The sequence below is a fragment of the Corynebacterium nasorum genome (genome assembly GCF_032821635.1).
GTDB classification, from domain to species: Bacteria; Actinomycetota; Actinomycetes; order Mycobacteriales; family Mycobacteriaceae; genus Corynebacterium; species Corynebacterium kefirresidentii.
Genome location: NZ_JAVBIE010000009.1, coordinates 1 through 57359 on the forward strand (window position 1 = coordinate 1; position 57359 = coordinate 57359).

Genomic DNA, 57359 nt, shown 5'->3' on the forward strand with positions numbered 1-57359 from the left:
CGTCAATTGCTAGACTGTTTCTTCGTGATTGTAACCAATGATTTCGAAGTCAGGGTAGGAGCGCGCACGCTTCTCGAAGCCCCCGGGCAGCACCTGCGTGTGCAACCCGGTGACCGCATCGGGCTCATCGGCCGCAACGGCGCGGGCAAGACGACGACCATGCGCATTTTGGCAGGGGAGACCGAGCCCTATGGCGGCTCAGTTACTCGTTCGGGCCCCATTGGTTATTTGCCCCAGGATTCCCGCGAAGGAAATATTGAACAGACCGCGCGAGAGCGCGTTCTCTCCGCACGCGGTTTGGATGATCTCAAGCGCCGAATGGCCAAGCAACAAGAGCTTATGGAATCGGCCACTGACGATAAGTTCCGGGATAAGGCCATCCGGAAATACTCCCGCTTGGAGGAGCAATTCGAGTCGCTTGGCGGCTATGAAGCCGACTCCGAGTGCGCGCAGATATGCGATAATTTGGGTCTGCCGCAGCGCGTCCTAGACCAGCAACTCAAAACTCTCTCGGGTGGTCAGCGCCGCCGCGTGGAGCTAGCGCAAATTCTCTTTGCCGCTACCGAGGGGTCCGGAAAATCCCAGACCACCCTGCTCCTCGATGAGCCGACGAACCACTTGGACGCGGATTCTATTACGTGGCTCCGCCAATTCCTGTCCAAACATGAGGGCGGGCTCATTATGATTTCTCACGACGTCGAGCTGCTTGAGGCCGTGTGTAATAAGGTGTGGTTCCTCGATGCGGTTCGCGGCGAGGCCGATGTATACAACATGGGGTATAAGAAATACCTCGATGCTCGTGCTACCGATGAAGCGCGCCGTCGCCGAGAGCGGGCCAATGCGGAAAAGAAGGCATCCGCCCTGCAAAAGCAGGCTGCTAAGTTGGGTGCTAAGGCAACGAAGGCCGCTGCGGCCAAGCAAATGCTCCACCGCGCTGAGCGCATGATGAGCCAGCTCGATGAGGTGCGGGTGGCCGATAAGGTGGCCAATATTAAGTTCCCCGAGCCGGCACCGTGCGGTAAGACACCCATGAATGCCAAGGGGCTGACCAAGATGTACGGCTCCCTAGAGGTCTTCGCCGGGGTGGATTTGGCCATCGATAAAGGGTCAAGAGTAGTGGTGCTGGGCTATAACGGCGCGGGTAAGACCACGCTGTTGAAATTGCTGGCCGGAGTGGAGCGCACCGACGGTGAAGGTGGCATCGTCAGCGGCCACGGCTTGCGGATCGGCTATTTTGCGCAGGAACACGACACCATCGATCCGGATAAGTCTGTATGGCAAAACACCATTGACGCCTGCCCAGACGCGGATCAGCAGGAACTGCGTAGTCTGCTTGGTGCCTTCATGTTCTCCGGCGAGAAGTTGGAACAACCCGCGGGCACTCTATCCGGCGGTGAGAAGACGCGCCTGGCACTCGCCGCCCTAGTCTCCAGCCGCGCGAATGTGCTGTTGCTGGATGAGCCGACCAATAACCTGGATCCAATCTCGCGCGAGCAGGTACTCGATGCGCTAAAAACCTATACGGGGGCCGTGGTGCTGGTTACGCACGATCCGGGCGCGGTCAAGGCTTTGGACCCGGAACGCGTAATCATCATGCCCGATGGTGACGAAGATTTGTGGTCCGATGACTACATGGAAATCGTGGAGCTAGCTTAGGAAAACATGAAGACGCTACTGGAGAGGATGCCTGCCTGGCGGGAAAAGTTTTGGCTAATCCCTGCAGTGGCGGTGGCCGTTGCCGCCGTCAACGCAGAGTTGCTCATCGCGGTCGGTAGCCGTTTTCGCGTGGCAGCCACCCCCTTTTATGATGGCAGCGCCGATAGTGCCCAAGGGATTCTAAGCGCGGTAGCTACCTCGTCGCTGTCCCTTGCTGGCACCCTTTTCTTCATCACGCTGACCGCACTTTCTGGTGTTGTCACAGTAATGGGGCCGCGCCTGCTGCATGAGTTTCTAAAAGATCGCTCTATACAATCGACCCTGGCGATCTATCTTGCAACCTTCATTTTTGCCCTTCTTTCTTTACGTGCGGTGCAAACGGGCGGTAATGGGAAAGAAGAATATGTTCCTTCCTTGAACGTAGCAGTAACGGTGCTGTTGGCCATCGCCTGCGTAATCTTCCTCATTTATTTCATAGTCCATATTGCCCAATCGATCAGTATGTCTCACGTAGTTCACGTGGTGGCCGAAGACGTAGAGGACCACATGCGCCGGCTCATCCGGCGGGGCGAAGAGGAAAAAGCGGCCAAGGCTCCTGGGCCAGAATTTTACGTGGATGCGGAAAAGCGGCGCAGCAGTGGAACTGGCTACCTCAAGTTCGTCGACTATGACGCCATTGCGCAGGCAGCGGCACGGGAGAATTGCGCGGTGCACCTCGGCGTGGCGCCGGGTGACTTGGTACTGGAAGGCGAGGTTATCGCACACGGTGTGCCGCGCCTTCCGGAAAATGTTGAGCGCCATATCGTGCTCACCCAGTACAGGGAGCATGCCTCAGCTCACGACCCTCGTTTTACCGCCCGGCACCTGGCGGAGATTGCTGCCCGCGCTTTGAGTACTGGTGTCAATGATCCGTACACGGTCATCGATATCATTGACCGCTTTACCCAGATCCTCACCGTCATCGGGGATAAGCGGCTTCCGCAGGGCATTGTGCACGTTAACGGCGAGTTTCGCCTCGATTACCAAACGTTCAGCTATGAGGAAATTGTGGAGGCGATGTTCACGCAGATTCGGCGGGACGCCGCCGATAACGCGGAGATTTACCTCAGCTTGCTGGATAACCTGGCCAAGGTAGTGGCCCTTTTGTACACTGCTGAGCGCCGGAGCGTGCTTGCCGACGCCGCCCGGGCCATCTACTCTGATGCCCGCCGCCAAGTTGGCGGCGAGGTGGAATTAAAACAGCTGGAATGTTCCTACCAGCATTTCCAGGACAACCTCGCCGAAAGGGCGGAGTCAGAGAAACCCGGCGAAGAGCACGCCGCGGACTAGGCCGCGGCGCGGTGGCCGCTCTCCTTAGTTGCGGAATCCATGCACTGGAGCGGGGATGAAGCCGCCGCGGTTAATGAACTGCGCATTACCCACGTGATTGATCGGGATCACCGGTGCGTAGCCCAGCAGGCCGCCGAAGCTCACCTCGTCGCCCACCTGGGCGCCAGGAACCGGGATCACGCGTACCGCCGTGGTCTTATGATTCATCACGCCGATGGCGGCCTCGTCAGCAATCATGCCCGAAATCGTCGCGGCCGAGGTATCGCCCGGCAGCGCAATCATGTCAAAGCCCACCGAGCAAATGGCGGTCATGGCCTCCAGCTTGTCCATGGAGATAGAGCCGGACTTAACCGCATCGATCATGCCTTTATCCTCGGAGACGGGGATAAAGGAACCAGACAAACCGCCGACGCGGGAGCAGGCCATCATGCCGCCCTTCTTTACGGCGTCGTTAAGCAGAGCCAAAGCAGCAGTTGTACCGTGCGTGCCCACCTGGTCTAGGCCCATGTGCTCAAGGATGTGGGCCACCGAATCTCCCAATTCGGCAGTAGGGGCAAGCGAAAGGTCGATGATGCCGAAGGGTACGCCAAGGCGCTCGGAAGCCATGGTGCCCACCAGTTGCCCGGCGCGTGTGATCTTGAAAGCGGCCTTCTTGACTTCTTCCGCTACCTGGTCGAGGCTCGCCCCTTCGAGCGATCCCAAGGCGCGGTCGACAACACCTGGGCCAGAAACGCCGACGGAGACTACGCAATCGGGTTCTTCGATGCCGTGGAACGCGCCGGCCATAAATGGGTTGTCACCCACAGAGTTAGCAAAGACCACCAGCTTGGCGCAGGCAATGGCGGAATTGTCCTTGGTCAGCTCGGCAGCTTCCTTGATAACCTCGCCCATCTTCCTTGCCGCATCCATGTTGATACCGGCGCGGGAACTGGCGATATTGACGGAGGAACACACGACGTCAGTCGTAGCCAGCGCTTCTGGAATGGAACTTATGAGCTTTTGTTCCGCGGTGGTAGCGCCCTTTTCGACCAGAGCGGAATAGCCGCCCACGAAGTTGACTCCTACCTCTTTGGCTGCCTTGTCCAGTGCCTTTGCGGCGTCGACGGGGTTTCCTTCTACACCGGCTACCACCAAGGATATTGGGGTCACGGAGATACGCTTATTTACGATGGGGATACCCAGCTCGCCTTCGATGCCTTCGCATACCTCCACTAGGCGCCCGGCCTGCTGCGTGACGCGGTCATAGATGGCCTGGCAGGTAGCGTCCATGGTGGATCGGGTGCATCCAAGGAGGGAGATGCCCATGGTTACGGTGCGGATATCGAGACGATAGTTCTCAATCATCTCGATGGTGTCCAAGATATTAGTGGTATTAAAACGCGTGCTCATTTAAATCTCATTCATGGCGGTGAAGAGGTCTTCGGACTGAATGCGGATGGACTGGTGCTTTTCTTCCGCCACGGGGCGCATATGCTCCTTGATGGTCTGGATGGAGACCTTATCCGCATCAAATTCGACGCGGAGGATCATGGTGAAGTAACCGCCCATGAGTGTTTGGGACACGTCAATGACGTTGATATCGAGTTGGGCAAGGGTAGTGGTCACCGCGGCGATAATGCCGGTGCTATCGGCTCCGGTGACGGTCATAATGGCATACATGCAAGCAATTCTATCTGCTCGCTGCAGCCACCGCCGCCATTTTGCCACCGGTACTGGCCGGGGTCGCTGCGGGCAAGAGGCGTCGTTGTTACGGTGGGGAGGTATGTCTGATAAAAAGAAGATTCTGTACATCGGTGGACATGGCAAGGTCGGCCTGTTGGCCGCCCCAAAGCTGGTGGAGGCCGGCCACGAGGTCCACTCCCTTATCCGCAACCCTGAGCACAAGTCTGAGATTGAAAAGCTTGGCGCGATCCCAGTATTGGCCGATATTACTGAGCAGACCGTTGCGCAGTGGGCGGAGCTTTTCGCCGCTTATGATGCCGTAGTGTGGGGCGCTGGCAACGGCGGCCGCGGTGGGGCAGACCTTACGTGGGCCGTTGACCGCGATGGTGCCCTTGCCACCCTCGACGCTATGGAGACGCTGCAGCAGGAGGGAAAGAATCTGCCTGCCTACCTCATGATTTCCTATGTGGGTTCTCAAGAAGCCACCACGGATCCCGCCGACGAGAAGTGGTATGCCTACGTTGAGTCCAAGAAGGAAGTGGACAATCGCCTTGCTCAGGCAGAGTTTCCGCACCTTATCCTCAAGCCAGCAATGCTGACCGAGGAACCAGCACAGGGGCTGGAGCAGATCGAGGATAAGGCGCTACAGGAGTCCATGACTTCTTCGCGCGAGCTGGTCGCCGATGTCCTCGTCGAGGCCCTCGGCCGCGAAACCCTGCCGGAATCCCCGCTCGCCTTTGTAGATGGCGATAATCCAGTGAGCTCCATCAAGTAAGGCGTTAGACTGGCTGGCACTATGATTGCCACGCCTCCAGCTATTTTAATTGATTGTGACCCCGGCATAGATGATTGCCTCGCCCTGATGTATTTGGCGGGCCTTCATCATGCCGGGGATATTGAGCTGGTGGGAGTTACCACCACAGCCGGCAACGTCGAGGCCTATCAGACTGCGGCCAATGCCCGCTGGATTCTGGATTTGTGCTCGCTTGCCGATGTCCCCGTAGCCCCCGGCTTGCCGCACCCCTTAAAGGTGGGTCTCACGACAACCCCTGAGACCCATGGTCCGACGGGATTGGGCTATGCCACAGCACCTACTACCACGCTGCACCACAGCGATTGGCAGCGTCTATGGAAAGAAGCACTAGCCGCTCATCACGATCTGCAGTTGATTGTTACCGGGCCGGTCACCAATCTTGCAGCATTTGAAGAAGCCCATAGTGAAGCCGTCGCGCAGTTTGGCGCCATTACCATCATGGGTGGCGCGGTTAACTACCGGGGAAATACCACCCCGACCGCGGAATGGAACTTTTGGGTTGATCCGCACGCCGCCGCCCAGCACTTTCATTCATCTGCCCCGCGCGTTCCCACCACACTATGTTCGCTTGAGCTAACAGAGCAGTTTCTCATCACCCCACAGCGCCTAGAAGCGGTCATAGAATTGTTGCACGGACACCCTATGGCGCACATCCTGCCGGATGTGTTGCGCTACTATTTTGAATTCCACCAGGCGCAGGGGGAAGGCTATCAGGCCCAAATCCACGACCTTTTGACGTGCATGATCGCCTTGGGGCAGATCGACTTTGAGGTTGTAGAGACTACTGTTGATGTCGAAGCAGAATCGCCGCTATTGCGGGGGACGAGCGTTGCGGACTTGCGAAATCACTGGGGCCGGGCCCGCAACGCACGACTGGTTACGAGCGCAGATATGGAAGCCGCGCATCAAGAATGTCTGCGGGGGTTTACACTATTGGCTTCACGCTAGTGGCTTTTAAAGAGCAGAACCTCTACTATTATCCGCGGCGCACGTGCTGTGCGGGATCGCTTTCCGAGGTGACATAGGAAAGCAGCACTATCCGCGGTCGGCGTTTTCTATGCCTTTTTTCTGTATATGGATTTGGACTTTTATTGTGTCACAGCTTTCTCTCACCCCCGCCCGCAAGGCCATGGTCATCGCGGGTGCATTAGTCGTAGCCGCGACTTGGATCTACCTGGTGCTTTTGCGCCCCACGGACTGGCATTCTGTTGCTGGTTCGACTGAAGCGCTCGTTACCCTGAGCGGCTATCTTATCGGCGCCGCGCTCCTGCTTGCCGGCACCGTGCCGGCTTTACCAGCGCGAACCATCGCCATCATCCCGGTGGCGCTCGTCCTTAATATTGTCGTTGGTGAAATCATTGGTTCAATCGGCATACCTCTCTATATCGATTCCGTGGGAACTATCCTGGTAGCCGCGCTTGCCGGTCCCATTGCTGGCTTGGCTACCGGCACGCTGTCTTCTGTCGTCTGGGGCTTGCTCAACCCCGCTGCTTTGCCTTTCGCTGCAGTGTCCGCCGCCACGGGATTCCTATCCGGATTCGTCATCAAGAAGGGCGCATTTACCAAGGTATGGTGGGTCATTCTCAGTGGCGCCGTCATTGGCATTGTCTCCGGCATGCTCGCCGCCCCTGTCGCTGCCTTTGTTTATGGCGGTACTGCGGGTCTTGGTACGGGCGCGGTTGTCTCGCTCTTTCGCGAGCTGGGCAATTCCCTTATCGCCTCGGTTACCCTGCAGTCCTTCATCTCAGATCCCCTGGATAAAACGCTGGTTTTCCTCATCGTCTGGGCAGCGGTAAAAGCTTTGCCGCAACGCACCCGTGAATCGCTGCAACCACGCTGATGAGCCGCCTCCATCCTGCCACCGTCGTCACCATTGCGGCCTGCGGCTGGCTTCTTACCTTGGCGCTAAACACCCCAGTGGCGTCGGCAAGCGTCATGCTCGTTGCCCTTGCCTGCGGTACTGTATCTACCCGCAACGCCTCCGTGATTTTGACTACGATTGCACTGAGCGTGCCCGCGGCCCTTTCCATGCTGGTCATTCATGCTCCCTACGGTGACACCCCAGTTGCGCCTCTGCTTACTGCCGACGGCCTAATACTCGCCGGTAGCCTCAGCCTCCGCTTCTGTGCGCTCATGGCCTGCTTCATCGCGGCAATGGCGGCGCTGCGCATCGCGGATATCGCCAAATGGCTGCAAGTCTCCCGCGTCGGACACAAGGTGGCGTATGTGGTTGGTTCCTCCCTACAGACCTTGCCCCAAGGTGCGCATGCCTGGCGATGCGTCCGTGAAGCCAACCAATTAGCCGGAATCACCATAACCTGGCGCAATACCATCTCTCGCGTCATTATTCCTGTCATCGCTCGCCTCCTCATCCAAGGAACTCAACGCGGCCAAGCCCTGGCCGCCATCGGGTTCGACCAGGAAGGGAAACGCAGCTTATTGCGGCCCGTTGCCGATTCCAGGTTGTCCCGAGTCTTACGCTTCCTTATCCCGCTAGTGTGCCTTGCGGTGGTGATTGCTAGATGGATCTAGCCCACCTTCGCCCCACCCCTGGGACCATCGTTCAGGTTCTCGTCGATCCTGATAAAGCAGTGGAAGATGTTGCGGCGCAGCTAGCGGAATCTCTGTCCACCGCAGCAATCATCGGCACGGATGCTTCCGCACAAATTAGTTTCCTGCGCGAGTCCTGCATTGAAGAAGTAGTACTAGGCCTGGAAAACGCGGGTGTGCCTGCGGAGGAGATGCAAGTCCGCGGGGACCATATGCTTAGCGCAGTGGGCCTTTCGGCCTACTGTGAACATGACCCCGCGCAGCTGTCTGGCGGCCAAACTCGCAGATTAGCCGCAGCCTGTGTGGCCATCCGCGAGCCTGCGATCATGATCATTTGTGAACCCGCAGCTGGCCTCGATTCAGAGTCGCGCGCACAAGTGATTAACCTTCTGCAGGCAATGCCGCATACCTGCGTTATTGCCGTCTCGAGTACTACCTGGCCAGAGCTAGGCGGAGAAATCATAGGAACAGAACCACTCGTAGCACCCCTCAACCTGCCGCGGGTATATGCGCGCGGGCGGCAGGGGAGCATAGGCCCGCTAATTGCCCAGCGAGGACCAAAGAAGAAAAGGTGGTGGCAATTTTCCCAGCCCACCGGAACAACTTTTAGCGTCGGCCCCGTAGAAATCCCCACCGTGGAAGCCGGGGTGACATGGTTGCGCGGCAATAATGGTAGCGGTAAAACGTCGCTCTTGCGCGCCGCCGCCGGGCTTGATGGCGGGGGAGTTGTACGAAATCTTCCCGCCCTTGCTATGCAGTCGCCGTTTGACCAGGCGGCATTTTCCACAGTGGAGGAATTTGTACCCAATGAAGCTTTGCGCAACCTGCTGGGATTAAATCCTGCTGATCATCCCTTAGATTTGTCATCATCACGCCTGCGGCTTGCGCAAGTGGCCCACGTTATTGGGCAGCACCGCCAGAAGGTGCTGCTCGACGAGCCAGATACCTTGCTTTCCGCCGCGGACCGATGGCTTATGCACCAACTAATCCACTACGGATTACAGTCCGGCAGTGCCTTAGTGGTTACTTGCCATGATCCGCAGTTTGTGGCGGAAATATCGACCTACGCCCAAGTCACGGAAAAGAAATTACCGTCACCGCACCGCTGAGCACATGCGAAAAGCTCCCGGCTATTGCGCGTTTCAAGTAATAAGCAGCCGGGAGCAGGACTGTTCAGACGGGATTAAGACAGATCCGCCTGACCGCCACGGATAGATTGCTCTACTAAGTCAAGGACTTTTTCCAGCTCTGCGGTTTCGCCCAAGGCGAGCCGGTTGATAAACCCATCCATAAACACCTCTAGATAGATAGCCAAGGTGTCGATATTAACATCATCGCGCAGGCGGCCCTTGTCCGCATTGGACGCCAAGCGTGCGCGCACGGCCTCGCCACGAACCGACTGGTTTTCCTTCCACCTAGCGGCGAAGGAAGGATCAGTGCGGAGGAGGGAAGTGATTTCCAAGCGAGTGGCTAGCCAATCGTGACGCTCAGGATGCTGGAGCATCTCACGCATAACCTCAACCAAGCCATTGTGGGCTACGACCTCGGCCTGACGGGCGGCATCTTCTTGCGCCAATGCAAGAAAGAGAGACTCTTTGTCACCGAAGTGGTGAAAGATTGCGCCGCGGGACTTGCCCGTTGCCTGTTCTAGTAGACGAACTGTAGCTCCCTCGTACCCGTGCTCTGCAAAACACCGGCGAGCGCCTACGAGAATGTCGTGCCGACGGCGGCTGAGTTCAGATTCGCTGACGATTGGCATAGTAGGCAACTCTCCTTAATGGGGAACGTCTAAAGAATAATAAATCAGTAATTTTGAATAAGAATAAAATCTATGCGACGAAACGCGGGGCCGCAGCGCCCTCTACTGGGGAGGGCGGTGCAACCCCGCGTTATCGACCGAACCTAGGCCCTTAGCCCCTTCAGGGGCTTAAGGATTGTGCGAAAAGCGCCTAGCTCTTGACCATCTGGCGCAGGACGTACTGCAGGATGCCGCCGTGGCGGAAGTAGTCAGCCTCACCCGGGGTGTCAATGCGGACGTCAGCGTCAAACTCGACGGTGTCGCCGGACTCCTTGGTGGCGGTGACGTGGACGGTCTTCGGGATGGAGCCTTCATTGAAGGCGGTGATGCCCTCAATATCGAAGGTTTCAGTGCCATCCAGCCCCAAGGACTCGTGGGACTCGCCCTGTGGGAACTGCAGTGGGATAACGCCCATGCCGATCAGGTTGGAACGGTGGATGCGCTCGAAGGACTCAGTGATTACAGCCTTTACGCCAAGCAGGTTGGTGCCCTTTGCAGCCCAGTCACGGGAGGAACCAGTGCCGTACTCCTTACCAGCGATGACTACCAGTGGAATGCCGGCTTCCTTGTAGTTCTGGCAAGCATCGAAGATGAAGGCCTGTGGGCCGCCTTCCTGGGTAAAGTCACGGGTGTAGCCACCAGTGACATCGACCAGCTGGTTAGCCAGGCGAATATTCGCAAAGGTACCGCGCATCATGACCTCGTGGTTACCACGGCGAGAGCCCAGGGAGTTGTAGTCCTTGCGTGCAACGCCGTTTTCATCAAGGTACTGCGCAGCCGGGGTGCCCGGCTTAATAGCGGAAGCAGGGGAGATGTGGTCGGTGGTGACGGAGTCACCCAGCTTCGCAAGAACGCGAGCGCCCTTGATGTCCTCAACCGGGTTTGGCTCGGTAGGCATGCCATCGAAGTAAGGAGCCTTGCGGATGTAGGTGGAATCCTCATCCCACTTGAAGGTCTCACCTTCCGGCACGTCCAAGTTGCGCCAAGCCTCGTCGCCCTTAAAGACGTCGGCGTAGTCAGCCTCGTACATCTCGCGGGAGATAGCGGACTGAATGGTGTCCTCAATCTCCTGCGGGGATGGCCAGATGTCCTTCAGGTAGACATCGTTGCCTTCCATATCCTGACCCAGTGGCTGTGCATCAAAGTCAAAGTCCATGGTGCCGGCAATGGCGTAGGCGATGACCATGATTGGGGAGGCCAAGTAGTTCATCTTGACGTCTGGGGAGATACGACCCTCGAAGTTGCGGTTACCGGAAAGAACCGCGGTGGCAGCTAGGTCATTCTCATTGATGGCTGCAGATACCTCATCCGGCAATGGGCCGGAGTTACCGATACAGGTGGTGCAACCGAAGCCGGAGAGGTAGAAGCCCATTGCCTCGAGGTCCTTCCAGAGGTCTGCACGCTGGAAGTAACCATCAACAACCTGGGAACCAGGGGCACAGATGGTCTTAACCCACGGCTTGGACTGGAGGCCCTTTTCTGCTGCCTTGCGGGCAATAAGACCTGCGCCCACCATCACGGATGGGTTGGAGGTGTTCGTGCAGGAGGTGATGGAGGCGATAGCGACCATGCCGTGGTCCAAGGTGAACTCGCCACCATTCTGGGACTCAACGGTAATCGGGTTGGAGTGACGGCCCTTTGCACCAATAGCGGAGGACTCGCCGTGGCCCTCGCGGGCCTTATTCAAACCGCCGGTGACGTCCTCCAATTCCGGAGCGCCGCCTTCTGCGGACATGCGCTTTGCCTCAACAGAGGTTTCATCGACGCAAACCTCGTCGGTGGTGTAGTTAGCCAAATCCTTGCGGAACTGCTCCTTGGCCTCGGTCAGCAGGATACGGTCCTGCGGGCGCTTTGGACCAGCAATGGAAGGAACAACGGTGGACAGGTCCAGCTCGAGGTACTCGGAGTACTTTGCCTCCGGGGCATCCTCTTCCAGCCACATTCCCTGCGCCTTGGCGTATGCTTCAACGCGGTTGATCTGCTCCTGTGGGCGGCCGGTGAGCTCGAGGTACTTGGTGGTCTCCTCATCAATTGGGAAGATCGCCGCGGTGGAACCGAACTCAGGGGACATGTTGCCGATGGTGGCGCGGTTAGCCAGCGGAACGGACTTGACGCCGTTGCCGTAGAACTCTACGAACTTCTGGACAACGCCGTGCTCGCGCAGCATCTCAGTGATGGTAAGTACAACGTCGGTTGCGGTAACACCGGTTGGAATCTCGCCGGTCAGCTTGAAGCCAACGACCTTCGGGATGAGCATGGATACCGGCTGACCGAGCATCGCAGCCTCTGCCTCGATGCCGCCGACGCCCCAGCCAAGAATACCTAGGCCGTTTTCCATGGTGGTGTGGGAGTCGGTACCGATACAGGTATCAGGGTAAGCAAGGCCCTCGTTGTCGAATACAACGCGGGACAGGTACTCGATATTTACCTGGTGGACGATGCCGGTTCCTGGAGGTACAACGCGGAAGTTGGAGAAGTTCTCAGCACCCCAGCGAAGGAACTGGTAGCGCTCTTCGTTGCGCTGGTACTCAATTTCGACGTTCTTTTCCAGTGCATCGGTGGAGCCAAAGGCCTCAACGATGACGGAGTGGTCAATAACCATCTCGGCTGGGTTGAGCGGGTTGACCTGATCCGGGGTACCACCCAAGGCAGAGACCGCCTCACGCATGGTGGCAAGGTCAACAACGCAAGGAACGCCGGTGAAGTCCTGCATGAGCACGCGTGCTGGGGTGAACTGGATTTCGGTGTCTGGCTCCGCTTCCGGGTCCCAGTTTGCCAGGGCGTTGATGTGGTCCTTGGTTACGTTCTTGCCGTCCTCATTGCGCAGCAGGTTCTCTGCTAGCACCTTGAGGGAGTAAGGCAACTTCTCCAAGCCGGAGACGGTGTTGATGTCAAAGTAGTCATAAGACTTGCCGTTGACGTCAAGGGTCTTCTTGGCCTCGAAGGAGTTCAAGCTTTCAGTCACAGGGAGCTCCATTCCTTGTTGATAAACAGTGTGTTCTGTTTGGTACTCGTCGTCTGTCGTTACCGCGGGGCGGTGCTCTGCGTCTTCGGTCACTAATGTGACAGGACGCGACCATGGGGCCCGCAGTGCTGAAGGCGACAAAGAACGCGATGGTTCACCTAGATATTGTAGAGGCTAAAACCTTCGGTCGCTGCCATTGTAACAGTACAAGCGTTCTGTTTCACCTTTTCGGGAAAACCGGCGAGTTGAGGAGTTGGGTCGCTTCTAGCTGCCCGTATCTTGGGGGAGAAGTAGTTTAGGGGCCCTATATATAAGGAAGGGATTCGCATGGTTCCCGCAGGGGTAGATATATCTGACTTGGCGAATCAGCTCAAAGAGGATGGGGTGGCCTATACGGCCGCGGCGCTTAGCCACAATGCCACACTCAATGCGGATGTGAGCAAGGGGTTGCGGGACGGCGACGGCGTGGCCGTAGTTGATGTAATCGATGTTCGGACCCCCGACGTCCGCGACATTGCCCAAGAGCTTCAAGATGCCACGGGGTTGAACACGGTCATTGTCCAGACCCCACAACATGTCTCTTCGGTTAGTGATACTTATAGTCGAGCCGATATTGAGTCAGTACAGGCGCAACTGCCGCCCGGGCTTGACCAGGTGGACCTTCTGACTAAGTACTACGGAGGACTAGACCAAATCAGCTTCCCGGTGGCAACAGTCGTGGGAGCGGTTGCTGTGATTGCTGTGCTTGTCTTGGTTAGCTCTTTTATGGTGGCAAGCCGACGCAAGTCTGAAGGGCTGTAAGCGGACCCCAGGGGTATGAAAGGCAGGGCGCCTCGACATTGAGCGCTGGATCCGAGATTCCAAGTAACGCCTCTTGAACAAGGTGGAGACTGTAGGAAAATAGGTTTGTTCGAAAAAGTTTTAGATAAGTAGCTGAAACTTTTGCGAACCGTTTTAGGAGGAAAGTAATTTACGTAAAGACCACCAGGGGGTGGGGTAGAGGTGCCGGGCGGCGATGAACAAGTTGCTGTCTCGTTTATCCGTAGGAGTGCTGAAGGCGTCTAAAATTGGGTGCCGAAGCAGGGCCCGTATCCGATGACAAAACGATTAGGGGTGTCGGTGAAAGGTACGGGAAGGGCAGGGGAGGGGCAAAGTAAACCCTTAGGGGTTGACTCGGGGTAGGGGAGTGGTCGGTTTGCTTCCATGCTGTCCACAGGGGCCGGTTTGAAGCGTGTGTCCATCCAGGTGCCGTGTGATTAAAATCACAATAACGGGATGGTAACAAAATCATTGCAGGTTAGGTGCTCATGTTGAGTCATGTGAATTAACTTGACTCACGTGAATTGCGGGAAAATTGTGCGAAGCGGGCGTGTCGTGACGTAAGGTTCGGATGTCGACTCAGGGGACATTTCTTGCTTCCTGGGTTCATGGGCTTAGCCTTGACTGTCACGAGAGAACTCGCACGGGTATGTGGGGAAGCACGCCTCGAGCGAATGATGGAACATCGAGTGGCCGTTCTTGGAAGTCAATGAACCGGGCTCCATCGAAAGAGGTTGGGGATGCAAGTTAAAAACTTGAGCGATTGCAATGTTCGAAAAAATTAAACATCAACCCACCTTCCGTTTATGAGGTGAGACGGGTTCATTAGAACTCCACCGTGTGGAACTTTTGGTGCGAATCTTTCGATAGGGCAGAGCGCGAAGCTCAGAGCCACGAAAGGGGTGCACGGATAGGTCCATAGGGTTTTGGGTCTAGGAACTCCTGTTCACTCCGCCAGGGCCAGCTTCGTGTGGCCTGTTCATGGTTTGTGGCTGCTTGCCCTCGACGGCTCAGGATTGTTAAGGGGCTAGACCTTTTAACAAAGTCAGCCGGCGCCGCGGCGAGTCATGCCAGAACCCGTAGAGCAGTTCTCACGGCGCTCAGTGCAATAGAACGTGATCGGGGCATGCGGAATCTTGGGTTGTAAAACGCATCCTGGAACGTATGTCGCAAATATCGCGAACGAGAATGTGGACTTCGCAGTCATGGGAATTTCTGCTGTGAACATGTGAACAAAGGATATGTGTAGACCTTTTGCGCCAGCCTGTTGATTTTGGGCGAGTAGGCTTTTAATCAATTCAGCCGGATCCAAAGGTGTCTGATTTTCGCTGTTGTGGGGAAACAGTAGCGATTTAAGGCAGTCGGCTGGAAAGCGATAATGGTCAGGTTTTCCAGTTACAGCACGAAAAGTCCCTGGACTGTTGGGTGGTCCATAGAAACAACACGCCCGGAGTGAAGTCTCAGCCAATTGAGGCAGTCCATAACCATTTACCCCTCTAGTGTCTACGGGCGCTTGAGAATAGCTTCGCGTACCTATCTTTATCGTCTCGAGGCGATTTTCTAGTTACCCCGGTTAGACATGCGATAACGCCTGCGTTTGTGCGAAATAGGCAGGCGGGGAGCCCGGGCATTCCTATGCCCGGAAGCGGTGATGGGCACTTCTTAAAGGAACTGTGTGGGTCCAATCTAGGAGTATTTCAGTGGCCACCATTCGCCTTCCGCGCATTCGACATGTTCGCGCTTTCCTTGCTGCGGTAGTAGGTACCGCAGCCGTATCAACTCTTTCTACCGTAGCGCCAGCAGGCGCCGATGATTCACCGGCGGACAATGCTGGTGTAATCCAAGCACACGACTCAGAGCGTGCGGCAATTGACCGCGCGGTTAACAACGCAGACTCTTTGCAGGGGGCTGTTGAGGCTTCGCGTGCAGAGCTAAGTCGAGCGGAAGCTGATGTCGCTGAAGCCGAGGATCGTATCGCTCGGATCCAGAGCCAAATGGAACAAGTTAGCGACGATCCAGGGGCGAATGAAGAGTACCTTGCTAGCCTGCAGGGCGAGTTGGATCAGGCAGACAAAGACAAGCGAGACGCCGAGAATCGTGTGGTGCAAGAGCGTCGAGAGTTAGCACAAGATGAGGCTCGACTGAACGCTACCCAACGGTTTGCGGAGGCAACTTTTGCTCGCCAGCAGGGAGCGGAATCCCAGGAGGCAAACGAAAGCGGTCTTCAGCTCTCTCAGCAGGACACGCTTGATACCGGCCTAAATCCAGTTAATGAGCTTGACAATCAAAAGGCTTCCGACGCCGCGACGGTCAACCCTGAAAACTTGACCGAAGAAATCAAGTCAGAAAACTTTACCGATGAGGTTGTTGGGGAGGGGGTCCCGCAGGTTTCTGCTGGCCCGAACGCGTCCAATAATTCGGAAGAGCGAGGCCCTATCAACCAGGGTGGTACCGCTCCGGAAGCTGAATTTGGAAACGCCCTCAATCAGGGTGCTACCCCGAGGTTTCAGAACGTCGACTTCGCAACTGGGTCCTCTGTAGATGATGCGCTCGGACTTGCGAATGATATCGCTGCTGCAGTTGATGAGGACGATGTGCGCACCCTCATGCAGGGCTCATCTGACTTGCTTGGATTGGGAAGCCCGAACACTGCACCCGCTGCTAGCGCTGATGCGCCTGAGGTGGACGAGGTGACGGAGTCTGACGATGCTATTGCGGGCGCAGATGCTGGGCGTGATGCTCAGATTGAGGCCGTCATTTCCCGTGCTGAATCTCAGGTTGGTGTGCCTTATGTTTGGGGCGGCGGCGATAACAATGGTCCTACCGGTGGGCTCCGAGATGGCGGAGTGGCTGACTCTTTCGGTGATTTCAACCAGTCGGGCTTCGATTGCTCTGGCCTCGTAAAGTACGCCTACGCGGCAGCTGGCCTGGACCTGCCTCACTACACTGGCGCACAGTACCAGCAGGGCAAGAAGGTTCCTCGCGACAACGCGAAGCGCGGTGACCTTATCTTCTACGGTCCTGGTGGCAACCAGCACGTAGCTATCTACCTAGGTGACGGCCAAATGATTGAGGCGCCACAGTCTGGTCAGACTGTTTCAGTAGTTCCAGTTCGCTGGGGTGGCGCTACTCCCGACGTCGTGCGCCTTCTCTAATCTCCAACTTTTGGTTGGTATTGTTTAGGGCATGACTGACGCACAACAGAATGCCCAAAACTTCGACGCCCTCCTCGTCCTTTCTTTCGGTGGCCCGGAAGGAAACGAGGAGGTCGTTCCGTTTTTGGAGAACGTTACCCGTGGTCGAGGCATTCCTCGCGAACGGCTTGAAGTAGTGGGTGAGCACTATTATCACTTCGGAGGCGTAAGTCCGCTCAATGCGCTCAACCGTGAAATTATCGAACATGTCCAAGGTGAGCTGAAAAAACGCGGACATAATCTACCGGTTTATTTCGGCAACCGGAATTGGCATCCCTTTGCCAACGAGACCGCAGAACAGATGTCTCGGGACGGTATCCGTAAAGTAGCTGTGTTTGCCACCTCCGCATGGGGTGGGTACTCCGCGTGCCGGCAATATGACGAAGATATTCAGCGCATGCGCGAACATCTCGCGCAGCAAGGCCTGCCGGAGATTGAATTTACGAAGATTCGTCAATTCTTTGATCATCCGAAATTTGTGGCCGAAATGGCCACTGCCGTAACCGAGGTCTGGGAACAAGTTTCAGCTGATAAGAAGCGGACTACCCGGCTTTTGTTCACCGCGCATTCTGTCCCGGTTGCGCACGATAACGTTGGCGGCGCGGAAGGCGATAAAAACCTCTACTCCCGCCAGGTGGCCGAGGCGGCGCGGTTGGTGGCGTTGCAGGCCGGTATTTCCGATTATGACCTTGTATGGCAGTCACGCTCAGGCAATCCACGCACTCCGTGGCTAGAGCCCGACATTGTTGATCACACCACTGAGATTCACCACAACGAAGGCGTCGACACGGTTGTGGTTTGCCCAATTGGTTTCATCTCCGACCATATGGAGGTTATTTGGGATCTCGATTCCGAGCTGCAGAAGGCGGCCGAGGATATGGGGGTCAGGGTCGTGCGTACCCGTACTGCAGGCCCGACCCCTCGGTTTGCAGAAATGGTGGTTGACCTTATAGAAGAGCTGGAGCATGGCCGCGAGAAGGAAACCAGCGGGCAGGTGACCGTGCAAGGGTGCACGCTCAATGGTGCGCCGTGTGCCGGGGGATGTTGCGATATTTGGTCTCTTTAACGCGCGAACTCCCCGAGTGCATAGGCAACGCCCGTCATGCGGGCCTGCCGGATGTGGCGCCACAAGCGGAGTAACTGCGGGTCAAGGCTGTGATCGTTGATGCGGTCGGTAACCGTTTCGATGATCGCGGCCACTCGGTCGGCGCGGGTGAAGAGTTTGGCTGCTCGGGCCGGCGTTGATTGGGGAAGGCCGGGGGTGTCATAAAAGTCGCTTAAAGTTCCCACGGTGAGGCGGGGGGTGGGCAGCGCTTCAGTGCTATACCCAGTTGCGGCGATAAGGTCAGCGGATTCATTGGTTGCTTGAGCAAGCAGTGCGTCGGCTTCCCCAGGGCTCAGCCAGGCGGGGGCGGGGAGCTGTTGCTTTTCGACGATCACCTGCCACGCGGTGTGGCTGTGGTGGATATGAGGTATGAGGACTAAGTTGCGCGTGGGATTATTGGTGCGAACTATGATTGCTCCGGCGGAACTTTGGATAGCTGCGTGATAGGACTCCGATCCTGCGGGTAGGGCAGGGGGCTCTCCCGGCCCGGAAAGCGCGAGGCGTACAACGGGTTCCGCGCGCTCACCGCGCTTCGCGGTAAGTTCAGCGGTCTCTGCGCGCAGCATCGCTAGCACATCGACGAACGGTGCTTCATCCACACTCTCCGGACGCCCGCCCAGTTCTTTAAGAGCATCTAGCAAATCATCGGTGGTTTCGTGTCCCCACAGCCACGAGCCCAGCCAGACAGCGGTGTTTTGTAAAGGTGACCATACTTCGGCGCGCATATCCATGACGAGCCAGTCTAATAGATAGACTAACGGGCCATGAGTTTTGATCCTTATGGCGGAGACATATTTGCTGGCCACTCGCGGTCGAAGCCGCGTCAATATCCTGAGGTGCCAGCTGAGCCCGGAATGGTAGTGGAAGTACGTGGTGACGAATTTGTGGGTGCTGTCATGGGGGTGGATAAGACCGTTTTCGGTGAGGTAGTTCGCCTTGAGGATCGCCACGGTGTGGAACGCGTTTTTAATTTGGTCAAAGGCGGGTTCCTAGTGGAGGGTAAGCCGGTTACGCTTACCCGGTACGTCGAAAAGCAGGCACCCCGCAAGTCCAACTCCGGTTCCCGCCGCGTAGAAAACGTGGAGGCTAAGGTCGCCGCGCCCTCGCGCATTTGGGTGGAAGGTGTCCACGACGCCGCTATTGTGGAAAAGGTGTGGGGCCACGACCTACGCGTGGAAGGCGTAGTGGTGGAATACCTTGAAGGCCTGGACAATTTGGAAGACCGCTTGGCGGAATTTCAGCCCGGACCCGGCCGCAGGGTAGGTGTGTTGGCTGACCACCTCGTTCAAGGTTCCAAGGAAACCCGGTTAACGGAAACCGTGGGAGAGCATGTCCTAGTCACTGGTCATCCATTCATCGATATTTGGGCAGCGGTGAAGCCGCAGCGCGTGGGATTGCGTGCATGGCCAGAAGTACCTTATGGCGAGGACTGGAAGACCGGAATGTGCAGGCGCGTGGGGTGGAGCGACCCTAAGGACGGTTGGCGTCATGTGTATAACGCCGTGCATTCTTTCCGTGACTTAGATTCCAGTCTGATTGGCGCGGTGGAGCGGCTCGTGGACTTCGTTACGACGCCCGAACTGAGCAAGTCTGATTTGCTCTAAGGCTGGGTAAGATTCGCGCGTTCAATCAGGTTGACGGCCAACTGCCATCCAGCCAACTCCGCGCTCCAGCCGGCCGCCTGGAGGCGCTGCGACATGGCTTGTTTAGAAATCCCTAGCTCTTCGGCGGCCTCATTTTGGTTCAGCCCAGCACGCACGAGTGAGGTAGCCTCGCGCCCCTCGATGGTGCGCTTGTGCAAAACATATCCCAGCAGGGCAAAGGTGGCCGCGATATCGCTTGCCTCGGAAGCGCGGCCACGCTTGTTGATCTTGGCGTAGACCTGGCCCATACGGGCGGACTTCCGCAACGCGGCGGTAGCTATTTGGCGTGCCCCCTCCTCATCTTCTTGGTTGCCGGGGCTTATACCGATGCCGATGGCCCAGTCGCCGTCGGCAAGCAAGGCCATGACGACGTCGCAGACGGCCGTTGCTGAATCAACTACGGCGCAAATATCTTCCACGCCAAGCACATGGAACTCTCCAACGCCAGAAAGAGTTGATAGGGCCGACGCAGAACGCTGGACCAACTCTGCACGACGCACGGAGCGGCCCCGGTAGCGGGCGTGGACAGCAAGCATGGAAAACCTCCCTTTAAGAACCTAATGCGGAATAGTCTACCGCTCGAACTTGACTTAAGGGCGAGTGGGAAGTCGCGAGTCCATATAAAGCCCTCCCGCTCCAATCGCAGCGAAAACCACCATAGCGAGGACGATGCCGGGTGAGGTATGTCCGGTGAGGGTATCGCCGAAGAACACGCCCAAAGCCGTAGTAGGAATAGAACCGACAAGGGTGGCCAAGGTGAAGTGGCTGAGCTTTACCGGAGTAAGGGCAGCAACGTAGTTTAGGAGGCTAAACGGGACGCCGGCTACCATCCGGAGGGAAGCGATGGCCAGCCACCCGCGCCGCTCGAGATGCGCGTTGATTGTGAACACTGCGGGATGGGTCAGGTGCGGGCGGATCCAGGCTCCGAGGAGCTTGCGAACGATAAGAAAGGACAACGCCGCTGATACCGTCAAGGCGCACAGGGAAAGCGCGAGTCCCTTCCACGGGCCAAATAATAGTCCTGCGGCTACCGTCCAGAAGGTTCGAGGAAAGGGAAACTGGGTAAATATGACATAACCTAGGGTGAAGATGAAGGGGAACCATGCGCCAAATCGGGTGGAGGCATCACGCAGGCGAGCCACATCCGGCAGGTCGTAGAAATAAAGCACGGCGAGGAGGGCGATTACTGCAGCGAGAACGGCTATCCACCGCTGCACGGTCCACCGCTGGATTGAGCGCCAAGCGGACCGAGTGAGCGAAAGCAGGAAGTGGCCGAAATTGCGCACCCAACTCAGAAATGTGGTCATGGGGAAATCGTAGTCCTTGAGGGAGTGCAGGATAGAAAAATCCGGCGGCTACCTCGTGGTAACCGCCGGAAGCCTGTGCCCGAGGGGGGACTTGAACCCCCACGTCCGTTAATAGGACACTAGCACCTCAAGCTAGCGCGTCTGCCATTCCGCCACCCGGGCAGGGTGTTTGTCAGCCTCTCGGCTGGGCACTCCGATACTGTATCTTGCGTGGGGTGTGCTTTACAAATCGCCAGCGTAGGGCGCCGAAAAGTCCATGCGTGAAGGGTGGTGAAATACATGGGTGTAATCCGGCCTAGGCGTCGTACTGGGGTACGACTGTAGTGTGACCATGGCGTGCGGTTACACCACATCGACATCGACTTGTGAGGTGGGGTACAAATGGGTCTATGACTTCTTATGCAGATGACTCCCGTTTCCCTGGACCAGATCCCTACGCACCGCTGCGTGATGTTCCTTCCTTTGTTCTTTCTTCCACCGACGTGGTCGAAGGCGATGAGCTGCAAGAAAAGCTTCGCGCTCCGGAAAGCGTTTCCCCTCAGCTTGCGTGGTCCGGTTTGCCTGAAGGCACTAAGTCCCTGGCTGTGACCTGTTTCGACCCGGATGCACCCACCGCTTCTGGTTTCTGGCACTGGGCGGCCTTCAATATCCCCGTTGAGGTAAGCGAGTTGCCTACCAATGCTGGTGCTGCAGAAGACCTGGGCATTGACGGTGTTATTAGCTTGCGCAACGATTCGGGCGAGCGCACCTACTATGGTGCCAACCCGCCTGCCGGTCACGCACCTCACCGCTATCTGTACGCAGTCCATGCAGTAGACGTGGAGAAGCTCGATATCGACCCAGATGCAACCCCGACTGTGCTCGGTTTCAACCTGCATTTCCACGCGCTCGGCCGTGCCATTTTGTGGGGCTGGTACGAGGCAAAGTAATGGCAAGTGGCTCTAGTGCATCGCAGGCTAGCCCTCCGGCGACCCTGCGGGTCGGCGGCGCCTTCATGGTGGTCGCATTCGTGCTGGCTCTCTTCGCGCTAATCTCTGTCTTTTCGGATGGCTGGGGAGCCGACTTCGCATGGACGTATTCGAAGGTGGCTATTGTTGCTGCCGCGTTCCTCGTCGGGGCCTTTAGCACCATGAGTAAAGGCCAGGCGGGAAGCCGCGCCCAGGTTGTGGCATTAGTGGTTGCGATCGTAGTCATTGCGGCGAGCAGCTTCTTACCCGGCGGGATTTTATTCACCCAAGCGCAGTTTTGGGTGGTGTTCTACGCCGGCTTCGCAGTCCTGTGCGCACTTATTCTCAGGCGCAGCGCTATGGCGCAAGCCTAGCCAGTACCGTGTTTAATCAATGAAAGTCCGCCCCCAGCTGCTTAGGGTAGAGCAGGTGGGGGCGGACTTTCTTGTTCAACCAAGAGTCTCTATAGGGATTAATCCACGGGTTTCCATGGCAGGCCAGAGCCAACCGCTTGGGAAATATTGCGCAAGCCGTGGGCGCGGATTTGGGCGGCAATGCCACGGTGGATATCGCGGATCCAATCCGGACCGCCATAGATGAGGCCGGTGTAGCCCTGCAACAAGGAAGCGCCGGAAGTGATGCGTTCCCACGCCTGCTCCGGCGTGGAGATGCCCCCGACGGAGATGAGGGTGAGCTGGCCTCCGACACGCTCATTGAGACGGCGCAGCACCCCCAGAGAGCGCTCGGCTACCGGGGGACCAGATACGCCACCGGCCCCCATTTCCGCTACCTCGGCAGGAGGGGTCTTGAGCCCCTCGCGGGAAATGGTGGTATTGGTCGCTACGATACCGTCGAGACCGAGTTCAAGGGCTAGGTCTGCCACGGCATCTACGTCGGAATCCGAAAGATCGGGAGCGATTTTCACCAACACTGGAACGGCGGTGCACTCTTGCACGGCAGAAAGAATGGGGCGCAGCGACTCCACTGCTTGCAGATCACGCAGGCCCGGGGTATTCGGCGAGGAAACGTTGACTACAAGGAAGTCAGCCAAGTCGCCCAATACGGAAGCAGAGCGGCGGTAGTCTTCCACAGCGTGCTCGGCAGGGGTGACTTTAGTCTTGCCAATATTGATGCCAATAACATCGCTGTAGCGGCGCTTGCGGAGGTTTTCTGCAGCGGCCGCTGCGCCTTCATTGTTAAAGCCCATGCGGTTCAAGATGGCCTTATCGGCCTTTAGGCGAAAAAGTCGCGGCGCAGGATTTCCCGGCTGTGCTTGGGCGGTGACGGTGCCCAACTCCGCGAAGCCGAAACCAATCGGGGACCAGGTATCAGCAGCGGCGGCATTTTTATCAAACCCTGCAGCTAGTCCCAGTGGGCGGGGAAACTCTACGCCAAAGACCTCTTGGCGGAGCACCGGATCGTTGACCGGCAGCACCTTTGCCAAGGCCCGGTTGGCCGGACCAGCCGCCTGGAGTCCACTCAGTGCGGTGTTGATAATTCCGTGGATTCGCTCCGGGCTGAGCTGAAACATGCCTCGCAATGCCACTTGGTAGGCCTGCGCGCGCAGTCGATCGATTGTGCTGGTCATGGTGTTAAGACTCCTTCTTCAGGTGCGGGGTGTCCACGAACTGGAGGCCGTGGCCGGTGGTGGAGGCGGCGACAAAGGTGCCATCGGCAAGCACGGCAATGTTTTGTGCATCTGGCACGGTAGAGATATCTCCGCGCAGTTCCGGAACGCCTTTATTTATCTCATAGGCATGAGCCTTGTTCGTATCTGTGGCGCTGACCCACGCCAGATTGTGCTCCTTGTCCCAAGCTACGCCCCATGGGGTGCCATTGACGTTGCCGTATTGGTGCAGGCGAACGACATCATCGGAAGTGTAGATAGCCAAGCGTCCGCCCTCAGTATCGGAGGCAAGAACAACGCCATTGTCGCCCACCGCGATGCTTCCTACACCCTGGCCTACGCGCAGTCGACCGCCCGCGCGATCATTAGTCCAATCCACGTTTTGAATGGTGGAATCCTCGCGGTGAATGCGTACCACTCCATCGTCACCCGTGGAATTGGGCACGGCTAGTAGCTGGTCCGAGCCGGCTTCGACCTCGATGTCACCTTCGCGTTTGCTGTCTTTATAAATGCCAACGGTGCTGGAATCGGCTGAGGTAGCAAAGATCTCGCCGCTGGAAAGCTGGGTGGCAGCAGTAACAGGAGTCTCCTCCTCCATACGGACCTCCTCGGGAGAATCCGGGGAGGAGGGATCGATGAGCAGGACCTTTTCCGGGCAGGCCAGTACAAAGCCCGACGACGATGAACTTAGATCACCGCACTCCGCAGAAATGTCTAAAGCAGTGGCCTTATGGCCCGCAAACTCTTTATGGCTGCCGATAAGGAGCTGGTCCTTAGTGCGCACCGCAAGCGAGTTATCGACGGCAGCAAGGTCTGTGATGTCTTCCTTAAGGCCTACGACGGTGCCCTCCGGGTCCGCCTTGACAGGGGAGGCCGCTGGGGTGGCATTGCCCTTGACCGCGGTTTCTGGGTCGGCGCCTACGCCCACATCAGGCTGGCAGGCAGCCAATGCGGTGGCGCTTAACGCCAGCAAACTGGATAAGACAAGTGCGGTGCCGGATTGAGATTTCACGGCTACTAATCCTAACAGTGCGCGTTGTAAAAACCCGAAGCTTAGCGCGGCTGTAGTGTGAAGCAGGTGATTTCTAATACCGCTACTGACGCTGTTTCTTGGGCGCAGGTCATTGTTTTATCGATCGTGCAGGGGCTGACCGAGTTTCTTCCGGTCAGTTCTTCCGGTCACCTGCGCATTGTTTCCGAGCTTTTCTGGGGCAAAGACGCCGGCGCTTCCTTTACTGCCGTTATTCAGTTGGGCACCGAGCTGGCTGTGCTGGTCTATTTCGCTCCTATGATTTGGCAGATTCTGTCCGGTTGGTTCCGCGGTTGGACCGATAAATCTTCTCGTGGCCAAGACTGGCGCATGGGATGGATGGTCATCGTTGGCTCCATTCCCATCGGTATCATCGGCTACGCCTTCGAAGACGCAATCCGCGGAGCGCTACGCAACCTGTGGATCACCGCCGCCATGCTGATTCTTTTCTCCTTTGTGTTCATCGCCGCAGAAAAGCTAGGAAAAAAGGAGCGCGGTTTTGAACAGCTGACTATGAAAGACGCCATCGTCATGGGCCTGTGCCAGTGCTTGGCACTCATCCCAGGCGTTTCTCGCTCTGGCGGCACCATCTCTGGTGGCCTGTTCTTGGGGCTGGACCGCGAGGTGGCCACGCGCTTTAGCTTTTTGCTCGCCATTCCAGCAGTCCTGGCTTCGGGGCTTTTCTCGCTTCCCGACGCCTTTTCTCCCGACGCCGGCCAATCCGCTACCGGCCTCCAGCTTCTGGTAGGCACTGGCATCGCCTTCGCCCTAGGCTACGCCTCCATTGCATGGTTGCTGAAGTTCGTGGGCAACCATTCCTTCTCGTGGTTTGCCGCTTACCGTATCCCAGTCGGTGTTCTCGTTATGATCCTATTGGCGCTGGGAGTCCTGCAGCCGTTGTAAAGCACACCGCGTTAGTATGGTGGCTATGCATTCTTGGCCTATACCTTCTTTCCGCCCTGTGCCGGGTGAAGCGGCGCAGCTGCGCTTGTACGATTCCGCGAATCAAACCATCGCTCCCGTAGAGGTCGCAGGGGATACCGCCACCATGTACGTGTGTGGCATTACGCCCTATGACTCCACCCACCTGGGCCATGCCGCTACATACTTGACGTTTGACCTTATCTACCGCGCTTTTTTGGACGCCGGGAAGAAGGTTCACTACGTACAAAACATCACCGATGTAGATGATCCACTGTTTGAGCGCGCCGAACGCGATGGCGTGGACTGGCGCGAGCTTGGTACGTCTCAGATTGACCTTTTCCGTTCCGATATGGAGTTGCTCTCCGTCTTTCCGCCGCAAGACTATGTCGGCGCCATGGAGGCCGTCGATGAAATCGTGGAGATGGTCCAGAAGCTTCTTGACGCCGGTGCGGCCTACGTCGTAGATGATCCCGATTACCCTGACATCTACGCCTCCATCGACGCTACTGAGCAATTTGGATACGAGTCCAATTATTCTGCGGCAGAGATGCAGACCTTCTTTGCAGAACGCGGCGGCGATCCAGACCGCCCAGGAAAGAAGAACCCGCTTGATGCACTCATCTGGCGCGCTCACCGCGAGGGTGAGCCCGCTTGGGAGTCGCCGTTTGGTCCTGGCCGTCCGGGCTGGCATATTGAATGTTCCGCTATTGCCACCAATCGTTTAGGTCCCACCTTTGATATTCAAGGTGGCGGTAGTGACTTGAAGTTCCCACACCACGAATTTTCCGCCGCCCACGCCGAGGCGGCCCTTGGCGTGGACCGCATGGCAAAGTTTTATGTACACACAGGCATGATCGGCCTCGACGGGGTCAAGATGTCTAAGTCCTTGGGCAACCTTGTCTTCGTCCACAAGCTAGTAGGAGCAGGCGAGGAGCCCTCCGCTATCCGCTTGGGCGTCTTCGCTGGGCATTACCGCGATGAGCGGGATTGGTCGGATGAAGTGCTCGAAGAAGCAAAGCACCGGCTGTCCGTGTGGCGGGAAGCAGTGGCTACGCCAGGAAGCATGGCGGGGGCGCAAGGGGTCGTCGCCAAGCTGCGCGCGGCGATTGCCAATGACCTCGATACCCCTGCGGCGCTGGCTGCTGTGGATGAGTGGTCGCAGGCTGACCGTGGCACAGACGAAGAAGGAGCGGCAGATTTGGTTCGCACTGCCCTAAATTCACTCCTCGGCGTGCAGGTTTAGCCAAGATAGGGCAGTATCTACAGCATGAGCATTCGCGCCGATTTCCAGCCCACCGTAGATGAGTTCATAAGTGATCTGAAGTCCTTCGCCACCGGCGATTACCTCAAAGAGGAGGAAAAGGAGTTCTGGGAGGCTCCGTTTGATGCCAGCGTGCTTCCGGAGCTACGCGGTCACCTTGAGAATATGCTCGATGGGCTGGATGCCCTTCCGGATGATCCAGATGGCCCGCAGCTGGTAACCGTGTTGTCCAAGACCGTTCGTGCGTTGGCCAATTTTAATCGTGCCCAGCACGACGCTGTCCTCGAGCCGGAAGAGAAGGAAGAGCTATCTGAGCTTATCTACAATGCCTGCGCGGCAACTGGAGCAGATGACGAAGCTCTATCGCACATTCCAGAACTAGACTTTTAGTTCTTGTCCTCCCGCTTTTTGAGCGCCGGCCCGCGGCATATTCGCAGCCTGGCGCTTACTTCTGTGCCCTTAGCGCATGGTCGGTTTCACCCCAGAGCCTTTTTAAAGAGAAAGTTAGTTTTATTCTCGTGCAGCACCCCGATGTCGTTTCTGGTCTGACAAAGCCCGCCGCCATTTTCTGGGACATGGATGGCACGCTCACCAATTCGGAGCCGCTTTGGGCGGAGGCAACGTTCTATCTCTCGGAGCTCCTAGGGAAGCGTTTAACTCCCACCCAGCGCCTTGCCACTGTAGGGGCGACTTTTGAGACGACCTTGGGGATTTGCGCAGATAATGCGGGGGTGACACTGCGGCCCGGTGACAGCGATCGATACCGCGCTCGGATGTTTGACTATGTCAAAGGTCTTTTCGCTCGCAAGCTGGAGATTTTTCCCGGCATTCCTGCGTTGCTGCATGAGCTGAAGGCGGATGGCGTGCCAATGATGGTGACGACTAATACCGAGCGCAACGTCGCCGATGCCGCCATTAGCGCGTTGGGGCGGCAGTACTTTGTCGATACCATTTGCGGGGATGAAGTACCTTCCGGGAAACCTGCACCGGATATGTACCGCGAAGCGGCCCGCCGCATCGGAGCAAAACCTGCGGATTGCTTGGTATTTGAAGATTCCGCGACGGGAATGCGCGCCGCAGTTGATGCTGGCTGTGTAGTCATCGGCTTGCCCGAAGATGACGAGGTGGAGGTTCCGCCGGAGGTCACCGAGGTCTCCCAGCTCCGCAACTCGCGGCACCTCGCCGGTGCTCGGGCCTCCGAGGTCTATGAGTGGTTTAGCCAGATTTCGAAATAGCAGTAGAACTTTAAGGTTTTACTACATTCTCTAACTACCTGTGGAACAATAGGTAGGCGTGAAGAACTTTGATTCCCTTTTTGCTGACTTATCCGAGAAGGCTGCCCAGCGCCCCGCTGGTTCTGGCACCGTTACCGCTTTGGATAAAGGCGAGCATCACATAGGCAAAAAGATCATCGAAGAAGCCGGGGAAGTGTGGATCGCCGCAGAGTATCAGTCTGATGCTGAGCTAGCAGAAGAAGTGTCTCAGCTGCTCTATTGGACTCAGGTCATGATGCTCAAGCGGGGGCTTACCCCAGAAGACATCTACAACTACCTTTAAACAGCGCCCCACGGGACGGAAGGATCCGCATGATAAAAATTGCTGTACCGAACAAAGGCTCACTGTCAGAATCCGCCGTGGACATTCTTGCAGAGGCCGGCTACAAGGGGCGTGGACATTCCAAAACACTCAACGTGGTTGATGCGGATAACGGGGTTGAGTTTTTCTTCTTAAGGCCCAAAGATATCGCCATCTATGTTGCCCGCGGTGTTTTGGATCTGGGTATTACCGGTCGCGATTTAGCTCTCGACTCAAAGGCGAGCTTTGATGAGGTTCTGCCATTAGGGTTTGGAGGATCTACTTTTCGCTATGCAGCCCCGCAGGGGGAGGAGTGGGATATCTCTCAACTGGATGGTCGCCGGATCGCGACCTCTTCCCCCAATCTTGTCCGTGCGAACCTTGCCGAGCATGGAATTGAGGCCGATGTTATTCGGCTAGACGGCGCGGTAGAGATCTCCATCCGGTTAGGCGTTGCCGATGTCATTGCTGATGTCGTGTCAACTGGTACTACCTTGCGCCAACAAGGGTTGGCGCCGTTCGGCGAGCCGATCATTGAGTCCGAGGCCGTAGTAATCAAGCGCACAGGGGTAGAAGTTAGCGAAGAAGAGCAGGTGGTGCTCGACCGCATGCAGGGAATTTTGCACGCTCGCACCTATTTGATGATCGATTACAACATCGCGCAATCCAATCTCGATGCGGCTGCTGGTACTACTCCCGGGTTAACCGGTCCTACGGTCTCACCTTTGGCGCGTGAGGGCTGGGTGGCGGTGCGCGCGATGGTTCCCAAGAAAAACGCCAACCAAGTCATGGACCGGCTTTCCCAACTCGGCGCAGAGGCGATCTTGGCTTCTGATTTACGCATCGCCCGCTTTTAGGGGGAGCGAATTTTCTGGGTCGGCCCAAATAGATTCAGTCGTGGCTAACATTAGCGCTTGAGGTTACTCATCCGAATATAAGTCTCGACAGGCAAAGGAGCCGAGCCATCATGGCAAAGTCCTCTAAGAAAGAAGAAAAGGACACCAAGTCTGCAGCAAAGGACGTGAAGAAGAAGGAAGCTGATACTTCCACTCACGCTGCACAGCAGAAGGTGGCCGAACAGAAGGCACCTAAGAATTCCAGCAAGAAGACTCGCACCGAGACCGACCTTCTTGGCTCTTTGGAAGTTCCAGCGGACGCTTACTACGGTGTGCACACCGTTCGCGCTATGGAAAACTTCCAGATTTCTTACGTGACCATCAACACCATCCCGCACTTCATTCGCGGCATGGTCCAGGTCAAAAAGGCGGCTGCCATGGCAAACCGTCGCCTTCACGTGTTGCCTAAGAAGAAGGCCGAAGCCATCATCTGGGCTTGTGACCAGATCCTGGAAGAGGGCCGCTGCATGGACCAGTTCCCACTGGACGTTTTCCAGGGTGGTGCTGGTACCTCGCTGAACATGAATACCAACGAGGTCGTTGCCAACCTCGCTCTGGAATACCTTGGTGAGGAGAAGGGCTCTTATGACATCATCAACCCCAATGATGATGTGAACATGTCCCAGTCCACCAACGATGCTTACCCGACCGGTTTCCGCCTGGGTCTGCATGCAGCGGTTGACCACCTCATTGAGCGCATGGATGGCCTGCGCGCCGCGTTCCAGGACAAGGGCAATGAATTCCAGGACATCCTGAAGATGGGCCGTACCCAGCTCCAGGACGCTGTTCCGATGACCTTGGGCGATGAGTTCAAGGGCTTTGCCAATAACCTGAACGAGGAACAAGCATTGCTGCGCGATGCTCAGCGCCGCCTGCTGGAGATCAACCTGGGTGCAACCGCAATCGGCACCGGCGTAAACACTCCTGCCGGCTACCGCCACCAGGTCACAGCAGCCTTGTCTGAGGTTACGGGCTTGGAAATGAAGACCGCACGCGATCTCATTGAAGCAACCTCTGACTGTGGTGCTTACGTGCTGCTGCACGCAACCATTAAGCGCGCAGCGATGAAGCTCGCCAAGATTTGTAATGACCTGCGCCTGCTGTCCTCCGGCCCTCGCGCTGGCCTGGCTGAGATTAATCTGCCAGCCCGCCAGGCTGGCTCCTCCATCATGCCGGGTAAGGTAAACCCGGTTATCCCGGAGGTTGTCAACCAGACTTGCTTCAAGATCTTCGGCAATGACCACGTAGTCACCATGGCCGCTGAGGCAGGCCAGCTGCAGCTAAACGTCATGGAGCCGGTCATCGGCGAAGCACTGTTCCAGTCCATTCGTATCATGGGCAACGCCGTCGATGCGCTGCACGAAAAGTGCGTCACGGGCATCACCGCCAACGCGGATGTGTGCCGCGCCTACGTAGAAAATTCCATTGGTATCGTCACCTACCTGAATCCGTTCATCGGCCACCACAATGGTGATTTGATCGCTAAGGAGTCCTTGGAGACCGGCAAGGGCGTCAAGGAACTCGTCTTGGAGAAGGGCCTGCTGGATGAAGCAACCTTGAACAAGGTTCTGTCCGTAGAAAACCTCATGCACCCAGAGTTCCGAGGCCAGCTCTTCATTGACGAAGACTAAGCCCACAGCGCTTTAGGAGCAGCAGGGTATAGTGCCCGCGGAGTAGGCCCCCGCAGTTGCCGCCACTTTTACTTCACATGGAAGTAAAGCAGGCGGAGGCTGCGGGGGTTTGTGCATGGTGAAGGGGCACTATTCACATTCATCTTTTATTCTCCTATACAGGGACGATGCGTCTTAGAATACCGGTCATTTTATAGCGGAATCCTTATTTTATGTGGGAATCAACACAAACAGGCACTTTGAATGAATAAATCACCACAGCGGGTGCAAAATAGAAGATGTTGAGGACGGCATGCACTCTTTATGGAGATGCGTGCCCATAGTTTGCATAGAGAGCGTATGGAGTACGTCCATGGTTATTGTTCATATAGTCATCGTTCTCGCGGCCATCGTTTTGGGTGCGAGAATTGGATCAATTGGTATCGGTATGGCCGGCGGCCTCGGCGTGTTGGCGCTTGGTCTCACCGGTGTTCCCATTACTAGGGAAGATATCCCCTTCGATGTTATCGGCATCATCATGACCGTCATTGCTGCTATCGCAGCAATGCAGCGAGCTGGCGGTATGGACTATTTGGTGCACATTGCAGAGAAGTTCCTGCGCAAAAACCCAAAGCGGATCACGTTCTACGCGCCAATTGTGACGTGGCTAATGACGGTTCTCGCTGGCACCGGGCACACTGCGTTTTCTACTTTGCCGGTTATCGTCGAGGTAGCTAAAGAGGGTAAGGTTCGTCCTTCACGCCCGCTATCCATCGCGGTAGTTGCCTCTCAGATGGCAATCTGTGCTTCGCCCATTTCGGCAGCCGTGGTGTTGCTCGCTAGCCTGCTAGAGCCGACTGGGGTGGGCTATTTGCAGGTACTGGCGGTCGTTATTCCGGCGACATTCCTGTCTATCTTCCCAGCTGCCTGGGTAGCTAATAAGTTTGGCAAAGAGCTTGAAGATGATCCGGTTTACTTGGAGCGCAAGGCACAAGGCCTGGTCAAGGAACCACTCGGCGCAGGGAACTACTCTCCGCAGAAGGGTGCCAAGGCTTCTGTTCTCGTGTTCTTGGTAGCCATCATCATCGTGATGGCGTGGGCCACCCTGACCTCGGAGCAGGTGGGGCTTATCGCCGACCCGACCCTTCCACGTAATGAAGCCATTATGACGGTCATGCTCACCGCTGCCACCATCATCGTTATGATGACCAAGGTCCCGGCTGGAGATGTTTTGAATACGCCGGTCTTCAAGTCCGGTATGTCCGCATGTATTTGTGTGCTGGGCGTGGCTTGGCTGGGCACCAGCCTTATCAACCACTACATGGACGATATTCAGTCTATGGCTGGCAGCGTTATTGAATCTTCGCCGTGGCTGCTCGCAGTGGTGCTATTCTTCGCTGCAGCGTTGCTGTACTCGCAAGCCGCTACGACCAAGGCCCTTATGCCGGCAGCCCTTGCCCTGGGAGTAAGCCCCATTACCGCAGTCGCTGCGTTCCCGGCGGTGTCCGCTCTGTTTATCCTGCCGACTTACCCAACCTTGTTGGCAGCAGTGGAGATGGACGATACCGGCTCGACTCGTATCGGCAAGGCCGTATTCAACCACCCATTCCTGATCCCAGGTACGGTCAGCATCGTGCTCTCGGTTCTCTTGGGCTATGCATTCGGTTTCGTCCTCCTATAACTAGAGGAAGTTAAAACCATCTCCAAGGCGCCCTTCAGGGCGCCTTTTTGGTTGCAGCATCAGCGGGCAACTTAATTCATTTCACTTTCTTGTCTAAATGAGCCTTATTTAACTCAATCGCTCGGTAGGCTTAGGCCATGACTACTCAGCTATCCGATGTTGAAATTGCCCAAGCCCACCAACTGCAGCCGATCACGGAGATTGCCGCCAAGGCGGGCATTCCTTCCGACGCCGTGATTCCCTACGGCACCACCAAAGCCAAGGTAGATATCACCAAGGTTGACTATTCCAAGGAAAACCGGGGCCAGCTGGTGCTTGTCACCGGCGTATCACCTACCCCTGCCGGCGAGGGAAAATCCACCGTTCTCATCGGCTTGACCGATGCCCTAGACCAATTGGGCAAGAAAGCGATAGTTGCCCTGCGAGAGCCCTCCCAAGGGCCAGTGATGGGCATTAAGGGCGGTGCGGCTGGCGGCGGCTATGCACAGATTGTGCCCATGGAGGACATCAATCTGCACTTCACCGGGGATTTTCACGCGATTACCTCCGCAACCAACACCTTGGCCGCCATCATTGATAACCACATACATCAAGGAAACGCGTTGGGTATCGACCCACGACGAGTAACGTGGCAGCGGTGCATGGACGTCAACGACCGTGCCTTGCGCAACGTGGTCACTGGACTGGGCGGCCCAGCCCACGGCGTACCCGCTGAAACCGGTTTCACCATTACTGCCGCTTCTGAAATCATGGCCATTTTGTGCTTGGCCACAAACCTTGAAGACCTGAAGAAACGTCTTGGCGATATCACCATCGGGTTCACCTACGATCAACGCCCTGTTACCGCGCGTGACCTGAACGCAGAAGGTGCGCTCACGGCACTGATGCGTGATGCCCTTAATCCGAACCTCGTACAGACCCTCGGCGGGGTACCAGCCTTGGTACACGGTGGACCATTCGCCAATATTGCCCACGGTTGCAACTCCCTATTAGCAACTCAAACCGCTCTACAATTCGGCGATATTGTCCTGAGCGAAGCTGGCTTCGGCTCCGATTTGGGCGGGGAAAAGTTCGTCGATATCAAGGCACGCTTTGGCGATCTGGATGTTGCCGGTGCGGTTGTTGTTGCCACCATTCGTTCGCAAAAATACAACGGCGGAGTAGCCAAAGATAAGCTAACGGAAGAGAACCTAGATGCGCTCAAGGCGGGCATTGTCAACCTTGAGCGCCACGTAGGAAATCTGCGCAAATTCGGTATCAAGCCAGTGGTAGCGCTCAACCTCTTTTGGTCGGATACGGAGGCGGAACGCGAGTTTATGCGGCAGTGGGCCAAGGACTTTGGAGTGGCCTTGGAAGAAGCCAACGTCTGGTCCGAGGGCGGTGCAGGTGCGACTAAGCTGGCAGAGACCTTGCTGGAGAACCTGCAGGGCGGTGCCAAGCAGCTCTACGATCCGCAGCAAGGAATTGAAGCCTCCATCGAGACCATTGCTCGCGAGATTTATCGCGCCGACCGCGTGGAGTATGGAGCAAAGGCGCTTAAAGATCTGAAGTACATCCAGGACAATGGCTGGGACAAGCTACCCGTGGTCATTTCCAAGACTCAGTATTCCTTCAGCGATGATGCATCTGAATTGGGTGCGCCGGAAGGCCATACGCTGCATGTCCGTGAATTGCTGCCGCGCACCGGCTCAGGCTTTATCGTTGTGCTTACCGGCAATGTTATGACGATGCCGGGGTTGCCAAAGAAGCCAGCGGCCAACAACATAGACGTCGATAAGGACGGCACTATCTCCGGACTTTTCTAAGGCCGCGTGGACCTAGTCCTTGTTATCCGCCGCGGAACCAGGCCACCCTGGATACTGCGGCGGCGTGCCGCCGAATTCGGGGCAGAGATCCTGGTGGGCACACCAGCCACATAGCTTGGAGGGCTTGGGGCGGAAATCCCCGGCGCGCCCATCGGCTTCAATTTTGGCCCACAACTCGCCGAGATCGCGCTCGAAGTACTCCAGCTCCTCTCGGTTTGGGCTAAGAAACATCGAGTCCAAGACCTTGAGGTACATAAGCCGCAACTGGTGGGGGATAGTGCCTAGAATGCGCCAGTAGACTAGCGCGTAGAAACGCATTTGGAATTGGGCATCTTGTGAATAGCGGGGCAGTGGTTTCTTGCCGGTTTTATAGTCAACGACGCGGACCTCGCCCGTCGGCGCGCGATCCACTCGGTCGATGAAGCCACGAACGGGAACGCCATTGGGAAGAACTGTGTTGACGTACATCTCGGTTTCTTGGCAATCAAAGCCCTGTGGGTTTTCCATCTGGAAATAGCCTTTGAGCAGTTCTCTGGCGGAAACGAAGAAGTCATAGGTGTCTTCTTCTGGCACGAGCTCGAGCAGTTCCGCGTCCTTTGCGGTCATGTCTGCCCACGAGGGCTTAATCATCTTTACTGCGGCAGGATAGGTGCGCTCTGCGCGCGGTAGCTTATGCATTTCTTCCAGTACGGCATGCACTAGGGTTCCTTTGACCTGTGCAATGGTTTTGGGTTCGGGCAGCTTGTCAATGGCCCGGAAGCGATAGAGCAGTGGGCACTGCTTGTAATCGGAAGCGCGCGAGGGTGACAGGGCAAGCGGGCGGGGTGTCGATGAAGTAGCCATGGTGTATCTAGCCTATCTCCGTGCGTTTCGTGGCAAGCTAGGAGGTATGAGTTATACCGAAGAATTCCTTAATTTCATCGCCGCTTCTCCTTCCTCTTATCACGCTGCGGAGGAGGTATCCCGCCAATTGCGCGAGGTGGGATTTGATCTACAGGATGAGAGTGAGGAATGGTCGGCCGCACCAGGTGGCCACGTGATGGTGCGCGGTGGCGCGGTAGCGGCTTGGTATGTACCACAGGAGGCGGATAAGAATTCTGGTTTTCGCATCGTGGGGTCACATACGGACTCGCCGGGCCTGGTGCTCAAACCCACGCCGGACTTTTCGGCGGCGGACTGGCAGCAAGTAGCAGTAGAGGTCTACGGCGGGGCGCTACTGCATACCTGGTTTGACCGAGAGTTGACCGTCGCTGGCCAGATTGTGACTAAGGACGGCACGCGGCATGTGGTAAATACTGGCCCTGTCCTGCGCCTGCCGTCTTTGGCCATCCACCTGTACCGCAAGGATGAGTTCAAACCAGACCGACAGCACAATATGCAGCCTGTCTTAAGCGTCGGTGACCCAGAGGCATCGATCTTGCAGGTAGTGGGGGAGAAGGCGGGCGTCGGCAAGCAGGATATTGCATCCTTCAACCTGATTACGGCCGATGCCGCCCGAGGTGAGGTCTTTGGGGCAGGAGAGCAGTTCATTGCAGCCGGGCGCATGGATAATCTTTCTTCTGTACATGCCTCCTTGGCGGCGATGAAGAATGCTGCCAAGGACTATCAGGGCAAGGATATTTTGGTCATGATGGCCTTTGACCACGAAGAGGTAGGTTCCAGCTCCCGCTACGGTGCGGGCGGGCCTATTCTGGCGGACGTCATTACTCGAACGGCCCGGGCACTGGGAGCTAACGAGGAGGAACGCTTCCAGATGTTTTCCCGCTCGAGTTGTGTGTCGGCCGATGCGGCACATTCGGTGCATCCCAATTACGTGGGCAAGCACGATCCCACGCACCACCCGATAATCGGCAAGGGCCCAGTGACCAAGATCAACGGCAACCAGCGCTATGCCTCCGATGCCACCACAGTGGCGTTGTGGGAAGCAGCGTGCGACAAGGCTGGCGTGCCGGTGCAGCGCTTTGTGGGCAATAATGACGTGCCGTGCGGATCGACCATCGGTCCCATCACCGCAACCCGTTTGGGCATCGACACCGTGGATGTGGGCGTGCCCATGCTGTCGATGCACTCGGCGCGTGAAATGGTGGGCGAGCGGGACCAAGTATGGCTTGCACAAGCGCTTGAGGCATACTTGGTGGGATAGTAATCGCAACCTCGAGGAGTCTTGAGACATGGCTTATTCCGGCCCCTTTGCCTATGGCGACCGCGTGCAGCTTACTGACGCCAAGCGGCGCCACTACACGGTCATCCTTGAAGAGGGAGGCCAGTTCCACTCCCACAAGGGCATAATTAACCACGATGACATCGTGGGTATGGATGAGGGTTCGGTTATTGAGTCCACCCTTGGCTCCTCCTTCCTGCTGTTCCGCCACCTGATGGTGGACCATGTGCTGTCCATGCCGCGCGGTGCCGCGGTGATTTACCCCAAGGATGCGGCACAGATCTTGGTAGAGGGCGATATTTTCATGGGCGCGCGCGTGCTCGAGGCCGGCGCCGGTTCCGGTGCGCTATCCATGTCTTTGCTGCGTGCCGTCGGCCCAGAAGGCCATGTGTATTCCTATGAGGTGCGCGATGATCACCTTGAGTATGCGGTGGATAACGTGAAGGAATATTTTGGCGAGCAGCCGGAGTGGTGGTCGCCGCGCCTTGGTGATCTGGCAGACGTTACCGCTGCAGACCTGGGTGGGCCGGTAGACCGCGTTATCCTCGACATGCTCGAACCATGGGAACACTTGGAGACCGTGCGCGATCTCCTCATCCCAGGTGGCGTGTTTATGACCTACGTGGCAACGGTGCCACAGCTAATGAAGGTCATGGAAGGCATTCGTGAACTCAAGTGCTTCACTGAGCCCAAGGCATGGGAATCGCTGGTGCGTGAATGGAAGGTCGAAGGCCTAGCTACCCGCCCAGAGCACCGCATGAATGCGCACACCGCCTTCCTCATCTGGACTCGCCGCCTGGCCGATGGTGTCACCCCACCACGCCCGCAGCGCCGTGCCCGGAAGTAGGGCCGCTTTAACGCCCAGAATTTAAAGCGGAAGTGCCCTCTTTCGCTGCCCGCGCCGCGTTAGAGTAGTGGGCATGGATGAAGCCACGGACTATAAGCGGCAGGTAAGCCAGCTTGCCGCCCGCAATCAGAAGTTGGCGGGCTTATTAAAAGAATCGCGCGTGAAGCTGGAGCAGCTTTTTGCCGAGCTCAACGCGCTGGCTGAGCCGGCATCGACCTACGGTGTTTTTCTAGGTTATTCGCCGAACCACAGCGAGGTGGGAACCACCGCGGAGGTCTATACCAATGGCCGCATTATGCAGCTTAAGGTCTCGCCTAACGTGGAACCAGGCAGTCTCTCGGCCGGCCAGCAGGTTCGCTTGGGCGATGGCTTCGTGGTCGTGGAAGGGTGCCCGCCTGAGCGTACAGGCGAGCTAGCAACGGTGGTGGAGCGCCTCAGTCAAGACCGCCTGATAGTGGCAAATTCCTCTGGTGAGGAAAAGGTAGTGCTGCTAGCCCAAGCACTGCGCGAGGATACCCGGGTGTCGGCAGGCGAGGTAGTACTCGTGGATCCCAAAGCTGCCATCGCACTAGAAAAGGTGGAAAAGACTGAAGTCACCCAGCTTTCTTTGGAAGAGGTCCCGGATGTGCGCTATGAGGATATCGGCGGGCTGGACGAGCAGATTTCCCAGATCCGCGATTCCGTAGAGCTACCGTTTATCCATCCCGACCTCTATCACCAATACGAGCTACAGCCGCCTAAGGGCGTGCTCCTGTATGGCCCTCCAGGGTGCGGTAAGACGCTTATTGCCAAGGCAGTAGCCCACTCTTTAGCCCAGCAATTAGGCAGCGACGGCACGAGCTACTTCCTCAATATCAAGGGCCCAGAGCTGCTCAATAAGTATGTGGGGGAGACGGAACGCCGCATCCGCCTCATTTTTGAGCGGGCCCGCGAATTGGCCCAGCTCAGCGCTGACCGGCCAGTGGTCATCTTCTTCGATGAGATGGAATCGATCTTCCGCACTCGTGGCTCGGGTGTGTCCTCCGATATGGAAACCACGGTTGTTCCCCAGCTGCTCACGGAGCTCGATGGAGTTGAGAGCCTGTCCAATGTGATCGTCATTGGCGCTACCAACCGCGAAGAACTCATCGATCCCGCCATCATGCGCCCCGGCCGGCTTGACATCAAGATCCGGGTTAACCGCCCGAATAAACAGGGGGCCCGAGAAATTTTCGCCCGGCACTTCACCGAATCCGTCCCGCACCAGGGCGCGTTGGACGAACTCATTATCGCCGCGGTGGATGAGCTTTATGCCGATCGCCCCTTCGTACAGCTGCACTTTTCCAGCGGGGAACGGGAAATATTGCATTACCGCGACTTTGTCTCCGGCGCAATGATTGCCAATATCCTCTCGCGGGCCAAAAAGCTGGCTATCAAGGACGCTCTCCGGTTGCGTGCAGGCAGCGAGCAGGCGGCAGGTGGGGACCACGAGGGCATCGCCAAGCAACACTTGCTCGATGCCATCGCAGCCGAGCGCGCCGAGTCCGAATATGTACCTACCTCCACCAACCCGGAGGAATGGACCAAGATCATTTCCCAAGACCATTCCGGTGCCCGCGTGGAACGGGTGGAGTTATTGACCACAAGGAGGAGCGCATGAGCCGCATTGTAGGTACCGAAACCGAGTACGGAATTGCGACCCCAGAGCTACCGGAGTACTCACCTATTATTTCTTCCACTCACGCGGTAGTAGCTTATGCCGCGATGCACACAGGGGCGCGCTCACGCTGGGATTTTGCCGAGGAACACCCGCTGCGCGATTCCCGCGGTTTTGATCTCAAGCGCTACCAGACGGTGCCCGTAGTCGACCCGAATGCCATCGGAGTAGCCAATGTGGTCACGGCTAATGGCGCGCGCTTTTATGTTGACCACGCGCACCCGGAGTATTCCGCACCGGAATGCACTAATGCCTGGGAAGCTACGCTTTATGACGCCGCAGGGGACGCCACGCTCCTGCAAGCGGCTGCGGCCGTGGCGGGGCTGAGCGCGCAAGGAAAGTCCGTTCTTGCCAACCACGAGCCCTGCCCAGCCCTGCGTTTTTATAAAAATAACGTGGATGGAAAAGGCGCCTCTTATGGCTCTCATGAGAACTATCAGTACTCCCGTGAAACGGACTTCGACACCATGGCGCAGGCCCTCATCCCTTTCTTCGTTGCTCGCCAGGTAGTCATCGGCGCCGGGCGCATGGGACGCGGCGAGTTTGGTGAAGAGCCAGGTTTCCAGATCTCCCAACGCGCTGATTATATTGAGCAAGAAATCTCGCTGGAGACCACCCTCAACCGCGGCATTATCAATACCCGCGATGAGCCGCATGCGGTCCATGCTGACTTCGGCCGCCTCCACGTCATCATTGGGGACGCGAATATGTCGCAGACGTCTACATTGCTCAAACTGGGGATGACCTCTCTGGTGCTCGATGCCATCGAAGAGGGCGTGGACTTCAGCGACCTCCGCCTGCAGGATGCTGTGGCGGAAGTCCCACGCGTGAGCCGCGATCTTAGGCTTCAGCATCGGCTCACGCTTGCCGACGCCCGCCAGCTCACCGCCCTAGAGCTCCTTGCCGAATATCGCGCACGCGTCACCCCACGCACACCCACCGATCACAAGGTCCTCGCGGCCTGGGACGAGGTAGTTTCGCTACTGGAGAAAGACCCGATGCAGGCCGCACACCTGCTGGACTGGGTGGCAAAGTATCGCCTGATTAAGGGCTATCTCGACCGCGGCGTCAATCCAGACGACCCCAAGCTGCGGCTCATAGACCTGCAATACGCGGAGATTGACCCAGCCAAATCGCTTCACCACGCTCTAGTGCGCAAAGGCCAGATGCGGCAGCTTTTTAGCGCCGCCGAAATTGAGCGTGCTTCCAGCTGTCCGCCGGAGGACACCCGCGCTTATTTCCGCGGCCGAGTAACGCAGAAATTCGGCGAGAACATCATTGCCGCAAGCTGGCAAAGCCTCACCGTACGAGTAGGGGAGGGCACCGACGCACCGTGGGCCACAGTCCCCATGGATATCGCCACTGGTCTCACTCAGGCTGAATGTGGAGAGATGATTGACGCCGCCGACACGGTCGAGGATCTTCTCCAAAGACTCACTGACAGCGAGATCCACCCCGAGTACCGTAATTAACAACCACGAATTAAAGCAGGATCCACAGAAAGGATTTCCCACCTATGTCCACTCACCAGTCTCAGGTCACCGGCGGTAATGGCGGCGATAACTCCGCTGGCGACGAGGAATTTACCTCCACGCAGCTCAGCATCAATACAACCGGCACCGATGAACTCCTCGATGAGATCGACGGGCTACTAGAAAATAACGCCGAGGAATTCGTGCGCTCCTATGTCCAAAAGGGCGGGCAGTAAGGGTGAGTGACCAGCGCCCTGTCTTTGCCCGACGCATCATGGGCATTGAAACAGAATATGGCCTAACTACCAGCGCGGGCTCGAAGGAACGGACTCTGAGCCCCGATGAGGTAGCGCGCGTGCTTTTCCGGCCCATTGTCCAAGAGCATTCCTCCTCCAATATTTTTTCTACCAATGCCAGCCGCCTCTACCTCGATGTCGGTTCCCACCCCGAGGTAGCCACCGCCGAGTGCGATAGTTTAAGCCAGCTTTTAGCCTATGAATGCGCCGGCGATGCCATTGTCAACCGGCTTGGCGAGCAAGCAGAGCAAACTTTCGCCGCTGAGGGCCACCCGCGTGCGGTGTACCTTTTTAAAAACAACGTGGACTCGGCTGGCAATTCCTTCGGCTGCCACGAAAACTATCTCATCAGCCGCCATATGGTCCTCAAGGACTTGGGCCTTGAGCTCCTGCCGTTCCTCATCACCCGTCAGCTCATCTGCGGCGCCGGCATGGTCCAACCCGCTAAGGGCGATAAGCCCGCCCAATTCCTGCTCTCGCAGCGTGCGGACCAGGTGTGGGAAGGCGTTTCTTCTGCTACCACCCGTTCGCGTCCCATCATCAATACCCGCGACGAGCCGCATGGCGATTCCAAACGCTTCCGCCGCATGCACGTCATCGTGGGAGATTCCAATATGGCCGAGCCAACTATGGCGCTGAAAGTAGGTTCAACGCTGCTCATTTTGGAAATGTTGGAGGCCGGATTTGAGCTGCCGAAATATGAGATCGAAAAGCCGATTCACCATATCCGCGCTATTGCGCGCGATATGACGGGATCGACCGAACTACCACTTAGCGGAGGTGGATCAGTCACCGCGCTGGAGGTGCAACAGCAGCTCTGTATGCGCGCAAGCCAATGGCTGGAAGAAAGGGAAGACGCTGGTACCCCTACCTCCGAAATGCGGCGCGTAGTTGATCTCTGGCAACGCACCCTGCGCGCCATTGAGACCCAAGATTTTTCCGAAGTGGACAGGGAAATCGACTGGGTCATTAAACTCGCCCTGCTTGAGCGCTACCGTGCGCGGCTCGGTGGGCAGTGGGACCACCCTAAGCTGGCCCAGATTGATATGACCTATCACGATATCCGTCCTGGACGCGGGCTCTACCATGTACTGCTGCGCAAAGGTCTTATCGATCGCTGGATTGAGGATTCTGATATTGAACGCGCGATGGACACAGCGCCGGCGACCACGCGCGCTGCGCTGCGCGGCCAGTTCTTGGCTACCGCGCGTAACTGTGGCGCCAATGTCACCGTTGATTGGACGCGGCTGAAAGTCAATCGGCCCGAACCGCGAACCGAGGAACTTTTGGATCCCTTCATTGCCCACGATGAACGAGTCGATGCATTGCTAGACTATATGCGTTCACACCACAGCTAGATCCACCATAGAGTCATATCAGGGAGACAACACAGCACGTGGCAGCACACAACCCCACGCCCAAACGGCATGATGAGGCGGTAGAAAGGCTCACCAACCTCTCCTTCGCGCTACAAGGCGCGGCAAACTCCGGCGGTAGCCCTGATCGCAGCGCTGCATGGATTCGTCGCCACGTTGCCGGGTACGGCGATAAGTCGGGCGAGGCTTTTGCCAAGTCCTTGGCGCGCGATATAGCGACCCTCCAACGCGCTGGGGTGCCCATTGTGCATTCCGGTGGTGAGGATGGCGCGCGCTACCGTCTTGACGCGAGTAGTTACCAGCTACCGCCGGTGGAATTTTCTCCGGAAGAGGCCATGGTTTTAGGCATAGCAGGGGGAATGGGTACCACGGGAGGCTTAAGCGATTTCTCTTTATCTGGGTGGACCAAGATTGCCGCCAGCGGCGCCTCGCGCAACCTTTCCGGCGCGCCGGTGTACACAGCAGTCAATGACATCACCCGCCTCGCCCCGGAAGTTATTACCTCTGTCCTCGCTGCGGTGCGCAACCGACTGCGCATTACTTTTTCCTACCGCGCAAACCCGGCCGCTAAGCCAGTACGCCGCGTGATGGATCCTTGGGGAGTGGTCAACCGTGATAGCCACATTTACATCGTGGGTTTCGATGTGGACCGCGGCGCCCCACGTGTCTTTCGTGCGCTTCGTGTCTCCGATATCAAACGCTCACATCATCCCGCAGAACACACCGTCCCAACAGAGACCTTGCAGGCCTTGGTAGAGCGCGCATTGCAGCGCGGAGAAAAGGTAGACGCGCGGCTTATTATTCCGGTGGGAAAGGCACAGGAGTTAATGGATGCGGGCGAGAAGCAGCCTGATGGCACAGTAATGCTGCGCAACGTGGATAAGGATTGGCTCGTGCGCACAGCGGCCGGGTACGCGCCAGAGGTACAGGTGGTCGAACCTGGCGGGGTGCGCCAGGAGGTCATTTCTCTTCTGCGCGCCGCCGCGCAACGGCAGGAAGGACGCTAGCTATGGCCGATGCATCGCAAAAGCTCCAGGCGCTCGTGCGCTCTTTGAACCTGATTCCTTACTTTAAAAATCACCCCGACAAAACGCCCATGGAAGCGGCTACGGATTTGGGAATGGAGCCCGGTGAGCTGAAGGAGGCCCTCGATCGTCTATTTTGTTCCGGCACGGGCCGCAATACTGAAGATCTCATTGATCTCAGCTTCAGCTACCGCGATGGGGTAACCATCCACAATGATCAAGGCTTAAGCCAAGCTCTGCGCCTTACCCCCACCGAGGCCGGCGCCTTGCTCCTTACCTTAGAGTCCCTGCAGGCCATGCCGGGGCTTATCGATGCCCACGCGGTCGAATCCGCCGCTGCTAAACTGCGCGGCATCATGGATGAAAAGACTGCAGCTATCTACGATTCGCTGTCTACTCCAGCCCCTGAAGAAACGGATATTCAGGCGCTTTTGACCCAAGCGGTCAATGAACGAAAGCGGGTGCGGCTGCGCTACTGGAGTGCTTCGTCTAATGCAGAATCCGAGAGGCTAGTGGATCCGGCGCGCATATTCATCGTTGATTCTGAGCCGTACCTGGCGGCATGGGAAGAAGCAAAGCAAGCCCATCGCACCTTCCGGATCGACCGCATTAGGAACGCTCATATGGAAAAAGAGCAGGCGCAGCCGCACCTGAAGGACCTCGATTTTGATGCCGCTTCACCCTTTAATTTGGGCAACGCGGACACCGTGAAATTAGCAATTCACCAAGAATTCACGTGGCTGGCCGAATACTACGATATGCGGCTGGGCGAAGACCTGGGAAATGGGGAAATAGCTGCAACGATGCCTATGGGATCAGTAGATTGGCTTATTCGCTTTGCCTTGGGTCAAGCTGATAGGTTGCGGGTAGTGGCTCCTCAATCCGTGGTTAAGCTCATTGCGGAACGAGGAAACACCGCTTTGAGCGGCTATACTCAATAGCCAGTTACTTGCCCGTTAACTGCGCCCGCCCGCTGGAAGATTTTCCGGAAGTACCGCTGCCCGGCATGCTGGCGCACTAGTTGAAAGAGGTTTCTCCATGAGCCTAGGACCTATGGAAATCGGCCTAATCGTTCTCGTTATCGTCTTGCTATTCGGTGCAAAGAAGTTGCCGGATCTGGCACGTTCCATGGGCCGTTCCATGCGTATCTTCAAATCTGAGGTTAATGAGATGCAGTCCGAGGATACCCAGCGTTCCCAGGCGCAGGCACAGCTGAACCAGAAGCAGCAGTCCGATGAGGAATTCTGGAACCGACCAGACATGCAGCCGGGCCAGCAGAACCACACCAACCCTCAGCAGTAAACGCCCCCAGCCCGTCGTTGCGCGAACACCTCTACAGCGCGCGGATATGCCCTCGCAATCCGCGTAGCAGGGAAGTGTTCGCTTCTTTGCGTTGAAAGAGCCACACTGATGTCGCCACAGTCACAGCCTGTTTCTGCCCCGAAGGCAAGCAAGAACGTGAAGGGGAAGCTGCGGTTTTCCCGTAAGCCGAAGAACCCTACCGGGGAAATGACCTTGGTGGAGCACCTGCAGGAGCTGCGCCGCCGCGTCATCATCGCCGTTTTAGCGGTGGTCGTCGGCGCCATCATTGGCTTTATCTGGTACCAACGCGCACCGTTCGGTATCTCCCCGCTGGGTGAGATCCTCCGCGAGCCCTATTGTGCGCTGCCAGCAGACAAGCGCGCCTCTTTCAGTGCGGATGGCGAATGCCGTCTTTTGGCCACCAGCCCTTTTGAAATGCTCCTGCTGCGCTTGAAGGTAGGCGCTCTGGCGGGCACCGTATTGTCCTCGCCGGTGTGGCTATATCAGATTTGGGCCTTCGTAGTCCCTGGCCTCCATAAAAATGAGCGTCGCTACACCTTGAGTTTCGTCTCTGCCGCAGTGGGACTATTCGTTGCTGGCGCCGTGCTCGCGTATTTCATCCTGTCCGTTGGGCTGGAATTCCTCATGGGCATCGGTGAAGAGTACCAAACAGCAGCGCTGACAGGTGAACGCTATTTCTACTTCCTTTTGGCATTGCTGCTGATATTCGGCATCAGCTTTGAAATTCCCCTGCTCATTGTGTCGCTCAATCTTATTGGCGTGCTGGAATATGAGCATGTCAAGGACAAGCGGCGGATCATTATTGTCGTCGTGATGATTTTCGCCGCCTTTGTTACCCCGGGCCAGGATCCCTTCTCAATGGTGGTTTTGGCTGGATCGCTCATCCTTCTCATCGAGATTGCATTCCAGTTCTGCCGCATCCACGATAAGCGCATGCAACGCCAGCGCCCCGAGTGGATGGACCTTGACGACGAGGCTGCTTCACCGCTTGGTGCCGGTCCAGACGCTGTTGGAGGGCCTACTCCCGTCGCGGCGCCAACCCAGGTACACCCTTCGCCCGCTCCTTCTCAGCCGGTTTCTCAACCAGTCCAGCAGGCACAGCGACAGCAGCCGCAGACGTGGACCACCGGCGGCACCGGGACTTCGTCGAACAGCGGCGGCTTTTTCGACGATGTCCTCTAGGCACGGGTAGCCTGGGGAGTCATGACTGAAACTCATCTGGATTATTTTTCTGCAGCCCTGCCATACCCCTTGGATGAGTTCCAGGTTAAGGGATGCCAAGCCGTGGAAGACGGGCACGGTGTGCTGGTGTGCGCGCCGACCGGCGCCGGCAAAACCATTGTGGGCGAGTTCGCAGTATCGCTGGCATTAAGCCGAGGTACCAAGTGCTTTTATACAACTCCCATTAAGGCGTTGAGCAACCAGAAGTATCACGACTTGGTGGAAGAGCACGGTGAGGAAGCCGTCGGCTTGCTCACCGGTGATGTATCGATCAACTCCGATGCAGAGATCGTCGTTATGACCACCGAGGTGCTGCGCAATATGATCTACGCAGAATCCGCAGCACTAGATCGCCTTACCCATGTGGTCATGGATGAAATCCACTTTTTGGCTGATGCTTCGCGCGGCGCAGTGTGGGAAGAGGTAATCCTCAACCTGGCAGACCATGTCTCCATCATTGGTCTATCTGCCACAGTGTCCAATTCGGAAGAATTCGGCGATTGGCTTTCCACTGTGCGTGGCGATACCAACGTCATCGTTTCCGAACACCGCCCAGTTCCGCTCGACCAGTGGATGATGCTGGGACGTAAGATTTATCCGCTTTTCGAGCCCGAATCCGGCGGACAAGTCAACGCCGAGCTAGAGCGTAGAATCCAGCGCCTTGAGGCCGGCGATACCGATGACGGTCGCGCAGACTATAAGTCCGGCAAGGGCTTTCGCGCCCGCGCCCGCCACAAGGGCGGCGGTCGTAGTGAATTCCGTGGAAGGGGAAGGGGACGCTTCGGTGCTTCTCGCCAGCAGGATCGCTATCGCCCCTTGGGCCGTCCGGAGGTACTGAAAGTACTCCAGTCCCAAGACATGCTGCCGGCCATTACCTTCATTTTCTCCCGCGCTGGCTGCGATGGCGCGCTCTATCAGTGTCTGCGCAGCCGCATGGTGCTTACCTCCCAAGAAGAAGCGCAGCAGATCAAAGAAATCGTCGATGCTGGTGTAGAAGGTATCCCCGAAGAAGATCTACAGGTCCTAGACTTCAAGCGCTGGCGCGAAGCCCTTTCCCGGGGCTTCGCGGCACACCATGCAGGTATGCTGCCGGCCTTCCGGCACATCGTGGAAGACCTCTTCGTACGCGGCCTCGTCCGCGCCGTCTTCGCTACCGAAACCTTGGCTCTCGGCATCAATATGCCGGCGCGCACCGTGGTGCTAGAAAAACTCATCAAATTCAATGGTGAGGCCCACGTTGATCTCACCCCCGGCCAGTACACGCAGCTAACTGGCCGCGCGGGGCGTCGCGGCATCGATACCTTGGGCAATGCAGTCGTGCAATGGGCCCCCGCCATGGATCCGCGTCAAGTAGCCGGCCTTGCTTCCACCCGCACTTACCCTCTCATTTCTACCTTCGCTCCAGGCTACAATATGGCAATCAACTTGCTGGGCATGCTTGGGTTCGAAGACTCTCTTCGGTTGTTAGAGAAGTCTTTTGCCCAGTTCCAAGCGGATGGCTCGGTGGTGGAAGAAACCCGTGAAATTGAGCGCGCGGAACATCGAGTACGCGAGCTGCGCAGCCAGCTGGATGATGCCGTGGCGTCGCTAGCACCTCCTGCCAAAGACGGGGAAGATCCCGCCGAGGTACTGATGGACTACGTCCGCCTGCGCCGCGAACTCAGCGCTGAAGAAAAGCAGTCCAAAATCGATAGCGCTAACCAACGCAACCAAGAGGTTATTGCGGTTCTGGGGCGTCTGCAGCTAGGTGATGTTATCGCCATGCCCGGCAAGAAGCGCCCTATTCTCGCTGCGGTTGTCACGCCCGCTAACCAGACCGCGGATCCCCGCCCGTGGATTACCACGGAATCTGGGTGGTCTGGTCGGATCGACGCCGCCGGGATCAATAATCCTCCCATTCAGGTGGGGCGCATTAAAGTGCCGAAGCCGGTACGCAAGAACCCACGGCGCAATACCCGTTACGTGCAGGATGTCTTGCGCCGTGAGCACTTCGATCGCCCCAAGCGGATGAAGTCGCAGCCCCGTACTCGGCCCAATAAGCGGGTAGGGCAGTTGCGCGATCAGCTACGCGCTCATCCCGCGCACGAGTGGCCGGCTACTGATCGCGAGCAGCTGGCGGGCTTGGCACAAAAGCTCGCACGGCGCCAGCGTGACCGAGACAAGCTCCAGTCCAAGGTAAATAAGGCTACAGATACTTTGGGCCGCACCTTCGAGCGCATCGTTGACCTTCTGGCAGAAATGGACTATGTCGAGTTCACCGGGGTAGGTTCCGAACGCACGCCCGTAATTACTGAGGAAGGCGAGCGTCTAGCCAAGATTCACAGCGAATCCGATCTGCTCGTGGCACAGTGCTTGAAGCGCGGGATTTGGGATGAGCTGGATCCTGCCGAGCTTGCCGGCGTTGCTTCTTTGTGCTGTTTCGAAAACCGCAAGGCTACCAGTGGGCAGCCAGAAGCAGCTACCGAGCGCATGGCCGATGCCATGAATGGCACGTGGCGCGTTTATACCGAACTCACCGCCGATGAGCAGCGCCACCGTCTGCCGCCTACCCGTGAGCCGGAGGCTGGTTTCGCCCTGGCCGTCCACCAATGGGCAGCCGGTGCCCCCTTGGGCTATTGCATGGCTGCCGCTAATGAAGCCGGCGCCGAACTTACCCCCGGTGATTTTGTCCGCTGGTGCCGGCAGGTCATTGACCTCCTGCAGCAGGTGGCGAAGACCGGTTATGACGGCGAGATTCAGCGCAATGCCCGTCGGGCTATCGATGCCATTCAGCGCGGTGTGGTAGCCATCGGCGCCTAGAGGCCGCGGCTTGGGCGAGTAGACTCTGGGACATGACTGTTACTCAGACTTTTTCCGCTGATGTCTACGCCCAGCGCCTGCAGGCCGCCCAACAGGCCGCTAAGGACAAGGACATCGATCTACTCCTCATCGGTACGGGTCCAGACTTTGCCTATCTCACTGGCTCCTGGGTTTCCTCGCACGAGCGCCTTACCGTTTTGGTCGTGCCGCAGCAAGGCAATGCGTGGATCGCAGCGCCTAATACCGATATCACCGATATCAAGGCGGCTCCAGTAGGAGAGCTGGATGTAGAGCTAAGGAGTTGGAACGACGGCGATAATCCCTATGAGCTAGCACTAGATGGTGCAGGCGCTGCTCTAAACAATGTGGCCCTGGGGCAGTCGCTGACTGCAGACCACGTCCTGCGTTTTCAGGATCTAATCCCACAAGCCAATTATCAGTTGGCTACCTACGCGCTGGCGGAGCTTTTTACCCGCAAGGATGAAGCTGAGATTGCTGAGCTGCGCAAGGCTGGCCAGGCCATCGATGCGGTCCACGCACAGGTACCAAAACTCCTCCAGCCGGGCCGCACCGAGGCGGAGGTGGCTCAGGAATTGGAAGAGCTCATCTTGCAAGAGCACACCGTTATCGATTTCGTGATTGTCGGCTCGGGCCCGAACGGCGCCAACCCGCACCATAGTTTCTCGGACCGTGTGTTAGCGGAGGGCGAGCCAGTCGTCGTCGATATCGGCGGCACTCTGCCTTCCGGTTACCACTCCGATTGCACCCGCACCTACGTGGTCGGCGGGGACGTTTCCAAGGCACCGCAGGACTTTCAGGATGCTTATGCCGTGCTTGCCGACGCCCAAGCAGCCGCCCGCGCTGCAGCCCACCCCGGTAGCATCGCCGCAGAGATCGATGCCATTACCCGCAAGGCAATCGCTGCAGCCGGCTGGGGCGACAACTTTGTCCACCGCACTGGCCATGGCATCGGCCTATCCACTCACGAAGAGCCGTTCATTATGGAAGGCAATGACCTCACATTGGAAGAAGGCATGGCCTTTTCCATTGAGCCGGGCATCTACGTGGAAGGCAAGTGGGGCATGCGTTTGGAGGATATCGTGGTGCTTACTAGCGATGGCTACGAGTCCCTTAACCTAGCTCCGCGTGAAGTCCGTTAAATGGCTGGCGTACTAATCCTCGGTGGCCGCAGTGATATCGGCGGCGAAATAGCTCGGCGGGTGGCTCCCGGTAAGGACATCGTGCTCGCTGCTCGTGGCACCCATGGAATGGACGGTAGAGAACAGCAGTTGCGGGCGGCGGGCGCGCGCAGCGTGCACTTGCTTGATTTCGACGCCGCAGATTTTCCGTCCCATGCTGGCGTTGTCGATCGCGCGATAGAGCTAGCAGGACCTCTGGAGATTGCGGTTGTAGCCTTTGGCATCCTGGGTGACCAGGAGCGAGCGGAACGCGATGCTTCCCACGCGGTCGACATCGCCAAAATTGATTACGCGGCGCAGATTTCCCTGCTCACCTTGGTTTCTGAGCGCATGCAGCGCGGTCACATCATCGCGTTTTCTTCGATCGCAGGGTGGAGGGCCCGTCGAGCGAATTACGTCTACGGTTCTACCAAGGCTGGTCTTGACGCCTTCTGTCAAGGTTTGGCCGACAAGCTGCACGGCAGTCGGCTAGGACTCATTACCGCACGCCCCGGCTTCGTGATTGGCAGCATGACAGAAGGAATGAAACCGGCGCCGCTTTCGGTGCGTCCAGAGGATGTGGCCGAGGCCGTGGTCAGCTGCATAGACCACGATGCACGGCGCGGGAGACCGCGTTCGCGCACCATCTGGATCCCCAGAGCTCTACAGGGCCTAGCGTGGATCATGCGCCTCGTGCCGCGCCCAATCTGGCGGCACATGCCACGCTAGAGTCTGCGATCCTGCTAGTGTGCGCGGAGCAGTGGGGAGTTGATGTCGAAGATGAATCCACGCGGGGCGAGTACGCGCAGAACCACCTCGGCATCGCCCTCAGCGATATTGTGAAAGACTAATCCGCCCCAAGGGGTGACGGTGATGTCTACTTCCAGCTGCCCAATGAGCTGTGCAAACTCGGCTGGAATTGCGCCTTTATGAACGCCTGCGCCCAGATCAACGATGCCCGCAGGCAGATGCTCATCCAGCCAGCCAATGGGGCCGGGTTCTGCCAGGGCGGAGCTTGTGTGTTCCTCGGCCTCCGCGCACTGGAGTGCTTCCTCATAATGACGGGCGGCGGCGTGTGGGGTAAGTGGGGCAGTAGGGGTGTCGACAAGCGGGGAGCGCCCAAGGTACAAAGAACCATCCTTGTCGATGTTTAAGCTCACACCAGCGGCACCCGCGGGCAAGTTATCCTCTTCCGCGATGACTGCAAGACCTGGCCCACCTTCTACCGCACCCAGTTCAGCCGCAATGTCTTGGGCCGCCTGCTTGGCCGCTGCCGATAGGGGTGAGGCCAGCACCGGCACCGTGGCGGCATGTAGATGCAGGCCCTGGAGCCGCCGCTTAAGCGCCTCCGCATCCGTAATTCCGCGCAGCTCGATGGCAGAAAACCGGTCGATGTACACAAATCCATCCGCGCAAGCACTGGCGCATTCTGCCAAAGTTGCCCAATCTGGGGCGTGGGTGCTGCCGCCGGCAACGTGGATGCGGGTGCACGTGCCGTACTGAGGGTCGTCGAAAAGCGCAGGAGTAAACATGCGCACCAGTTTAACCTGCCGCGGCTGCAGCATAGTTCACGAGTGTTGCCAGCGCATTTTCAGTCTGCCTCGTTAAACTGAGGCCATGCCGTTTTTCTATTTTGCTCTCTACATGGTCGCAGAAACCCTGACTTTCTGGGCCGTATCCACATGGATCGGTGTTGGTTGGGCGCTAATCGCGCTCTTTGTCACCATGTTTTTCGGAATGTCCATCGCCGGCATTGAAGTCCGGCGCTTGATGGGAAAGCAGGTCGAGCGCACAGGAGACGGCACTTACGTTGTCCGCGGCGGCAATATGGGCAAGACTGCCAGCAACGTAGGTCTTACCTTGGTAGGCGGCATGTTGCTCTCCTTGCCTGGCTTCCTAACCACGATTCTCGGCGCCCTACTTATTTTCTCGCCCACCCGTGCAATCATCCGCACAGTTATGGCAGCGTCTTTGTACCGCAAGATCGAGAATATGGGTGTCAAGATCTACGAGGCAACCCCGATGGCGCAGCAGCATGACACGTATGGCGATTTTGGCTCCTTCGGCCGCGGACAAGCCGCACACAGCGGGCACCCGAGTACTCAGGACGCTGGCCCACATGAGGTCTTGGATGAGGAAGAGATTCGCCGGTGGACTGAAAACCTAGATCCGGATGACTTTGGCCCTGCCGGTGGCGAGACTAAGGGCGGCAAGAGCTAGTGTTGCCTATCTTTGCCCGCCTTTTAGTGGCGGGCCTTTCTGGTCTGCTTACTTATGCCGCCCTTGAGCCCCGCGGCTGGTGGTGGGCCGCAGTCGCAGGCATGGGCTTGCTCTATGTGAGTTTGATGCCTTGGGGAACTAGGCACGTCTCCGCCCGTCTGGGCGCACTACTCGCGGTAGCGCATTCACTCGTGCTCTATCTTCTCACCTTGCCCTGGATCGGTGAATTGGTGGGAAGCGGGCCGTATATTGCGTTGGCAGTATGGCTTGCGGTTTACGCCATCCTATTGGGCTTTGGCGGCGCCGCGGTGGCACGGTGGAAGTACGGCTTTATTGATTTCCCGTTCGTCTACCTCGCGGTGGAGGTGCTGCGTTCTTCTCTACCTTTCGGTGGTTTTTCCTGGGTCAAACTGGCTTGGGGGCAAATCGACGGGCCGCTAGCCAAGCTAGCGCCGTGGGGTGGCACCTCGCTTATCACCGTCGCCACAGTACTGTGTGGCTGCGGAATCGCCGCCCTGTTGTTTCACCGCAGCTGGACGGTCAAGGGTATCGCCCTTGCAGCAGCTATCCTGCCCCTAATAACGGCGACGGTGGCAGGATTGGGCATCAACCGAGACGACGCTACTATTGGCGAAGCAAAGGTTGCGGCAATCCAAGGAAACGTGCCTCGCATGGGCCTAGATTTTGCTGGGCAACGCCAAGCGGTTCTCAATAATCATGTGGCTGAAACGAAGAAGCTGGCCGCGCGCGACAAGGACATCGACCTTGTCATCTGGCCTGAAAACTCATCCGATATCAATCCTTTCCATGACGGTAGGGCAGCCGCGGCAATCAGTGGTGCCGTTGATGCGATTGATGCCCCCGTTCTGGTTGGCACCGCTACGCGCGATGACGTGGGCGCCCGCAATACCATGCAGGTCTTTGCCCCTGGCCACGCGGTAGGGGACCACCACTATAAGAAGTACCTGCAGCCTTTCGGTGAGACCATGCCCATGCGGGATTTCTTTGCCAAATTTTCTGACTACGTGGATCTTGCCGGGGACTTCAAACCCGGCGATGGTCCAGGTGTGGTTTCCATGGCGGGCGTGCCGGTAGGCGTGGCAACGTGTTACGAAGTCTCCTTCGACAACGCCTTTAGAGAATCGGTCAAAAATGGCGCACAATTGCTGACTACGCCAACCAATAACGCCACCTTTGGCTACTCGGATATGACTTACCAGCAATTGGCCATGAGCCGGCTGCGTGCGATGGAGACAGACCGTGCCGTGGTGGTGGCGGCAACCTCTGGAGTATCTGCCATTGTTCACCCCGATGGCCGCGTCAGCCAGTCCACGGAAATTTTTACGCCGGCCGCTCTCGTGGAGCAGTTGCCTTTGCGTAGCGGCGAGACCTTTTCCGTTAGGTTTGGTTCGCCCCTGCAATGGCTCATGGTTATTATTGGAACAGTCTGCGCACTGGTAGCTTTGCGCACAAACCGCCTGCGACGCACCCCGCGCCGCTCCGGCACAGATACATACGTAGGAGCATAAACACTGTGAGCACGCTTGAAGCCTCGACCTTGGTCATCATCCCGACCTACAACGAGATCGAAAACCTACCTCTCATTACTGGACGCGTCCGCGCGGCGGTCCCAGAGGTGCATATCCTCATCGTGGACGATAACTCGCCCGATGGCACCGGCGACAAGGCCGATGAGTTCGCAGCGCAGGATGACCATATCCACGTTCTCCACCGCGAAGGCAAGGGTGGCCTGCTAGGCGCCTATATCGCTGGCTTTGAGTGGGGCTTGGAGCGTGATTACCAGGTACTGTGCGAGATGGATGCAGATGGCTCCCACGCGCCGGAGCAGCTGCACTTGCTGCTCGAAGAGGTAGACAAGGGTGCGGACCTAGTTATCGGCTCCCGCTATATTCCGGGCGGCGAGACCGTCAACTGGCCGGCTTCTCGCGAGTACCTTTCCCGTTTGGGCAATATCTACATTTCCGTGGCGCTGGGCGCTGGTCTGTCCGATATGACCGCCGGTTATCGTGCCTTCCGCCGCGAGCTCCTCGAATCCATTGATTTCGACGAGCTATCCAAGGCGGGCTATATCTTCCAGGTGGATCTGGCTTTCCGCGCGGTTAAGGCCGGCTTCGATGTCCGCGAGGTTCCTATTACCTTCACCGAGCGCGAATACGGCGAGTCCAAGCTTGATGGTTCCTTCGTGAAAGATTCCCTGCTGGAGGTAACCAAGTGGGGCGTTGCCCACCGCACGGAGCAGCTGCAGGATTTCGGCGGCGCCGTATCCAAGCTGGTCAATCGTGAGGTCAAGGATGGCTCCATTCACGATCTAGGCGTGCAGGCCCGCAAGGGCGCCGGCTGGGCATCTGACTTCGCCGGGGAAATTGCTCACCTAGCAAAGCACCAGATTGCACAGTTGAAGAAGTAGCCCATGCTTCAACGCTAAAGGCCCGTACCGTCCCTTAGTAAAACTAAGGAGGTACGGGCCTTTGTCTGCGGCAGAACCTTATGAGTTCTTTTGCTGCTGTTCCTGCTGCTCCTTTAGCAGGCGGGCTGCGGAACGGCGACGGGAGCGCAGGTGGTTAATGCGCTCTTCTAGGAGCTCGTCCAGCTCCTCAATGGAGCGGCGCTCACGCAGCATATCCCAGTGGGTACGTGGCGGCTTAGCCGGCTTAGACTCAACGCCTTCACCTTCTACAAGGTGGCCTAGCTTGCCGTTTTTGCACATCCATTCCTCAGGGATTTCAGCATCATCCGCAAAAGGCACCTCATAAATCTCGCCGTCTTCGGTGCGGTACTTCACCATTTGGCGCGGTGCGAGGTCGTGGTCGCGGTCGGTTTCGTAGCTGACTGCGCCCATACGGCTGCCACGGAGTACGCGATCTGCCATGCAACATCATCCTTTTCAAAGAGATCCCTGATTGAGTGCGAAGCAAAACTTCGCCTAAGAGCTACTAATTATAACGAACACCCTCGCGCCTTTGTTCCCAGCCCGCCCAAAATGGACTAAAGTGTATCGGGTGATCCGTACAGCTAGTCGTGAACGCAACGTCGGTTCCTGCCAGTGGTGTGGGAAGGACATTGATCAAGGCGGTAGAGGGCGGCCACGGAAGTTTTGCAGCGCCTCGTGCAAACAGCGGGCGTATGAGCAAAGAAATAATGTTAGTGGCACGGGTATTCCCGCTAACGCTGTGATCCTTACTCCGGAGAAGGCAGAAAGTTTGCGCGACGGACTTTTTGAACTACGTTGTTCCGCAGAAGATATCAATACCGCCGCGGAGGAAGGTGCTAGTGCGCAGGAGCTTGCCGGTTTGTGCGAAGAGCTTGTAGCCCTGGCCCGACGCCTAGAAGGACTTCGATAGAAGATGAAAAAGCTTTTTTATAACCGCAAGCTCGTCATTACCATCTTTGTGGTGCTCATTGTATTGCTCACCGCCGTGGCCATTGGCCCTATGGTGTATTCGCTTCTCAAGGGCGCCGGTGTAAAAACAGAGCCTATTTCCGCCGATGGAGCTAAGGCTGCGTCTACGGAACTAGATGGATCCTGGCAGGTTGCCAAGGGGCGTGCTGATAATCATACCTCGGTTGGTTTTACCTTCAATGAGATCCTACCTGCAGAAAAGACCACTACATCTGGTTCGACTACTGAGGTAACCGGTCAAGCAGAAATTTCTGATTCCACCCTCAAAACCGCGACGGTCACCGTGGATATGGATGAGTTGTCTACGGATAAAAAGGTCCGCGACCAAAATATGAAGTCCAAACTCTTTGAGACGCAACTTTTCCCAGAGTCTTCCTTTAAGCTCACCAAACCCGCTTCGCTTGCCGACGTCCCAGATGACGGCACCATTGGCACGGTAAAGCTCACCGGTGACTTGACCATCAAGGATGAGACACACGAGGTTTCCCAAGACTTTGACGTTCTCCGCGACGGGGATAACATCGTCATCGGCGGCACCGTTCCAGTTAATCGCCTTGATTATGGCGTAGAAACCCCGGAAATGTTGGCCGCAAAGGTTGAGGAAAAGGGCGAGGTCAATCTTCGCATTTCCTTCAAGAAGGACTAATAAGGACGAGCCTATGAACACCCGCCAAATGATCCCGTTTATGTGGCTGCGCCTTCTTATAGTCATCGGCTTTACCATTTTCGTAGCCGTTCAACACATGTGGGTCATCGTAGCGATTTCTGCCTGCTTGGCGCTTTTGACTATATGGCAGCTGTGGAGTGCTTACCGTAATCGTTAAATAAGACATCCAAAGCGAGCGGTAGTTGCCCCGAATATCGTCAATGTGACGTTATATGGTGGTGTGGTTGCATACTCCAGTGGGGGTGCATTTTTGCCAAAATCCACCCGTCTGACCACCCATCGGGAGCCACACGCCATAGATGGCTGGCGCCCGTGGCACGGAGGGGCTCAATAGTGCTTAATAGTTAAGGCGCCTGGCGTCGCAGAGGCAGACTGCATACCGGCGGCCCTCAATAGGATTAGTCAGCTAGCTTGGCGGACCAGTGGCCACTGGAGTGTATCGCGGCAACTGCGCGACATCGCAAAGCAGAGCTTCACAGCAGAAGGCGGAGCGAAGATAATCGCCGCAATAAAAGGAGCAAGCGGGGATTCTGATAAGACCGACCAGAAGGCTCGAGGTATGCCAAGGTATAAATGAGGAACTGCCTAACCATGGATAAATGTCCGATAATGTACATTATGTCATTTAAACTAGGGGTGGCATTCCCCCCTTTTAGTTCCTGACTCCATACATTGATACCTGGACCCCGCCTCTATTGTTCGCTCCTGACAACACGCGCCCGAATGAAGCTTTCCAAATATGACATTCCTTCACGAAGATTGGTCTCTCGTCATTACTCTTGCCGCGGGCGACTTCTTTCTCGGCTTGGTCTCTCGTAGCCCATGCGGCCTTAAGCTCTGGATCGAATTCTGCGCTCGACGGATCCGATCCCTGCGCGTGTCCACCTCTAAATACGATGTAAACCACTTCCGGATGGTGTTCTTCATCCAGTGGACCGTTCCACCCACGCAGGCATGTCTCTTCAGTCCAACAGGTCACCCCTGAGCGGTCTACGCATTGCCCCATGGCTTCTTCTTGGGCGCGCGTCAGCGCAACCCCTGCAAAGGACTCATCAAGTGAATCGTCTTTCCGCGCAAATAATACGAAGATCCGCGCGGTGCTTTTCTTTTGCTTCTTCGTATCCATGCCCCACATCTTCTCACCCGGCTATCGGTTAGTTTTCAACTAAAATGCACACTAGCGCATATAAAGGCCAAGCAGGTCTCTATCAGGGGCGATTCCAAGTCGGCGAACGGACCTGATCACTACTGGGTGCGTAAAATCGGCATTATGACGATTCAGCATGTAGTAGATAAGCCTTCCCGCGCAGCCCTCTTTCTAGTTCTCGAAATCAAGGACGGCTGCGAGCAAGCCACCCGCGACATGCTGACGGGGTTCGCCGGACTCTTCAAGTCCGTGAACTTCCGCTATAACGAAGGCGAGCTTTATACCGTAGTTGGCATTGGCGCCTCCATGTGG

Annotated in this window: 55 protein-coding genes and 1 tRNA gene (1 of these 56 running past the window's edge); 42 read left to right on the forward strand and 14 right to left on the reverse strand. The window is 57.2% G+C overall.

All coding sequences use genetic code 11. The annotated features are described in order from the left end of the window. Positions 1–24: 24 nt before the first annotated feature. A complete protein-coding gene (locus tag RAE07_RS08175; RefSeq protein ID WP_023021517.1) occupies positions 25–1656 on the forward strand; it encodes an ABC-F family ATP-binding cassette domain-containing protein in 1632 nt (543 codons plus the stop codon). Between the two features lie 6 nt (positions 1657–1662). Then, on the forward strand, positions 1663–2985 hold the full coding sequence (locus tag RAE07_RS08180; RefSeq protein ID WP_316328559.1) for a DUF2254 domain-containing protein: 1323 nt from the start codon (positions 1663–1665) through the stop codon (positions 2983–2985). 24 nt (positions 2986–3009) lie between these two features. Here the strand turns inward: RAE07_RS08180 and RAE07_RS08185 are convergent, their stop codons facing one another. Both RAE07_RS08185 and RAE07_RS08190 read right to left on the reverse strand, forming a co-directional pair. Next, positions 3010–4374 (reverse strand): PFL family protein, encoded by a 1365-nt coding sequence (locus tag RAE07_RS08185; protein ID WP_049378167.1) that lies wholly within the window; start codon positions 4372–4374, stop codon positions 3010–3012. Beyond that, positions 4375–4644: an ACT domain-containing protein gene (locus tag RAE07_RS08190; protein ID WP_023021520.1), complete on the reverse strand. Its 270-nt coding sequence runs from the start codon at positions 4642–4644 to the stop codon at positions 4375–4377. Between the two features lie 103 nt (positions 4645–4747). Between RAE07_RS08190 and RAE07_RS08195 the strand changes: the two genes are divergently transcribed. From RAE07_RS08195 to RAE07_RS08215, 5 genes are all read left to right on the forward strand, one after another. Then, on the forward strand, positions 4748–5422 hold the full coding sequence (locus tag RAE07_RS08195; RefSeq protein WP_316328558.1) for an NAD(P)H-binding protein: 675 nt from the start codon (positions 4748–4750) through the stop codon (positions 5420–5422). Positions 5423–5443: 21 nt separating this feature from the next. Then, positions 5444–6409 carry a nucleoside hydrolase gene (locus RAE07_RS08200; protein WP_049378164.1) on the forward strand — a complete coding sequence of 322 codons (966 nt, stop codon included), beginning with the start codon at positions 5444–5446 and terminating at the stop codon, positions 6407–6409. A 181-nt stretch (positions 6410–6590) separates the two neighbouring features. Continuing rightward, positions 6591–7301, forward strand: coding sequence for an ECF transporter S component (locus RAE07_RS08205; RefSeq protein ID WP_198010473.1), 711 nt, complete (start codon positions 6591–6593; stop codon positions 7299–7301). After that, positions 7301–7993 carry an energy-coupling factor transporter transmembrane component T family protein gene (locus RAE07_RS08210; RefSeq protein ID WP_023021524.1) on the forward strand — a complete coding sequence of 231 codons (693 nt, stop codon included), beginning with the start codon at positions 7301–7303 and terminating at the stop codon, positions 7991–7993. The genes RAE07_RS08205 and RAE07_RS08210 overlap by 1 nt, the downstream gene beginning before the upstream one ends. Beyond that, on the forward strand, positions 7984–9120 hold the full coding sequence (locus tag RAE07_RS08215; RefSeq protein WP_023021525.1) for a hypothetical protein: 1137 nt from the start codon (positions 7984–7986) through the stop codon (positions 9118–9120). Before RAE07_RS08210 ends, RAE07_RS08215 begins: the two co-directional genes overlap by 10 nt. Positions 9121–9194: 74 nt before the next feature. Here the strand turns inward: RAE07_RS08215 and RAE07_RS08220 are convergent, their stop codons facing one another. Together RAE07_RS08220 and can are read right to left on the reverse strand one after the other, a co-directional pair. Then, positions 9195–9770, reverse strand: a complete 576-nt coding sequence (locus RAE07_RS08220; RefSeq protein WP_023021526.1) for a TetR/AcrR family transcriptional regulator — start codon at positions 9768–9770, stop codon at positions 9195–9197. Positions 9771–9960: 190 nt separating this feature from the next. Beyond that, positions 9961–12774 (reverse strand): aconitate hydratase, encoded by a 2814-nt coding sequence (gene can, locus RAE07_RS08225; protein WP_316328557.1) that lies wholly within the window; start codon positions 12772–12774, stop codon positions 9961–9963. 327 nt (positions 12775–13101) lie between these two features. Between can and RAE07_RS08230 the strand changes: the two genes are divergently transcribed. The 3 genes from RAE07_RS08230 to RAE07_RS08240 all read left to right on the forward strand — a co-directional run bounded on the left by RAE07_RS08230 (position 13102) and on the right by RAE07_RS08240 (position 17853). Then, positions 13102–13575, forward strand: a complete 474-nt coding sequence (locus RAE07_RS08230; protein ID WP_023021529.1) for an Rv1476 family membrane protein — start codon at positions 13102–13104, stop codon at positions 13573–13575. A 1718-nt stretch (positions 13576–15293) separates the two neighbouring features. Next, entirely contained in the window at positions 15294–16748 is a 1455-nt protein-coding gene (locus RAE07_RS08235; protein WP_317001684.1) for an NlpC/P60 family protein, read from the forward strand. 31 nt (positions 16749–16779) lie between these two features. Then, complete coding sequence (locus RAE07_RS08240) at positions 16780–17853, forward strand: ferrochelatase (protein ID WP_317001685.1); 1074 nt, start codon at positions 16780–16782, stop codon at positions 17851–17853. Here RAE07_RS08240 and RAE07_RS08245 read toward each other — a convergent pair. Further along, a complete protein-coding gene (locus RAE07_RS08245) occupies positions 17850–18623 on the reverse strand; it encodes an Rv1486c family protein (protein WP_023021532.1) in 774 nt (257 codons plus the stop codon). The two genes, RAE07_RS08240 and RAE07_RS08245, sit on opposite strands and share 4 nt — an antisense overlap. Positions 18624–18656: 33 nt before the next feature. On the opposite strand from RAE07_RS08245, the gene RAE07_RS08250 reads away from it, so the two are divergent. Then, positions 18657–19496 (forward strand): DUF3097 domain-containing protein, encoded by an 840-nt coding sequence (locus tag RAE07_RS08250; RefSeq protein WP_034655356.1) that lies wholly within the window; start codon positions 18657–18659, stop codon positions 19494–19496. Here the strand turns inward: RAE07_RS08250 and RAE07_RS08255 are convergent. The 3 genes from RAE07_RS08255 to RAE07_RS08265 all read right to left on the reverse strand — a co-directional run bounded on the left by RAE07_RS08255 (position 19493) and on the right by RAE07_RS08265 (position 21004). After that, on the reverse strand, positions 19493–20071 hold the full coding sequence (locus RAE07_RS08255) for a hypothetical protein (RefSeq protein ID WP_023021534.1): 579 nt from the start codon (positions 20069–20071) through the stop codon (positions 19493–19495). The two genes, RAE07_RS08250 and RAE07_RS08255, sit on opposite strands and share 4 nt — an antisense overlap. 54 nt (positions 20072–20125) lie before the next feature. Further along, a complete protein-coding gene (locus RAE07_RS08260; RefSeq protein ID WP_248098308.1) occupies positions 20126–20842 on the reverse strand; it encodes a TVP38/TMEM64 family protein in 717 nt (238 codons plus the stop codon). A 76-nt stretch (positions 20843–20918) separates the two neighbouring features. Then, positions 20919–21004 (reverse strand) — tRNA-Leu (locus RAE07_RS08265). A gap of 227 nt (positions 21005–21231) precedes the next feature. Between RAE07_RS08265 and RAE07_RS08270 the strand changes: the two genes are divergently transcribed. Then, entirely contained in the window at positions 21232–21771 is a 540-nt protein-coding gene (locus tag RAE07_RS08270; RefSeq protein ID WP_086587667.1) for a YbhB/YbcL family Raf kinase inhibitor-like protein, read from the forward strand. Beyond that, positions 21771–22163, forward strand: coding sequence for a hypothetical protein (locus RAE07_RS08275; protein ID WP_396335061.1), 393 nt, complete (start codon positions 21771–21773; stop codon positions 22161–22163). Before RAE07_RS08270 ends, RAE07_RS08275 begins: the two co-directional genes overlap by 1 nt. A 98-nt stretch (positions 22164–22261) precedes the next feature. Here RAE07_RS08275 and RAE07_RS08280 read toward each other — a convergent pair whose 3' ends face one another. After that, positions 22262–23377 carry a quinone-dependent dihydroorotate dehydrogenase gene (locus RAE07_RS08280; protein ID WP_248098294.1) on the reverse strand — a complete coding sequence of 372 codons (1116 nt, stop codon included), beginning with the start codon at positions 23375–23377 and terminating at the stop codon, positions 22262–22264. A 4-nt stretch (positions 23378–23381) separates the two neighbouring features. Next, complete coding sequence (locus RAE07_RS08285) at positions 23382–24428, reverse strand: WD40 repeat domain-containing protein (protein WP_316328610.1); 1047 nt, start codon at positions 24426–24428, stop codon at positions 23382–23384. A 66-nt stretch (positions 24429–24494) separates the two neighbouring features. On the opposite strand from RAE07_RS08285, the gene RAE07_RS08290 reads away from it, so the two are divergent. The 9 genes from RAE07_RS08290 to RAE07_RS08330 all read left to right on the forward strand — a co-directional run bounded on the left by RAE07_RS08290 (position 24495) and on the right by RAE07_RS08330 (position 34198). Continuing rightward, a complete protein-coding gene (locus RAE07_RS08290; RefSeq protein WP_239205993.1) occupies positions 24495–25349 on the forward strand; it encodes an undecaprenyl-diphosphate phosphatase in 855 nt (284 codons plus the stop codon). A 25-nt stretch (positions 25350–25374) separates the two neighbouring features. Beyond that, complete coding sequence (gene mshC / locus RAE07_RS08295) at positions 25375–26613, forward strand: cysteine--1-D-myo-inosityl 2-amino-2-deoxy-alpha-D-glucopyranoside ligase (protein WP_316328611.1); 1239 nt, start codon at positions 25375–25377, stop codon at positions 26611–26613. A gap of 24 nt (positions 26614–26637) precedes the next feature. Continuing rightward, positions 26638–27021 carry a hypothetical protein gene (locus RAE07_RS08300; RefSeq protein WP_284835346.1) on the forward strand — a complete coding sequence of 128 codons (384 nt, stop codon included), beginning with the start codon at positions 26638–26640 and terminating at the stop codon, positions 27019–27021. Positions 27022–27149: 128 nt separating this feature from the next. Further along, the gene (locus RAE07_RS08305; protein ID WP_316328612.1) at positions 27150–27866 is read left to right on the forward strand and encodes an HAD family hydrolase; all 717 of its coding nucleotides are present in this window, start codon (positions 27150–27152) and stop codon (positions 27864–27866) included. A 58-nt stretch (positions 27867–27924) separates the two neighbouring features. Further along, complete coding sequence (locus tag RAE07_RS08310; RefSeq protein WP_316328613.1) at positions 27925–28188, forward strand: phosphoribosyl-ATP diphosphatase; 264 nt, start codon at positions 27925–27927, stop codon at positions 28186–28188. 29 nt (positions 28189–28217) lie between these two features. Further along, the gene (hisG, locus tag RAE07_RS08315; protein ID WP_317001686.1) at positions 28218–29063 is read left to right on the forward strand and encodes an ATP phosphoribosyltransferase; all 846 of its coding nucleotides are present in this window, start codon (positions 28218–28220) and stop codon (positions 29061–29063) included. 110 nt (positions 29064–29173) lie between these two features. Further along, complete coding sequence (gene aspA / locus RAE07_RS08320; protein WP_023027852.1) at positions 29174–30733, forward strand: aspartate ammonia-lyase; 1560 nt, start codon at positions 29174–29176, stop codon at positions 30731–30733. A 352-nt stretch (positions 30734–31085) separates the two neighbouring features. Beyond that, positions 31086–32393, forward strand: coding sequence for an anaerobic C4-dicarboxylate transporter (locus tag RAE07_RS08325; RefSeq protein WP_023021547.1), 1308 nt, complete (start codon positions 31086–31088; stop codon positions 32391–32393). Between the two features lie 137 nt (positions 32394–32530). After that, a complete protein-coding gene (locus RAE07_RS08330; protein ID WP_317001687.1) occupies positions 32531–34198 on the forward strand; it encodes a formate--tetrahydrofolate ligase in 1668 nt (555 codons plus the stop codon). Positions 34199–34210: 12 nt separating this feature from the next. Here RAE07_RS08330 and RAE07_RS08335 read toward each other — a convergent pair whose 3' ends face one another. Continuing rightward, positions 34211–35041, reverse strand: coding sequence for a RecB family exonuclease (locus RAE07_RS08335; protein ID WP_049378144.1), 831 nt, complete (start codon positions 35039–35041; stop codon positions 34211–34213). A gap of 46 nt (positions 35042–35087) precedes the next feature. Between RAE07_RS08335 and RAE07_RS08340 the strand changes: the two genes are divergently transcribed. The 13 genes from RAE07_RS08340 to RAE07_RS08400 all read left to right on the forward strand — a co-directional run bounded on the left by RAE07_RS08340 (position 35088) and on the right by RAE07_RS08400 (position 50321). Further along, complete coding sequence (locus RAE07_RS08340) at positions 35088–36341, forward strand: M18 family aminopeptidase (RefSeq protein WP_023021550.1); 1254 nt, start codon at positions 35088–35090, stop codon at positions 36339–36341. Positions 36342–36369: 28 nt separating this feature from the next. Next, the gene (locus RAE07_RS08345) at positions 36370–37206 is read left to right on the forward strand and encodes a tRNA (adenine-N1)-methyltransferase (protein WP_023021551.1); all 837 of its coding nucleotides are present in this window, start codon (positions 36370–36372) and stop codon (positions 37204–37206) included. Positions 37207–37279: 73 nt separating this feature from the next. Then, positions 37280–38845 carry a proteasome ATPase gene (gene arc / locus RAE07_RS08350; RefSeq protein WP_248098288.1) on the forward strand — a complete coding sequence of 522 codons (1566 nt, stop codon included), beginning with the start codon at positions 37280–37282 and terminating at the stop codon, positions 38843–38845. Beyond that, on the forward strand, positions 38842–40374 hold the full coding sequence (dop, locus tag RAE07_RS08355; RefSeq protein ID WP_049378141.1) for a depupylase/deamidase Dop: 1533 nt from the start codon (positions 38842–38844) through the stop codon (positions 40372–40374). Before arc ends, dop begins: the two co-directional genes overlap by 4 nt. Before the next feature lie 44 nt (positions 40375–40418). Continuing rightward, the gene (locus RAE07_RS08360; RefSeq protein WP_023021554.1) at positions 40419–40610 is read left to right on the forward strand and encodes a ubiquitin-like protein Pup; all 192 of its coding nucleotides are present in this window, start codon (positions 40419–40421) and stop codon (positions 40608–40610) included. Positions 40611–40648: 38 nt separating this feature from the next. Continuing rightward, positions 40649–42028, forward strand: a complete 1380-nt coding sequence (pafA, locus tag RAE07_RS08365) for a Pup--protein ligase (protein WP_193393080.1) — start codon at positions 40649–40651, stop codon at positions 42026–42028. 38 nt (positions 42029–42066) lie between these two features. Beyond that, complete coding sequence (locus RAE07_RS08370; RefSeq protein WP_023021556.1) at positions 42067–43053, forward strand: helix-turn-helix transcriptional regulator; 987 nt, start codon at positions 42067–42069, stop codon at positions 43051–43053. Between the two features lie 2 nt (positions 43054–43055). Next, a complete protein-coding gene (locus RAE07_RS08375; RefSeq protein WP_049378140.1) occupies positions 43056–44012 on the forward strand; it encodes a helix-turn-helix transcriptional regulator in 957 nt (318 codons plus the stop codon). 97 nt (positions 44013–44109) lie between these two features. After that, positions 44110–44373, forward strand: a complete 264-nt coding sequence (gene tatA / locus RAE07_RS08380) for a Sec-independent protein translocase subunit TatA (protein WP_023021558.1) — start codon at positions 44110–44112, stop codon at positions 44371–44373. Between the two features lie 108 nt (positions 44374–44481). Further along, on the forward strand, positions 44482–45576 hold the full coding sequence (gene tatC / locus RAE07_RS08385; RefSeq protein WP_316328678.1) for a twin-arginine translocase subunit TatC: 1095 nt from the start codon (positions 44482–44484) through the stop codon (positions 45574–45576). A gap of 21 nt (positions 45577–45597) precedes the next feature. Continuing rightward, positions 45598–48414 (forward strand): DEAD/DEAH box helicase, encoded by a 2817-nt coding sequence (locus RAE07_RS08390; RefSeq protein ID WP_317001688.1) that lies wholly within the window; start codon positions 45598–45600, stop codon positions 48412–48414. Positions 48415–48446: 32 nt separating this feature from the next. Further along, positions 48447–49574 (forward strand): M24 family metallopeptidase, encoded by a 1128-nt coding sequence (locus RAE07_RS08395; RefSeq protein ID WP_316328676.1) that lies wholly within the window; start codon positions 48447–48449, stop codon positions 49572–49574. Further along, entirely contained in the window at positions 49575–50321 is a 747-nt protein-coding gene (locus tag RAE07_RS08400) for an SDR family oxidoreductase (RefSeq protein ID WP_023021562.1), read from the forward strand. Between the two features lie 14 nt (positions 50322–50335). Here the strand turns inward: RAE07_RS08400 and RAE07_RS08405 are convergent, their stop codons facing one another. Continuing rightward, complete coding sequence (locus RAE07_RS08405) at positions 50336–51124, reverse strand: precorrin-3B synthase (protein ID WP_259824516.1); 789 nt, start codon at positions 51122–51124, stop codon at positions 50336–50338. Between the two features lie 85 nt (positions 51125–51209). On the opposite strand from RAE07_RS08405, the gene RAE07_RS08410 reads away from it, so the two are divergent. Genes RAE07_RS08410 through RAE07_RS08420 form a run of 3 tightly spaced genes read left to right on the forward strand, consistent with a single transcriptional unit; the run spans position 51210 to position 54240 of the window. Continuing rightward, positions 51210–51812, forward strand: a complete 603-nt coding sequence (locus tag RAE07_RS08410) for an FxsA family protein (RefSeq protein ID WP_023021564.1) — start codon at positions 51210–51212, stop codon at positions 51810–51812. A gap of 2 nt (positions 51813–51814) precedes the next feature. After that, positions 51815–53341, forward strand: coding sequence for an apolipoprotein N-acyltransferase (lnt, locus tag RAE07_RS08415; protein ID WP_524535621.1), 1527 nt, complete (start codon positions 51815–51817; stop codon positions 53339–53341). Between the two features lie 5 nt (positions 53342–53346). Further along, complete coding sequence (locus tag RAE07_RS08420) at positions 53347–54240, forward strand: polyprenol monophosphomannose synthase (protein ID WP_023021566.1); 894 nt, start codon at positions 53347–53349, stop codon at positions 54238–54240. Between the two features lie 78 nt (positions 54241–54318). On the opposite strand, the gene RAE07_RS08425 is transcribed toward RAE07_RS08420, so the two are convergent. Further along, positions 54319–54702 (reverse strand): RNA polymerase-binding protein RbpA, encoded by a 384-nt coding sequence (locus tag RAE07_RS08425; RefSeq protein WP_023021567.1) that lies wholly within the window; start codon positions 54700–54702, stop codon positions 54319–54321. Between the two features lie 130 nt (positions 54703–54832). Between RAE07_RS08425 and RAE07_RS08430 the strand changes: the two genes are divergently transcribed. Genes RAE07_RS08430 through RAE07_RS08440 form a run of 3 tightly spaced genes read left to right on the forward strand, consistent with a single transcriptional unit; the run spans position 54833 to position 56057 of the window. After that, positions 54833–55174, forward strand: a complete 342-nt coding sequence (locus RAE07_RS08430) for a hypothetical protein (RefSeq protein ID WP_034655353.1) — start codon at positions 54833–54835, stop codon at positions 55172–55174. A gap of 3 nt (positions 55175–55177) precedes the next feature. Beyond that, positions 55178–55879, forward strand: coding sequence for a YceI family protein (locus tag RAE07_RS08435; protein WP_023021568.1), 702 nt, complete (start codon positions 55178–55180; stop codon positions 55877–55879). A 13-nt stretch (positions 55880–55892) separates the two neighbouring features. Then, the gene (locus tag RAE07_RS08440; RefSeq protein ID WP_023021569.1) at positions 55893–56057 is read left to right on the forward strand and encodes a hypothetical protein; all 165 of its coding nucleotides are present in this window, start codon (positions 55893–55895) and stop codon (positions 56055–56057) included. Between the two features lie 495 nt (positions 56058–56552). Here the strand turns inward: RAE07_RS08440 and RAE07_RS08445 are convergent, their stop codons facing one another. Next, complete coding sequence (locus tag RAE07_RS08445; protein WP_200287501.1) at positions 56553–57026, reverse strand: hypothetical protein; 474 nt, start codon at positions 57024–57026, stop codon at positions 56553–56555. Between the two features lie 144 nt (positions 57027–57170). Here RAE07_RS08445 and RAE07_RS08450 point away from each other — a divergent pair, with 144 nt between their 5' ends. Further along, positions 57171–57359 carry the beginning of a Dyp-type peroxidase gene (locus tag RAE07_RS08450; RefSeq protein WP_200287502.1) on the forward strand. The gene runs 720 nt beyond the window's last position, so 189 of the gene's 909 nt are visible here — the first part of the coding sequence; the start codon lies at positions 57171–57173; its stop codon lies beyond the right edge, outside the window.

Bases quoted from the DNA above. Each gene is read 5' to 3' on its own strand.
- RAE07_RS08180 (WP_316328559.1), top strand. From the start codon at position 1,663: ATGAAGACGCTACTGGAGAGGATGCCTGCCTGGCGGGAAAAGTTTTGG.
- RAE07_RS08185 (WP_049378167.1), bottom strand. From the start codon at position 4,374: ATGAGCACGCGTTTTAATACCACTAATATCTTGGACACCATCGAGATG.
- RAE07_RS08190 (WP_023021520.1), bottom strand. From the start codon at position 4,644: ATGTATGCCATTATGACCGTCACCGGAGCCGATAGCACCGGCATTATC.
- RAE07_RS08195 (WP_316328558.1), top strand. From the start codon at position 4,748: ATGTCTGATAAAAAGAAGATTCTGTACATCGGTGGACATGGCAAGGTC.
- RAE07_RS08200 (WP_049378164.1), top strand. From the start codon at position 5,444: ATGATTGCCACGCCTCCAGCTATTTTAATTGATTGTGACCCCGGCATA.
- RAE07_RS08205 (WP_198010473.1), top strand. From the start codon at position 6,591: ATGGTCATCGCGGGTGCATTAGTCGTAGCCGCGACTTGGATCTACCTG.
- RAE07_RS08210 (WP_023021524.1), top strand. From the start codon at position 7,301: ATGAGCCGCCTCCATCCTGCCACCGTCGTCACCATTGCGGCCTGCGGC.
- RAE07_RS08215 (WP_023021525.1), top strand. From the start codon at position 7,984: ATGGATCTAGCCCACCTTCGCCCCACCCCTGGGACCATCGTTCAGGTT.
- RAE07_RS08220 (WP_023021526.1), bottom strand. From the start codon at position 9,770: ATGCCAATCGTCAGCGAATCTGAACTCAGCCGCCGTCGGCACGACATT.
- RAE07_RS08230 (WP_023021529.1), top strand. From the start codon at position 13,102: ATGGTTCCCGCAGGGGTAGATATATCTGACTTGGCGAATCAGCTCAAA.
- RAE07_RS08240 (WP_317001685.1), top strand. From the start codon at position 16,780: ATGACTGACGCACAACAGAATGCCCAAAACTTCGACGCCCTCCTCGTC.
- RAE07_RS08245 (WP_023021532.1), bottom strand. From the start codon at position 18,623: ATGGATATGCGCGCCGAAGTATGGTCACCTTTACAAAACACCGCTGTC.
- RAE07_RS08250 (WP_034655356.1), top strand. From the start codon at position 18,657: ATGAGTTTTGATCCTTATGGCGGAGACATATTTGCTGGCCACTCGCGG.
- RAE07_RS08255 (WP_023021534.1), bottom strand. From the start codon at position 20,071: ATGCTTGCTGTCCACGCCCGCTACCGGGGCCGCTCCGTGCGTCGTGCA.
- RAE07_RS08260 (WP_248098308.1), bottom strand. From the start codon at position 20,842: ATGACCACATTTCTGAGTTGGGTGCGCAATTTCGGCCACTTCCTGCTT.
- RAE07_RS08270 (WP_086587667.1), top strand. From the start codon at position 21,232: ATGACTTCTTATGCAGATGACTCCCGTTTCCCTGGACCAGATCCCTAC.
- RAE07_RS08275 (WP_396335061.1), top strand. From the start codon at position 21,771: ATGGCAAGTGGCTCTAGTGCATCGCAGGCTAGCCCTCCGGCGACCCTG.
- RAE07_RS08280 (WP_248098294.1), bottom strand. From the start codon at position 23,377: ATGACCAGCACAATCGATCGACTGCGCGCGCAGGCCTACCAAGTGGCA.
- mshC (WP_316328611.1), top strand. From the start codon at position 25,375: ATGCATTCTTGGCCTATACCTTCTTTCCGCCCTGTGCCGGGTGAAGCG.
- RAE07_RS08300 (WP_284835346.1), top strand. From the start codon at position 26,638: ATGAGCATTCGCGCCGATTTCCAGCCCACCGTAGATGAGTTCATAAGT.
- hisG (WP_317001686.1), top strand. From the start codon at position 28,218: ATGATAAAAATTGCTGTACCGAACAAAGGCTCACTGTCAGAATCCGCC.
- aspA (WP_023027852.1), top strand. From the start codon at position 29,174: ATGGCAAAGTCCTCTAAGAAAGAAGAAAAGGACACCAAGTCTGCAGCA.
- RAE07_RS08325 (WP_023021547.1), top strand. From the start codon at position 31,086: ATGGTTATTGTTCATATAGTCATCGTTCTCGCGGCCATCGTTTTGGGT.
- RAE07_RS08330 (WP_317001687.1), top strand. From the start codon at position 32,531: ATGACTACTCAGCTATCCGATGTTGAAATTGCCCAAGCCCACCAACTG.
- RAE07_RS08335 (WP_049378144.1), bottom strand. From the start codon at position 35,041: ATGGCTACTTCATCGACACCCCGCCCGCTTGCCCTGTCACCCTCGCGC.
- RAE07_RS08340 (WP_023021550.1), top strand. From the start codon at position 35,088: ATGAGTTATACCGAAGAATTCCTTAATTTCATCGCCGCTTCTCCTTCC.
- RAE07_RS08345 (WP_023021551.1), top strand. From the start codon at position 36,370: ATGGCTTATTCCGGCCCCTTTGCCTATGGCGACCGCGTGCAGCTTACT.
- arc (WP_248098288.1), top strand. From the start codon at position 37,280: ATGGATGAAGCCACGGACTATAAGCGGCAGGTAAGCCAGCTTGCCGCC.
- dop (WP_049378141.1), top strand. From the start codon at position 38,842: ATGAGCCGCATTGTAGGTACCGAAACCGAGTACGGAATTGCGACCCCA.
- RAE07_RS08360 (WP_023021554.1), top strand. From the start codon at position 40,419: ATGTCCACTCACCAGTCTCAGGTCACCGGCGGTAATGGCGGCGATAAC.
- pafA (WP_193393080.1), top strand. From the start codon at position 40,649: ATGGGCATTGAAACAGAATATGGCCTAACTACCAGCGCGGGCTCGAAG.
- RAE07_RS08375 (WP_049378140.1), top strand. From the start codon at position 43,056: ATGGCCGATGCATCGCAAAAGCTCCAGGCGCTCGTGCGCTCTTTGAAC.
- tatA (WP_023021558.1), top strand. From the start codon at position 44,110: ATGAGCCTAGGACCTATGGAAATCGGCCTAATCGTTCTCGTTATCGTC.
- tatC (WP_316328678.1), top strand. From the start codon at position 44,482: ATGTCGCCACAGTCACAGCCTGTTTCTGCCCCGAAGGCAAGCAAGAAC.
- RAE07_RS08390 (WP_317001688.1), top strand. From the start codon at position 45,598: ATGACTGAAACTCATCTGGATTATTTTTCTGCAGCCCTGCCATACCCC.
- RAE07_RS08395 (WP_316328676.1), top strand. From the start codon at position 48,447: ATGACTGTTACTCAGACTTTTTCCGCTGATGTCTACGCCCAGCGCCTG.
- RAE07_RS08400 (WP_023021562.1), top strand. From the start codon at position 49,575: ATGGCTGGCGTACTAATCCTCGGTGGCCGCAGTGATATCGGCGGCGAA.
- RAE07_RS08405 (WP_259824516.1), bottom strand. From the start codon at position 51,124: ATGTTTACTCCTGCGCTTTTCGACGACCCTCAGTACGGCACGTGCACC.
- RAE07_RS08410 (WP_023021564.1), top strand. From the start codon at position 51,210: ATGCCGTTTTTCTATTTTGCTCTCTACATGGTCGCAGAAACCCTGACT.
- RAE07_RS08425 (WP_023021567.1), bottom strand. From the start codon at position 54,702: ATGGCAGATCGCGTACTCCGTGGCAGCCGTATGGGCGCAGTCAGCTAC.
- RAE07_RS08435 (WP_023021568.1), top strand. From the start codon at position 55,178: ATGAAAAAGCTTTTTTATAACCGCAAGCTCGTCATTACCATCTTTGTG.
- RAE07_RS08440 (WP_023021569.1), top strand. From the start codon at position 55,893: ATGAACACCCGCCAAATGATCCCGTTTATGTGGCTGCGCCTTCTTATA.
- RAE07_RS08445 (WP_200287501.1), bottom strand. From the start codon at position 57,026: ATGGATACGAAGAAGCAAAAGAAAAGCACCGCGCGGATCTTCGTATTA.